Consider the following 57,671-nt stretch of genomic DNA (forward strand, 5'->3'; position numbering starts at 1 on the left):
ACCATCCCCACATCACAGGCTCTGCCTTGCCTAAATACCAAACAGTCTGCTGCAAAATCAATCACGAAAGGTCAACACGCCCTAGGGGCTGTTGATATTTCAAGTATACTTTTTAAACAAACGCCCCCTAATCGAGCAAATAAAAATCCTCCCAAAAACAACCTATTTAAATCGACGCTATGTTCACGCTTATTAACTCTAGCTCCATAGTGCGCTTTTTGCTTCAATAAGCCAGCCAAAGCTAATTGCATCAAATTAGCGATAAGTTTTCTAACTTACAAACGAACCGACTGAGCAAATATTAAACTGTTTAAATACTGATTTATGTGATCAAGTATTTAAAAGCTGTGAATACCTCAACATCAGTTTATACTACCTACTTGATTTGCTTTCGCGAACGGACTGACTTTAGTCAGCATCCAAAGCGTATTGCTTTTTATAAGCAATACAGCAAGCACTAAGCGGCAATAGATACTAATTCTCGTCACTAATTTAAAAAGGTAAACACATGAGCGATATCGAAATTGAATCACAACTGGTTAACTTCGTAGAAAAAGTACGTGTTAGCGAAGTAATTTGGGCACTCGGTGCAGAAGATAATGGCTTTGTAGTATGTGATTCTAATCAATTTGACGAAACTGACGTGTTACTACTTTGGGAAAGTGAAGCAGCAGCTAAAGCGCAATGTAAAGAAGAGTGGAAAGACTACAGTCCTGTAGAGATCAACCTTGATGAATTTTTAGATGCATGGGTTGAAGACTTAAATGAAGATAATGCACTGGTTGGCATTAACTGGAATGATGACCAAGTATGCGCAGAAATTGAACCAACAGGCTTAGCTCGCGCACTGAGTGAATAATACGTTACCCGCTTTATTTTTAAAGCGAGTAAACCCAACTAGCATCAACTGCTAGTTGGGTATAAGATAAAACACATCATTATTTTCAAGGTATTACGTTGAAAACCCATCTTGGTCGCCGGCCTTTTTCAGCCATGGAACTACACACGCTTTATAATGGATATATATACGGTGATTTTAAGGTTGCTCGCGAACAAGCGAAACATTGGCATTTTTGGCTGCCTTTAATTGCTTACTATAGTGGCGCTTACAGCGATGAGATTGGTTGCTTAACACTTGACGATCTATCTCTTGAAAAAAATATTTTATGCTTTAATTTTCATACACATGGAAAAATAAAACCTCGTTTGGTCCCTGTACATCAAGCACTTATAAATGCTGGTTTTAATGAATACATAGCATTTATTAAAGTGCAAAAACAACACCGGTTAATGTTCGATTTACCGGCTAAAACGGGCAGGTACAGCGAAAAAGTACGCATTTGGTTTTCAGGCGAAGGTGAGCGAGCTGGCTACTTACAAAAATGTGATATCCCAAACGTAGATCAACTCGGTATGAAAACAGCAATAAGCAGCCTGCGCCTTAATTTTGAGCAACAAGTTCGTATATACGCCCTACAAGCCAACTCTAAAGATGCCTTTAATTATTTGTTGGGCTTTAACGAGTATCAACACGATACGTTTAACGACACCACTTTGCTAAATACCGTTATTCAACAACTACGTACTATTAATACTAATTTAAGCTGGCAGCGCTTTATAACACGCGAAAGTCACTGACAAACTTTGTTACTATTTACCCGCTATAGCGCTGGTATAATAAATTACTCAATGAAAAAAAACTGATAGGATACCTTGCGCCTAATTTATTTGGGTGTTTCTAACAACAACAATCAAGGGATCACTATGTTTTTTAAAAGCCTTTTAACAGTGAGCGTTGCACTGGCAATGAATGCTGCACACGCTAACGAATTCGTTATCGAAAAACTCGCAAAACCAAGTTCACAAAAGGTGTCGTTAACACTCGACCCAAGCCAAGATACATTTACAGGGATGACTGAAATTTCCCTAGAAGTACTAAAACCAACAAAATACATTGAGTTAAATGGCGTAGCTTACGCTGTTAAAATGGCGCAATTACTTGGCGAAGAAAATTGTGATTTAAATAACGAAATGCTTAAAACAGGCAAAGTTAAATTTAGTTGTGACGAGCAAATTCAACCAGGTAAATACACACTTAAAGTGGATTTTTCAGCGCCGTATAACCGTCAAAGCGTTGGTTTATATAAAACGTTAGATCAAGGAACACCTTACTTATTTACTCAATTTGAGATGAGCGACGCACGTCGTGCGTTTCCTGTATTTGACGAGCCAAGCTATAAAATCCCATTTCAGTTAACAATTACTGCGCCTACATCACAAAAAGTATATGCCAACACACCTGAGCTTAAAGCAATCGTTAATGGCGATATGACCACTCACTACTTTGATAAAACGCCGCCAATCCCTTCATACCTCGTGGCGATGGCTGTTGGCCCGTTTGAAGAATTAGAAATTAAAGGTATGCCAATTCCTGGTCGTGTAATTACCCCGCAAGGTAAAATTCACTTAGCCCAATACGCAAAAGAAAACATGCCAAAAGTACTGAGCGCACTTGAAGAATACTTTGGCATTCCTTATGTATATAAAAAATTAGACTCTGTTGCAGTACCAGAATTTCCATTTGGTGCAATGGAAAACTCCGGCTTAGTGACCTACCGAGAAGATATTTTATTAGTTGATTTAGCCGCTGCAACACGTAGCAAAAAACAGCGCAATGTATCAATTATTGCTCACGAACTTGCTCACCAATGGTACGGTAACTTAGTCACCATGAAATGGTGGAACGATTTATGGCTAAATGAAGCATTTGCTAGCTGGATGGCTGCGAAAATTACTAAGCAGCTTAACCCTGAGTTTGAGTCGCACTTAGACCTGCCACAAAACAACGTAATGGCACTTGATGCGCGTTTAAGCACTAAGCCCATTCGTAAGCCAATAAAAACTGAAGCCGACATTATGGACGGTTTAGGTCTTGCTTACAGCAAAGGTAGCTCAGTACTTGCGATGGTTGAAAACTGGATTGGCGAAGACGCGTTTCAAAAAGGAATTCAAAGCTACTTAAAAGAATTCTCTTACAAAAACGCAGAAGCGGCTGATTTATGGCAAGCACTAGGTAAAGCATCAAATAAAGATGTCGCAGGTGTTTTAAAATCGTTTATTGAACAGTCTTCTTTCCCACTTGTTAAGGTGACCCAACAAGGTAGCAAAGTAACGATTTCACAAAGTCGCTTTGTAAACGCAGGTGTTGATGCGCCAGAACAATTATGGAATGTACCTGTTGCTATTAAATATGGCGCTGGCGATAAAGTAAAAACAGCGAATGTATTACTTAATAAACAAAGCCAAACGCTAGATTTAGACTTTGAACCAGAATGGATTTATCCTGATCAAGGTGCACTAGGCTATTACCGCTGGGTAATGGATGACACGCAATTTAACGCACTTATCGATAATGCAGCAAGCGTATTGACTGACCGCGAGCGTTTGGCGTTATTATCAGCCACTGACGCGCTACTTGATGCTGGTGTTATATCTGCGGCTAAGTTAATGCAAACACTTGAAGTATTCGCAAGCGATAACCACCCTCGCGTAGCAAATACCGCATTAGGTTACTTAGTATCGCAACAACGTACGTTTAAAGACGATAGCAATAAAGACCTATGGCCTGCATTTATTCGTGATGCAGTTACTCCTGCAGCTAAAAAATATGGTTTAGAGGCAAAAGCTGGAGAAGATGGTGCTATTGCACAACTTCGTGCGGCGGTTGTATCACGCTTAGGTTTTGGTGGTGAAGATCAAGTTATAATTAATAAAGCCAAAGAGCAAACGCAAGTGTATTTAAACAACCCACAAAAAGTAGATCCTTACTTAGCGGGCACTTATTTAAGACTGGCAGCTTTTCATGGTGATAAAGCATTACTTGATCAGTTTATGACGACATTTAAAACCACAAAAGATCCACAAGTACGCACTAATATGCTTGCTGCAATGGGCTTTTTTGGCAATCCTGAGCTACAAAAAGTCGTTTTAGCTTACAGCTTAACGGATGAAGTAACCGCCTCTGATATGCGTACTATTTTGTCTGGTCAAAGTTACACAGACGAACGCCAAGCATTGTTTATTGACTGGATATACGCCAATTACGATAAAGTAACAACAAGCTTGCCACCGTTCTTTGTACCTAACTTACCGTACTTTACAACCGCAAGTTGTAATGCAAAAAGCTTAGCTAAAACACAAGACTTTTTTAACAAAAAAGTGGCCGATGTAGCAGGTTATGCACGTACGTTAAGTAAACTTGAAGAAAGCACAAATGACTGTATCGCACTTAAAACTCGCGAACTAGAGTCGGTTAATAGCTTCTTAAAAAGTAAGTAATTCTTAGTGATTAAGCTATAAAAATACAAAAGCCGCTGAATATAAATTCAGCGGCTTTTTATGTTTTATTAATTACCAATAATCATCGTTAGCTTGGCTATAAAGTCTTTTGCTGCTTGCTCAGAGTTTATTTTAAATGCCACACCATAGTGAATAGGTTGAGCACTTTTAAAAATACGTGTCGGGAAGCGTGTCATCTCGCTGCTATGAAAATACCCTTGCGCACGTGTTACGCCATCAATATCACTAAAATCATCGCTAAATACTTCAAATGCAGGGCGAATTACTATTTTACCTTTGCCACTTTCACTATGAGTATAAAAAGCTTCTTTAGAGTTTACTAACATGTATTCTGCAATATTTTTAATCTTAAAATTACTTCTGCATTGTAATTTAATAAGCTGCTCTGTCAGCTCGTCTGCACTATAAGCCACGTGTAATCCCTATTAGTTAATTTACGCATTAGATTAACGCATACACAATAAAATCTGAATTTATTTGTCTGCTTTACTTCGTTATATCACATACAAAAGCGAGCTTTTCATTGTTATAACTCATTCTTGTTATATTCGTTTTACAGTAAGTGCTTAAATCAAGCCATTGCGATATTTCATAACTGCCATTAAGCTTGCGCTGATAAACACGGTTTTTAATAGCGTAAGCAATCGTTGCATCGTCTTTTAAAATAAAATCTTGAACTTGAGATGGTAACCTTAGTAAGTCTTCAACCTGTTTATTTTGAGGGTTAAAGCTAGCTAAAATGTGTTGTTCGTTTTTAGTGTAACTAAATAAAAATGTAGCCGTCGAGTTATTATAAATAAGCGTGCGGCCAATGTTGCTTGCAACAACCTGACCTTTAGCAGCCTCTACTGAAGTATATTGAAGTGTGTGGGGCTCACCTAAAATAAACATCACTAAATCATTCTTAATACCCCAAGCATGATAACCAACGGGCTCTATCCAATCAAAAATTCGTGTTGCGGGCCCCTCACTTAAAGGTGAATATTGCCAGAGTTTTTGCTTACCATCGGCTTCAACTACAATAGCTGATAAATTACTTTTATCTGGCATCAATGTTGGCGAATATTCGCTGACAGCTGACTTGGTGAGATTGCTAACCTGCTGAGTTGTTAAGTCATAGTAGGCAATATCAGTTTGGCTTTTATCACCAACTAATACCTCGTGAGTAAAATATAAACCGGTACTGGTTAAGTAAGGCTGATTGTTATAACTTGTTTTATCGCTCACTATCGTTACTTGCAAGCCATAAGGTGTATTTAAATCAGCAAGTAATATTTGGCTTTTTGGCATACTAGCGTTTGCTATACCTAGGCTCAGGACACTTACGCAAAAGAAGCCTAGTAATGGTTTAATAAGTTTCATGCTTTCTCTCGTTTTAATTTTAAGCACCTCATGATAACGTTATTCGCTGATGCCGTCACTTGGCCTGAGTCAGTCAACGCTTAAAATATCCAAACAACTTAAAATAGTGTTAAGTTTAGTCTGGTTATAAAATCGGGTCCTAAAAAAGAGAATTAACATGTCAGCTAAAAACCCTATTATTGCAATAACTGGTTCATCGGGTGCGGGTACAACCACCACAACCAATGCAATTAAACATATTTTTCGTAGCCTTAATATTCAAGCTGCTTTTATCGAAGGAGATAGCTTTCATCGTTACACTCGCCCTGAAATGGATAAAAAAGTGCGTGAAGCACAACAAGAAGGCAAACACATTAGTTACTTTGGCCGAGAAGCCAATGACTTCAGCGCCCTAGAAGCATTATTTAGCAATTATGGCGAAACTGGACAAGGCAAATTACGCCGCTATTTACACACATTTGATGAGGCTGTTCCCTACAATCAATTACCAGGTACGTTCACTCCTTGGCAAGATCTTGATCAAAACACTGATATTTTATTTTACGAAGGTTTACATGGTGGCGTTGTCGATCAGGATGTAGATGTAGCGAAACATGTCGACTTATTAATAGGCATGGTACCTATTATTAACCTTGAATGGATTCAAAAGCTAATCCGTGATACTTCTGAACGTGGCCATTCTCGCGAAGCTGTTATGGGGTCTATTGTGCGTAGCATGGATGACTATATTAATCACATTACTCCGCAATTCTCGCGTACGCATATAAACTTTCAGCGTGTACCCACCGTTGACACTTCAAATCCATTTAGCGCAAAAGATATTCCATCACTTGATGAAAGCTTTGTCGTTATTCGCTTTAGAGGAATTGATGATGTTGATTTTCCGTATTATTTACGCATGATCGAAGGCAGCTTTATGTCCCGTATCAATACACTTGTGGTGCCTGGTGGAAAAATGGGTTTAGCAATGGAGTTGGTACTTACCCCTCTCATTAAAGATATTATTTTAAAAAAGCGCGCATTAGAAAACTTAGCCCCACTTGATTTGCCTATTTGATTAGCCTATTTAATTAGCCTTGCTACTCTTTTTTGTTAACGCTAACTCACGTACACTGCTGATTTTGTTTAAAGTGAGATCTGTATGTCGCAACAATTAAAAATTATTGTCGGTTCAAAAAATCCTGTAAAAATTAATGCCGCTAAGCATATATTTACTATGTATTTTCCCGCTCACACTATTAACTGTGAAGGTGTTAATGCTCCCTCAGGCGTTCCAGAACAGCCGATTGGCGAAGATGAAACACGCATTGGCGCACAAAACCGTGTTAATTATTGCAAAGAGCATCACCAAGCTCACTACTACGTGGCAATGGAAGGCGGTGCAGAGCAATTCAGCTATGGTGCAGCGACTTTTGCTTACGTAGTAATTGATAACGCCTTAAATCAAGTTGTAGGACGCAGCAGCAACCTCCCTCTTCCCCAAGTATTTTATAATGCATTACTTAAAGGCGAAGAACTTGGCGACGTAATGGACAAGGCATTTAATACTATCAACGTTAAACAAAAGGGAGGGGCTATAGGGTTACTAACAAATAACCATGCCACACGTGAAAGTACCTATACACAAGCACTCATTTTAGCTATGGCGCCTTTTCTACACGTAGATCTCTACAGCCAAACAAATTAATTTAGGAAGTTGAATGAAATACAACTATGTATTGTTTGATGCAGACGAAACCTTATTTAGGTTTGATATTTTAGCGGGCATGACTCGCATGTTTAAAGCTTACAACGTAGATTTTAGCCAAGACGATTATATTCATTATCAAAAAACCAATAAGCAGCTGTGGGTTGATTATCAAAATGGCACTATTAGCGCAGATTACTTACAAATAACACGCTTTAATGAGTGGGCTTCAAAGCTTAATGTGCCCGCAAAAGAGCTAAACGATGCTTTTTTAGATGCTATGGCGCAAATTTGCGAGCCATTACCCGGTGCTATTGAACTTTTAAATAAACTTAAGCCAAATGCTCGATTAGGTATTATTACTAATGGATTTGCCCGCCTACAAACAGTACGCCTTGAGCATACTGGCTTAAAAGATATGTTTGAATGGTTAGTAATATCTGAACTTGTGGGTATAGCAAAACCAAATAAAGCTATTTTTGAGCACACATTTGAGCTAATGGGTAACCCAGATAAAAGCGAGGTACTTATGGTGGGTGATACTGCTGCAAGTGACATACTTGGCGGCAACAATGCAGGCATAGATACCTGTTGGTTGCAGCATCCTGGCGAGCAATTAGCCGACGGAATAAAGCCAACCTATACCGTAACTCATCTAAATCAGTTACAAGCTCTTTTAGAGTTATAATAGAGTGAATTTCACGCAAAAAAATGACGCTAATTAGCGTCATTTTTTATAACTGTTTGCGAACTGTACTTTTACTGCTTTTAGGCTGGAGCTAACTCAAGACCGGGTGCAGGCATCGTCACAGGCGTTTCAAATGTTGCCCACTCCCATGCTGACTCTGTAGCCATAATTTTACGAAGTAATTTATTATTTAAATCATGACCCGATTTAAATGCGGTTACTTTACCTAAAAGGTTATGACCTGTCATAAACATGTCACCAACACAGTCTAATATCTTGTGCTTAACAAACTCATCGCTATAACGTAAACCGTTAGGATTTAAAACTTTGAATTCATCAAGTACCACAGCACTATCCATACTACCACCTAGCGCTAGGTTGTTTGCATGCATGTATTCAATGTCTTTCATAAATCCAAAAGTACGCGCGCGACTGATTTCTTCAATAAAGCTTTGTGTTGTTATATCTAAACCAATACGTTGGCGACTTTCGTTGATAGCTGGATGGTTAAATGCAATTTCAAAGTCGATATGAAAACCATCATACGGTTCAACTTCAGCCCACTTACCATCTTCTTCAATACGTACTTTTTCTTTGATTCGAATAAAGCGTTTAGCCGTATTTTGCTCTTCAATACCACCTTTTTGTAACAAGTATATGAATGGTAATGCACTACCATCCATAATCGGCACTTCTGAGCTGTCTAATTCAACAATTAGATTATCAATCCCCATTGCAGCAACTGCTGCAATAAGATGCTCAGTAGTCGATAAGCGAACGCCATCTTTATTAATTAAACAGGTACATAATTGCGTATCACCAACGGCTTCAGGTGTTGTTTCAAAATCAACAACCGGATCAAGGTCTACACGGCGAAATACAATCCCAGTATTTGCGCTCGCAGGTCGGAGAGTTATTGTGACCTTCTCACCTTTATGAAGTCCAATTCCTATGGCTTTGACTACTTGTGCAATCGTACGCTGTTTAATCATAGGTTCGCTCACTTAAAATTAATTACATTCAGACGGCGGATTTTAACATAAATACGCCTAAAATCCAATTTTCGTTCAAATTACAAACGAAAGTACTATTTTATTAATCAGCTTGTTTACGTAAAAAAGCGGGGATATCAAAATAATCACTGCCTTCTGATTTATCCGCTTTTTTACTGTTTTGCGTTGAAGAACTCATATTGCTATTTGAGCTAGAAGAAGGCGCTTGTTCTTTGCTCTCAACTTTTGCATTAGCAGTACTACTTTCCTCAGTACTTGTGCCTTGACTCGCAAAGCTTGGTACGTACATGCTGCTCGATTGGTTTGAAGAACTTGCAACATCAGAACCTGATGCTTTTTTAAAGCCGTTATCTACAATACCAAACTGCGGGCGACGATCGCCTCCTAAGCCAGTTGCAACAACTGTTACTCGTAATTCATCTGTCATTTCTGGGTCAATAACTGCACCAACAACAACCGTTGCGTTTTCTGACGCAAGCGCTTTAACGTGATTACCCACAATTTCAAATTCTTCAATCGCAATGTCCATACCGGCGGTAATATTAACCAAGATACCTTTAGCGCCGGTTAAATCAACGTCTTCTAGTAATGGGCTTGAAATAGCCGCTTCTGCTGCTTCTTGGGCACGATCAGGGCCTGATGCAGATGCAGTTCCCATCATAGCAGTACCCATTGCAGACATTACCGTTCTTACATCGGCGAAATCCACGTTAATTAAACCAGAACGTGTAATTAGCTCTGCAATACCTTGAACCGCGCCAAATAATACGTCATTTGCTTTAGCGAAGGCATCTAGAAGTGTAGTCCCTTTCCCTAAAACTTTAAGTAATTTATTGTTCGGAATTGTAATAAGCGAATCTACAATTTCTGACAATTCATTAATACCTTGCTCAGCGGCTGCTGCACGTTTTTTGCCTTCAAAGTCAAAAGGACGTGTTACGACTGCAACAGTTAAAATACCTAGCTCTTTTGCTATTTTAGCAACTACCGGTGCTGCACCAGTACCTGTACCACCGCCCATACCCGCGGCAATAAAGACCATATCTGCGCCTTCAAGGCTAGCACGAATGGTATCAGCATCTTCTTCAGCCGATTGACGGCCTACATCAGGATTTGCGCCCGCACCCAGCCCAGAGGTTATTTGCGTGCCCAATTGTACTGTAATATCTGCAGATGAATTACGTAATGCTTGTGCATCCGTATTAGCGGCTATAAAGCGCACGCCTTCAATCTGTTGTTTTACCATGTGCTCAACAGCGTTACCGCCGCCACCGCCCACGCCTATTACCTTTATGACAGCTTCTTCGCTGTGTTGTTCCATTATATCAAACATGTTTACTCTCCGACTTGAGCATTAAAACTCGCCTTGAAACCATTTTGCAATGCGGTTCCACCAATTATTGTTATCCTCTGCTTTCGACTTTTGTGCATTCATCGATTGCATGGTACGGCCGTATTGTAACAAACCAACAGCAGTTGCGTACGAAGGATCATCTACGTAGTCTGTCAAACCAACTATCCCGATTGGTTTGCCTATTCTTACTGGCATTTGGAAAATGTCTTCTGCCACTTCCATCGCGCCAGTCATTTTAGCAGTTCCGCCTGTTATAACTAGGCCTGCCGCAATTTGGTCTTCTAAACCCGAACGACGAATTTCTTCCATCGCCAATTCAAATAATTCTCTAAAACGAGGTTCAACAACCTCTGATAACGTGTGACGCGACATCAATCTTGCTGGTCGTCCGCCCACGCTTGGTACTTCAATTGTGTCTTCGCTACTTGCCATTTGGCTGCTTGCACATGCATATTGTACTTTGAGTGACTCTGCATGTGATATAGGTGTACGAAATATTTTTGCAATATCACCCGTCACTTGATTACCGGCGACAGGAATAACCGCTGAATGACGCAGCGCGCCATTAATATAAATAGTGATGTCCATTGTACCACCGCCAATATCAAGTACAGCAACACCGAGCTCTTTTTCATCGGGTGTCAGCACTGAATAACACGATGCTAATGCTGTAAAAATAAGTTGATCGACTTCAAGGCCACAACGATGTACGCATTTTTCAATGTTTTTAGCCATATCGTTTGAACACGTAATAATATGTGCACGCGCTTCCATTCGAACGCCACTCATGCCCAATGGGTTTTTAATACCCTCTTGCATGTCAATACTGTACTCTTGCGGCAGAGCATGTAACATTTTACGTTCAGCCGAAATAGGTACCGAACGCGCGATATGAATAACATTTTCAATGTCTTCATCCGTCACTTCGGTATTGTTAATAGCCACTACGCCGCTTTCGTTTTGGCATTGAATATGTTTACCAGAGATACCCAAGTACACAGAGCTAATACGACAATCAGCCATTAATTCAGCTTCGTCTATAGCTCGGCGAATAGACTCAGACACTAAGTTTAAATCGTTAACACCGCCTTTATCCATACCATGAGATACTTGGCTGCCCACACCAACAATACTGAGCTTGTTATCTGCGGTGATTTCACCTACCGTAGCAACCACTTTCGAGGTGCCAACGTCTAATCCTATTACTAGGTTTCTTTCTGCTGACTTAGTCATGCCTTACTCTTATTTTGTAATTGTTCTTCTTGCACTGGCTTATAACTCACTGCAAGGCCGGTATCATACCGTAAATCGATTGTGTCTATTTGTGCATCTTCACGTTGTTTCATTCGCGGATAAACATCTATAAACCGCTGTACACGTTTAGCTTTATCTTTGCGCCCTAAATTTAAACGCACCCCGTTATCTAACCATAACTGCCACGAAAAACGCTCCGATAACGCTAAACTTTTTAATGTTAAAGAGTTAACTCTAAGCATCTCATCAAGTTGTTTAAAGGCCACCCATGCTTCTTGTTCGCTACCCTCTGGTCCAAACAACTGCGGTAAATCGGCACTTATTTTATCACTGCTAGCTTGAAAAGCTTCACCACTTTGATTAAGTAATAAATCACTATTCCAGTGCGCGACGACTTCATGCTCCACTACATAGACTTGTATTGTATCGGGCCATTGCTTTCGTACCGATACAGTAGCTACCCAAGGTAAATCTTGCACAAGTTGTTGCACATGCTTTACATCGAGTTCAAAAAAGCTACTTAAATCCGCTTTTTTTATTGCTTTTATAATCGCGGTTTCATCGGTGTACTTTGGATGTCCTTGCACAGTTAACTGCTTAATTTGGGCATCTTTATTTTCAACTAGCCAATCTGAAATACCAGTGGTTAGTTGCACTAAACCAATCACTACAACTAGAAAAAAGCTTACTCCAAAAATTAGCGACCAATTTAGTTGCTGTTTGATTTTTAGTGCTTTTTCTAAAAGGGGATGCATATTAAAGCGTTTGCTCCAAAATGCGAACAACTAATTGCTCAAAACTTGCCCCATTTGCTTTTGCTGCCATTGGCACTAGCGATTTTTCGGTCATACCTGGGACTGTATTTACCTCTAGTAGGTAAAAATGCCCTTGCTCGTCTTGCATTGCATCAACACGACCCCACCCGCTTGCACCCACTAAATCAAATGCATCAAGTGACATTGCTTGTAAGTTCTTTGTATTCTCAGCCGATAAGTTTGCAGGGCAATGATACTGCGTTGTACTTGACTGATACTTAGCTTGGTAGTCATAAAACCCGTTAGGCGTCGTCATTTCAATTACTGGCTGTACTTCATCACCCAATATCGTCACGGTGAACTCGCGTCCAGTGATCCATTGCTCGACAAGCACTTGGCTATCAAATTTAAATGCATTAGCCAGCGCATTTTCAAGCTCTTGTACTGTACTTGCTTGTGCCATACCGATGCTTGAGCCCTCATGCGATGGCTTAACCATTACCTTTTTAAATTTATTCATTATTGCAGATGCATCGAAGCCTTTTTTAGCATCAACAACGGTATAAGGTGCCGTACTTAATCCAGCCGACTTAAATAAATGCTTACAGCGCACTTTATCCATAGCAAGTGCTGAACCGAGTACATTACTCCCAGTGTAAGGCAAGTTCATAAATTCAAGCGCACCTTGCACAGTACCGTCTTCACCACCTCGACCATGTAGCGCAATAAAAACACGTTCTATGTTTAGTTCTTTTAACTCCCATAATGAACGAGTTTGCGGATCAAATGCAATTGCATCAACACCACTGCTTTGCAGTGCATTTAAAACGGCTTGACCAGATTTTAATGACACTTCACGCTCTGCTGAGTTACCACCTAGCAATACCGCTACTTTACCAAACTGTGCATTTACCTGAGTCATACTTCACCTTGTTTAAGTTTTTCTATCGACATACCCGTTGCAGCTAAGGTTTTTACTAATTGCCCTATATTACCTGCACCTTGGGTTAATACTAAATCGTTATTTTGTAAGCACTCGGCCATCATACCAGCAAGCTCTCCACTTGAAGCTACATGCAATGGCTCTTTACCACGTTGACGTAAGCTACGGCATAAGCTTTTACTATCGGCACCTAAAATGGGTTCCTCACCGGCGCTATACACGTCAAGCAGTAATAGTTGATCAACCTCAGCAAGCACTTTAACAAAATCTTCGTACAAGTCGCGTGTACGGGTAAAGCGATGTGGTTGATAAACCATGACTAAGCGTTTATCTGGCCAACCTTCACGTGCAGCTGCTATTGTGGCAGCAACTTCTGATGGGTGGTGTCCGTAATCATCAACGAGCATCACACTACCGCGTTCATTTTCAAATTCCCCGTAGTGTTGAAAACGTCGACCAATCCCTTCAAATTTTTGTAGGGCTTCTAAAATTGCGTGATTCGCAATATTTTGATCTTTTGCTACAGCAATTGCTGCGGTGGCATTAAGTGCATTATGCTTACCTGGCATGTTTAACTTTACCGTTAAGCTTTCACCTTGCTTATTAGTCACGGTAAACTCACAAGTATTAGCCGATTGGCTAAAATTGCCCATCCGATAATCTGCATCACTTGATTCGCCATACGTAATAACAGGGCGGCCAAAACGCGGGATGAGCTCTGCAGCTACTTCCGAATCAATACACACAACAGCTAATCCATAGAACGGTAAGTTATGAATAAAATCCACATATGTGTCTTTCATTTTTTCAAGGCTACCGCCATAGGTTTCCATGTGATCTTCTTCAATATTAGTGATCACTGAAACCATAGGCTGTAAATGTAAAAACGATGCATCACTTTCATCAGCTTCTGCTATTAAAAAATCGCTTTTACCTACTTTCGCATTACTTCCGGCGCTATTGAGTAAGCCACCAATAATAAACGTTGGATCTAGCCCTGCTTGCCCGTAAATACTCGCAATTAAGCTCGTTGTGGTCGTTTTCCCATGCGTTCCCGCAATCGCTATACCGTGGCGAAAACGCATTAATTCAGCTAACATTTCTGCGCGGCGTACAACGGGAACTCTTGCTGCTTTTGCTGCAATTATTTCAGGGTTTGTTTCGTCAATAGCACTTGAAACGACCACTACGTTGGCATCTTTTACGTTGTTTTCGTGATGCCCAATAAAGACTTCCGCGCCCGCTTTAATTAAACGGTCTGTCATTGCACTATGCGCAATATCTGAGCCTGTAATGCGATAACCTTCAAAAGCGAGTACTTCTGCAATACCGCCCATACCCGCACCACCAATACCGATAAAGTGTATTGTTTCAATTCGACGCATTGCAGGTCGTGTGTGTTTTTCTTGTACTGATGCTTCTTTCACTTACACTCTCTTATTTGTTGCTTGCTCACAGTGCATTGCAACGCATTCTGTGGCATCTAAAATGGCTTGTTTATGAGCATTTGCTGCCATTTGTTTAATTAATATTGGCTTGGCTAAATAGGGGCTCAAAAGTTTAACTATTGATTGTTTGTTAAACTGCCCTTGTGGCATTAACAATGCCCCATTTGCCATAACTAAGTATTGCGCATTCGCGGTTTGATGGTCGTCTACGGCATGTGGAAACGGAACAAAAACAGCCATTTTCCCTGCGACTGCAATTTCGCTAACAGTTAATGCGCCCGCTCGGCAAATAACAATATCAGCCCAAGCATACGCTGCATCCATATCATCAATAAACTCAGCTATCTTTATTTTATTATCATCAAAAGCATGTGATTTATAAGCGTCTTCTACACTGCCTAGATGACCTTTACCCGTTTGGTGCCATACACTTATTGCGGTGGCATTACTCAACGTTTTAAATGCTTCTGGCAATGTCTGGTTGAGCACTTGTGCACCAAGCGAACCACCTACTACTAGAATATTGATAGGGCTTGATATTTCGCGTTTAGGCATGTTAATAACGCTTTGACGTACAGGATTACCAACAAGCTCAGCAGTACCATGCGCAAAAGCACTTGGAAAAGCGGCTAATACACGATCTGCAAATTTAGCGAGCCATTTATTACTCATTCCTGCAACGGCATTTTGCTCATGAATCACCAATGGGATACCTAAACTTTTAGCAGCTATTCCCGTTGGACCCGTTACATATCCACCCATAGCGAGTACAACATCAGGACGCTGCTTTTTTAAAACGTTACGCGCTTGCAATATTGCGTTAAGCACCATGAATGGGGCTTTAATAAGGCGTTTTAATCCATTACCACGCACGCCTTTTACATTAATAAAGTCAATGTCTATATTATGCTTTGGTACAACATGCGCTTCCATTCTATCTGGTGTGCCTATCCAGCTAACTTGCCAACCTTGCAGCTTTAAATAGTCAGCCACCGCAATGCCTGGGAAAATATGTCCGCCCGTTCCACCAGCCACTACTACTAATCGTTTACTCATCGCTTACCTCCGCGTGAGGTGGCTTGCTTGGTTGCCATCTTAGTTTCAAAATCTACGCGTAATAAAATACCCGTGGCGATCGTCATTATTAATAAACTTGAACCACCATAAGAAATAAACGGCAGTGTTAAGCCTTTCGTTGGTAAAATACCAGCACTCGCGCCAACGTTAACCATGGTTTGAAAAGCAAACCAAATACCAATCGCAAACGAAAAATAACCTTCATATTCTTTACCGCACCTGAGTGCTTGCTGGCCAATTAATAAGGCTCTAAATACTAAGGTACCGAGTACCATTAAAATACTTACAACGCCTAATAAACCAAGTTCTTCGCCAATTACTGCAAAAATAAAGTCATTGTGTGCTTCTGGTAAATATTGCAGCTTTTGTACGCTATTACCTAGTCCTTGACCAAACCAACCGCCTTGGCTATAAGCCATTAGTGACTGCACTAATTGATAACCTTTGCCAAACGGATCATCCCAAGGATCTAAAAAACCAACAACTCGAGCCATACGATATGGTTCAACAATAATCAGTAAAACTACGAGACCGATGCCCGTTAAAATCAATACAAAAAATTGCCATAACTTCGCACCGGCTAAAAACAACAAACCAACGGTTGTTACAAACATTACTACTACGGTGCCTAAGTCGGGCTGTAACAAAATAAGCAGCGCATATACAGCAAATACAGCAATGGGCTTTGCAAAGCCTTTTATATTTTCTTGTACTTCTTCGCGCTTTCTTACTAAATAGCCTGCTATATAACTAAAAAAGTATAATTTAGCAGCCTCTGCGACCTGAAAGCCTACGGGACCAATGGGTATCCACCTTTTTGCACCGTTTACTTCACGTCCAATTATCAATACAGCAATTAATAGCACCATGCCTAATATCAACAAATAAGGATTTGAACGTTTCCACCAATCCATTGGTACGCAAACAGTTATCCAAAAAAGTACAAGGGCCATCGCTAAAAACATGCTGTGGCGAATAGTTATATGGTAGGGATCGTTAAATAATCGCTCTGCGGTAGGCATTGACGCACTAGTAACCATTATAAAACCAACACCAATAAGCATTATTACACAATATAATAGCGGCACGTCGTATAACTGACCTGAAGGCTTGGGTGTTAACGCGTCTTTTATATCAGCAAAAGCAATCATATTTGATCTGCCAGAACGCACTGAACAAAGTCATCACCACGCTGCATATAATTGTTATACATATCTATACTGGCGCACGCTGGTGCTAATAACACAATATTGCCTGCGCTACTAAGTACTTTGGCCAAAGCAACGGCTTCTTCCATATTGTTAGTTAAATAGCTCTTATTGGTAATCGCAGCTAAGTCTCTTGCATCTTTACCAAAACAAATTAATGCTTTTACATGCTGTTCTATGTAGGGTTTAAGCGCATTTAAATCAGCACCTTTGGCATCGCCACCAGCAATAACAATAAGATTCTCACCGTCACTAGCTAAACTATCTATTGCAGCTATAGTGGCTCCAACATTGGTCGCCTTTGAATCGTTAAAATACTTTACACCATTAAGCTCAGCTACAAATTGGCAGCGATGAGCCAATCCATTAAATTGACCTAACGCGTTTTTATATTGCTTTTTGCTTACTTCAAAAGGACTTAAAAGCGCCATAACTGCTAGTGCATTTAAATAATTATGCTTACCTACCACAGCTAGCGTACTCACAGGTAAAAAGGCATCGCCTTTAAGCATAAAATGAGTTTCGTTATTGCACTGCGCTAAATGGTAATCACCTTGTTGAACACCAAAGCTAATTTGGGGGGTTGTACTACGCTCAACAGGATGTGTTTGACTATCGTCGGCATTGACTACAATAAGCTCTGCACCATTATAAATACTGCGTTTTGAATCTATATAAGCTTGATAGCTATCGTAACGATCTAGGTGATCCTCAGACACATTCAATACAGTTGCGCTTATAGGCTTTAAACTTTTAGTAGTATCTAGTTGAAAACTTGATAGCTCCAATACATACACATCAAACTCATCATCAAGTAAATCAAGCACCGCCGTGCCAATATTTCCACCCAGAGCAACTTTATAGCCGGCTTCTTTTAGTACTTCATAAGCAAGTGTCACCACGGTTGATTTACCATTAGAACCCGTTACTGCAACAACCGGTTTTGTGTTAATACGCGCAAATAACTCTACATCACCAATAACTTCAACGTCATTGCTAATTGCCAGTGCAATTGCCGGTATTTTTAAACTAAGGCCGGGGCTTACAATAATCATATTGCTTGAGCAAAGTGCTGCCTTATCTAAATCACCAAAGTGGGTAGTAAGTGCTGGTGCATACTCTTTAAGCCAATCAATTCCCGGTGGGTTTGCTCTGCTATCAACTACTTTAGGTGTAATACCGTGAGATAATAAAAAACGCACAATGCCCAGACCGGTTATACCGAGTCCGAGCACTGTTATTTGTTTGTTTTTTATCTCGTTTAAATACTGCATTTATCGAATCTTTAATGTCGCAAGGCCAGCGAGTACTAGCACAATAGAAATAATCCAAAAGCGCACAATAACACGCGGCTCTGGCCAGCCTTTTAATTCATAATGATGATGAATTGGCGCCATTCTAAAAATACGTTGCCCACGTAATTTATACGATCCAACTTGTAATATTACCGACAACGCCTCCATAACAAACACACCCCCCATAATAATAAGTAGTAACTCTTGACGAACTAACACTGCAATAATACCCAGTGCACCACCTAGAGCCAATGAACCTACATCGCCCATAAACACTTGTGCTGGGTAAGTGTTAAACCACAAAAAGCCAAGCCCAGCCCCTACTATGGCGGTACATACAACAACAAGTTCACTCGCCAACGGCAAATGCGGGATATGTAAGTAAGCCGAAAAATTAATATTACCCGTTAAATAAGCAATAATAGCCAACGCTGAAGCCACTAAAATAGTGGGTACAATGGCTAAGCCATCAAGTCCATCGGTGAGGTTTACCGCATTTGAGGTGCCTACCAAAGCAAAATAAGTAATCACAATATAAAATAAACCAAGTTGTGGCAGCACATCTTTAAAAAATGGTACAACAAGTGAGGTTTCTGATGCCTGTGTACTTGTAAAGTACAAGGCAGTCGCCACAACTAATGCAATGACCGATTGCCAAAAGTACTTCCACTTAGCAATTAGACCTTTTGGATCTTTACGAATAACTTTACGGTAATCATCAACAAAGCCAACAATACCTAACGAGCCAATTACAAACAGTGTTGCCCACACATATTTATTTGATAAATCAGCCCAAAGGAGTGTACTGGTAAAAATAGCCGCTAAAATAAGCAGGCCACCCATAGTCGGCGTACCCGATTTAGATAAATGCGATTGCGGACCATCGTCTCGAACTGTTTGACCTATTTGCATGCGTTGCAAACCACGAATTAACTTAGGCCCTAAATAAAGAGACATAGTTAGTGCCGTTAAAATACCTAAAATGGCGCGTAGCGTTAAATACGAAAAAACATGAAAACCACTAAAATACTGTGTTAAATACTCAGCCAGCCAAACTAACATTATGATACTCCATTGATGGCTTGTTGCTGGCCATTAACTAAATCGGTTACTAATAACTCCATGCGAGAACTGCGCGATCCTTTCACGACTATTGTTGTTTTTTTATTCACTTTATTAATGCTTGTTTGAATTTGTTGCAGCATTTGCTCACGATTCGAAAAATGACGGTTAGGTAGCTCAAAAACATCGCTCGCGCATTTACTCAATACCCCTAACGTAAATAACTCATCGATGCCTTGTTGTTGAGCGTATTCACCGACTTCTTGGTGATACTTTCGTGCATCTTCGCCAAGCTCACCCATATCCCCTAACGCTAAAATTCGGTGACCTTGCATGTCGCTTAATAAATCAATGGCTGCTTTTACCGACTTAACGTTAGCGTTGTAAGTGTCATCCACTACAGTGAGTAAATCAGATACTTCAATTAAATTAACGCGCCCTTTTACATCATCCATTGTGGCAAGTGCATTGGCTATTTCTTCAAGGCTTACATTAAACTCGCTGGTAAGTGCTGCTGCAATAAGCGCATTACCCACATTGTGCTTACCTGGCAGTGCTAAAGTAACGGGTACTTTTTTACTTTTAGTACAAAGCGTAAAGCTTGCACGCGCATTTTTATCAAGTGAAATGTCTTCTGCCCAAATATCGAGTTTTTCGGTCGTTGATAAGCACTTAACATTTTTATTTTTGAGCTTGTCTAACCAGTACTGACTAAATTCACTATCGCAATTAACAATGGCAACCCCATTATCTTTGAGGCCATCAAAAATCTCACCTTTCGCTTTTGCAACGCCCATTAAGCTACCAAAGCCTTCTAAATGTGCTGCGGCAACATTACACACAACAGCGACATCAGGTTTTGTCATTGCTGTGGTATAGGCTATTTCGCCTAAGTGATTTGCGCCCAGTTCAATAACTGCAAAGCGGTGCTGTGGTTCTAAACGCAATAGCGTCAATGGCACACCAATATCGTTGTTAAAATTACCTTTAGTGGCTAATACATCACCGTGAACCGACAAAATAGCGGCGCACATTTCTTTTACCGTGGTTTTACCCACACTGCCTGTGATCGCAATTGTTTTAGGTGCCACTTGCGCCATAACCGCAGTGCCAATGACGCCCAGTGCAATACGTGTATCACTCACTATAAATTGCGCAATATCTACATCAACTTTGTGCTGAACAATAACGCCAATAGCGCCCTTCTGTTTAGCCTCGGCTATAAATTTGTGACCGTCAAAATTAGGCCCTTTAAGTGCTAAAAACACTTCTCCCTCACACACTGTGCGAGTATCGGTGTTTATGTTTAACACATTTAGATTATCACCTTGATAATCGGTTGTTAGCACATTAGCTAACCAATTAAAATCCATTGGGATCATTGTTTTATCCCTCTTACTGCTTTTTTTAGTTGTTCTTGTACATAGCGACGATCGCAAAAATCGATGCGCTCATCGCCTATAATTTGATAGTCTTCGTGGCCCTTACCTGCAACCAATATTACCTCATCCGCTTTAGCATTATTTATTGCATAGCTGATGGCTGTTGCTCTATCGGCCTCTAAATACGCCTTTCTTGGGTCAGTTAAGCCTGCTGCCACATCGGCAATAACTGCATTGGGATCTTCTGAGCGAGGGTTGTCACTGGTAATAATAACTTTATCCGCGTTTTGCTCTGCGGATTGCGCCATAAGTGCTCGTTTACCTTTATCTCTATCACCACCACAGCCAAATACACAACTCACACCACCAGGGACATGCTGTTGTAATGCTTGCAAAGCAAGCGCAAGCGCATCCGGTGTGTGTGCGTAGTCAACCACACACGTTGGCATACCAGCTTGGCTAAATGCTTGCATTCGACCAGCGACGGGCTGTAATTGCGCACAACCTGCAACTAATTGCTTAAGCGGATAACCAAGCCCTAGTAATGTAGCGAGCGCTGCCGTTAAGTTATATAAGTTGAATTCGCCAAACAGCGGTGATTTTATTACTGTATCGCCCCAGCTAGTCGACAAATTCGCCGAAATACCTGCGCTTGAATATTCAATATCAGAAAAATAAACGTACTGAGCATTTTTTGGGATTAAGTTTTTGCGGCCATAACAAATAAGATTATTAAAATCGTATTTTTCAAGCCATTGCTCTGCTTGAGAATCATCTTGATTAAGCACTACAACCTGAGGTTCAAAATCACGAAATAGCATTAATTTCGCATCACCATAACTTGCCATATCACCATGGTAATCTAAGTGATCCCGCGAGAGGTTCGTAAACACAGCCGCTTTAAAATGGCACTGTGCAACACGCTGCTGTACCAGCCCATGAGACGATACTTCCATTGCCACCAGCTTTTTATGCTGCAAATTTAAATCGCTAAAAATATGCTGTAAATCAACTGTTGAAGGCGTGGTATTTATCAGTGGAATTAAGTTATCAGGATGACCATAACCTAAAGTACCTATAATAGCGGACTCAGTACTACAAAATTGCGCTAAGTGGGCAATCATTGCTGTGGTGGTCGATTTACCATTTGTACCTGTTACGCCTATCAAATCAAGTGATTGACTAGGCTGTTCATAAAAACGGCTTGCTAGTTCTGGAAGTTTTTTATCAAGCTCCGACACCAAATACAGTGGTTCAAAGCCTATTTCAAATTCACATAATCTGTCAGCAATAATAGCTGTTGCGCCATTTTCAATTGCTTTAGCAATAAATTGTCCGCCATCAAGTGAATGGCCTTTAATAGCAACAAATACATCACCTGCCGTTACCTCACGACTATCAATGCGTAAGTGTTTTACCAACTGCGAAGGCGCATCAATATCTATGTATTTTAAAATTTCTTTTAAATCACGCATCGTTATCTTTACCTTTTACGTACGCAACCTCGTCCTTGTCTGGTGCAACGTTCAATATTCTTAATGCGTTAGAGATGATTTCTGCAAATGCAGGGCCAGCAATGGCACCTCCATAGTACACATCACCACCTGGTTCATTAATCATAACTACCACAGCCAAACGCGGATCACTTGCAGGTGCAATACCAGCAAAATAACCTACATATTCATCACCATACCCACCTGCAACGGCTTTTTTAGAAGTCCCCGTTTTGCCAGCGGCACGGTAACCATCAACCTTAATTTTGTGCGCAGTACCACCTTCTTCAAACACACTTTCCATCATGCTAACTACGGCTTCTACGTCTTTTTGCTTAAAAACACGATCACCTTCTGGAATATTATCTTGCTTTAAAATCGTCAATGGCCGATTAACACCACCAGCACCCAACATGGTATAAAAACGCGCCATTTGTGCAGTACTTACTGAAATGGCATAGCCAAACGATAAAGTGGCAATCTCAAAATCTGACCAACGACGATTTGGATAAAATAAACCACTGCTTTCACCTACCATGCCAGTGCCGGTATCACTACCAAACCCTACTTTTTCATATAAACCCACGAGGTAGTCTTTAGGCACTAGTTGCGTGATTTTAGCCACCCCCATATTTGAAGAGTATTTTAAAATCTCACGTAATGTCATTTCGCCATGGTTGCGAGTATCTTTAACTAAACTCCCTCCCAAACGCATCCAACCCGGATACGTATTAACTTTATCACCAGCCTGAATTGCGCCGTAGTCTAGCCCAGCCAAAATGGCTAGAGGCTTAACGGTTGAGCCTGGTTCAAACAAATCGGTAATTGCGCGGTTGCGGCGTTTATGTGGAGCAGCGTCAGTTAAATTATTTGGGTTAAATGAGGGACTATTTACCATTGCCAGTACTTCACCGGTTTTGACATCAACTACCATCGCCGAGCCCGACGTTGCTTTATAAGTTAATACCGCTGATTTTACTGCTTTATAAGCAATACCTTGAATACGTTGATCAATACTAAGCGCAATGCTATCTGGCTCTACGCGTTCGCGTTCATCCAATACTTCAACTTCGCGCCCCTGTGCATCTTTACGAATAGTACGGCGGCCTTCTTCACCTGTTAATGCGTTTTCGTAAAGTTTTTCAATGCCTTCAATCCCTTTCCCGTCAATATTGGTAAAACCAATAACATGCGCGCTAACCTCTCCCGCAGGATAGTAACGTTTAGATTCATCTAATAAATGAATGCCAGGAAGGCGTAAATCGCCAATGTAATTAGCAACGGCAGGAGTAACTTGGCGCTTGAGGTAAACAAATCGACGAGTCGGATCATCTAAAAGTCGAGTGTTTATTTTTTTTGGGTCAATACGTAAAACATCAGCGAGTTCACGCCAACGCATATCGTTTTTGTAATATAGTGCGGTGCGCTTATTAAGCTCTGCGGTATTATCTATTAGTGATTGTTGATCTTCACCACTTTTACGCGCTTGTTTAACAACTTTAGCGACGAGTGATTTATGAAGTGCCTTAGGATCAGCATAAACACTAACTACCGGTACGCTTACAGCGAGTTCTTTGCCATTGCGGTCAAAAATCATTCCGCGCTGCACATGTAGTTTTTCAACACGTACGGTGCGTTTGTCACTTTCAGAACGCGCTTTATCAGGTTCAATGACTTGTAAATAAGCAGCGCGAGATACCAAGGTTACAAACACCATAAACACAACAGCGCACACTAGCATGAAACGCCATGTAATTAAGTTATTTGCTGGTTTTTTCCCTCGCGTTCTCATTGTAATATTATTACCTGTTCGTCTTGGCTTGTCGGCCGTTTCATTTTTAACTGCGATATAGCAACTTCTTCAATACGCGCATGCTGCGAATAAAACTCTTCTTCAACCAGTAAGTAACGCCACTCCAAGTCAAGCTCATCACGCTCTTGCAATAGCATATCTTGTTTAATTAGCTCACCACGTGAAAGGTGGGTTATTTGTACAACAGTAAAACAAGAAGCGAATATCACAACCAACAAAGCCGAGGTAAGCGCATTCGCTCCTAGACCTTTAACTATTTCAAAAAATAAGTTGGGTGGTTGACGATGATTCGCTTTTTTACTCATCCCAATCTCTGTGCAATCCTAAGTACTGAACTACGAGAGCGTGGATTTCGCTGAACTTCTGCAGCACTTGGTTTAATAGCTTTACCCACTGCTTTTAACGTCAGATTTTTATTTATTTGAGCGTCAGTTAAAGGCAGACCTCTGGGTAACACTTCTCCCCTACTCTGTTTTCTAATAAACTGTTTAACAATACGGTCTTCTAATGAATGAAACGAAATAACCACTAAACGCCCACCAGGCTTAAGCACGTTAACAGCAGACTGCAGCGCAGTTTGAATTTCTTCTAGTTCGCTATTTATGTAAATACGAATTGCTTGAAAAGTACGGGTCGCGGGGTGCTTAAACTTATCTTTTACCGGCACTGCTTCATCAACTAAATCAGCAAGCTGCTTAGTTGTAGTAATTGGCGTGTGCTCTCTGATCTCAAGAATTTTATGAGCAATACGTTTACCAAACTTTTCCTCACCCAGTTTTTTAATTACATGGGTAATATCATCTAATTCAGCCTCAGCTAACCACTGTGCTGCACTTCGCCCAGTTGTAGGGTCCATTCGCATATCAAGCGGGCCGTCTTTCATAAAACTAAAACCACGCTCAGCGTCATCAAGTTGTGGCGACGACACACCTATATCCAATAAAATGCCATCGACTTTACCAATGAGATCGTTTTGCTCTGCTACTTCGTAAAGTTTAGAGAAGCGACTATGAGCAATTGCAAAACGAGAGTCATCTGCAAACTTTTCAGCAGACTGTATTGCTTGTGGATCTTGATCGATTGCTTGCAAACGACCTTCATCACCAAGGCGAGCTAATATTTGCCCTGAATGACCGCCACGTCCAAATGTACCATCCATGTATATACCGTCTGGCTTAATTGCAAGGGCATCGATAGTCTCATCCATCAAAACGGATACATGTTCAAATTGCGCTGTCATTAGCTATTGTTTGCCTTTTTTTGTGCTATCAGAGTGTGAAATTATCTAAATCTAAGTTGGGCTCAAAATCACCAAGCCTTTCAAGCTCAGTATCTTGGCGCATCTGTTCGTGCCAACGCGCTTCATCCCAAATTTCAAATTTATTCATCAAACCAACTAGCATGATTTTTTTGCCAAGCTCTGCATGTGCACGCAATGAAGGCGCTAACAAAATTCGACCATTTTTATCGAGTTGATACTCAGTGGCGTTCCCGAGCAACATACGTTGCATGCGACGGGCTCGTGGGTTCATATTCGAAACTTTTGCTAAGCGACACTCTATTTCGAGCCACTCAGCCAGTGGATATAACCATAAACACGGCTCATTTAATGCGACGGTACAAATAACCGTTCCCTGATCTTCAGACAATAAAGGTTCTCGGTACTTAGTTGGTACCGCAAAACGCCCCTTGTCATCCAAACTCAGTGAACTTGCGCCACGAAACATAAAAAGCCTACTTTGAGTTATTTAAAGCAACTATAAATCACTTTGATCCAATTTGATCCACTAAAAACCACTTTTCTCCACAGTGCTCCAGTTTAGGGCTTGACAAGGCTTTTTGTCAAGTAAGCAGGCTCGCTTTAACAAGTCTCAAAGCTAGAAAAAATAAGGGTTCAAGCAAAGCGATTGAATTGTGTGGAAAAAAGTGGAGTCATCGTATAAAAAAAACTTTATTGGCTTTAAGTAACCTACTTTTGACAAACTACACTTACTGAATAAACAGTGAATATTCACTGTTTATTTAATCCTTTTGTATTGCTTTGTAAAATTTACTCAAATGGGGAGTAAGAGTTACTGTTTATTTTTAATAAAAAATATCGAAAAACACTCACAAACATTAAAAAACCTTAAAATTCAATGACTTTAAATAAATATAAAGTTTGGTTTAATCATTGCATCATCCAAATCACTATTTAAATACTTTAACTTATTAAGGATTGATTATGGCTACTGCAACAAATACGAAAGCAAACACAACTTCAGATATTAAGCCCGACGTTAAATCATCAAATACAGAAGCGCCTCTGACAGAAAAAGCGGCATCTGCTGCACATGATGCGGTAGATGCCCTTTCTAGCAAAGCGGCAACAGCTGAAAGCAATGTTCGCAAAGGCGCTTCTAGTTCAGCTGAAGCACTCAGTGAAAAGCAACTTTTAGCACGTGAAAAACTAAGTGAGTGCACAGCTAAAACACGTGCTTTTGCAGCTGAAAATCCATTAGCAACAGCAGGTATTGCTTTTGCTGCGGGCATGTTAATTACATCATTATTTCGTCGTAAGTAACCTGTTATGAATAACCCACAAACAATCGCTGCCAAGGATGGTAATGAACAAAACCAAACTACTGAGCAACCGTGCCAAAAGGACGATTGGCAAGATCATATTGCAAAGCTTTTAACATATTCAAAGCAGCTCAAGGATGATTATCAGACTCAAGGAGAGATCACCCATCAGCTTGCCAAAGCTGAATGGCGGTTATCGCTTAGATCGCTTGCATTGATCACGATATTTTTAGGATGCTTTGCCAGTGGTTTGGTTTTGTTGTGGGCGGGGATTTTAGGTGCTGTTGGGTTTGCTATGTTCGATCTATTTGGATCGGTATGGCTTGGTATTGCAACAGCAACTTTACTGCAAATAGCATGTTTAGCATGGCTTTGGAAAAACACCGTTTATCTGAGCAATAAAATTGGCTTTAGTAAAACATTTAAAAGCTTAAAGCAGCTATTTAGTTTGTAAGGAAATTAATATGTTAGTTAATTATTTAATTAAAGAACCGAACAAGAACGTTCAAGCTTTAAGTGAAAAGATGGATATGCAAAATGAATTAAAACGCCAGCACCATGCGGCATTTCAATACAGATTAAAGCGTCTAGCTGCAACTAAGGTAGGTATAACCAGTGCCTTTTTAGCTGGTGCCGCCGTACAAGCAGGCAAAAGCGAAACAAGCTTAGTAAGAAAATACGGTTGGCTCGTAAGGTTATTAGCTTAAAGCCAATTAACTTTGCCGCGATCTGATCAAAGGTAGTCAAGTGCTTTTTGCTAAACAAGATTGTACATTTAAAACTATAATGTTACTCGACATGACAAAACCAATGACTGCTTCCATCACCTTTTAGTATAAATCCCTAACATGCCCAGAAAATACTGAATTTATCACTATAATAAAACCACTTTTTAATTCAATTCGCTTAATTAAATGAGCTTTTCAACCCCTCGTATAAATACTTGAGAAGTCCATTACGCAACTTTTTTCATCTATGATTTAAATCCAACAACAATAGAAATATTGATCACCACATTTGCAAGAAGTGATCTATGCAGCGCTATAATAAACAGCGCTGGCATGGCTAACATTTGTAAAAAAGAGATTAACAGTTAGCAGAGCTAATAATTCAACTTTTTAGAATTAAAATCCAGCATAGTTGCTATTTATACATTAAGGATAATACGTTATGTTTATAAAACCTCCAAAAAAAACAGTAAGCATTTAAAAATAAACAATTTTTCTGCAAAACCCTATATTTAACATGGTTATTTTTTCTTTATTTGACTACAATAATCGCTCAGGGAAATAAATTACAGGGAACAGATTATTTTTACTTCATCACTTAAAAGCCAGCTCTATCGATTATTAATTTTGCTTAGCATACCGGGCGCTGCTGTAACGCTATTTACACTGTGTATTGAGCGTGGTGCTGCAATAGAAAAAAGTGAAGAAAAAGTAATTAACATAGCAAAGCATTTAACTCACCATCAAAAACAGATGGTCAGTGATGTTAAAAAACTAACTTTGTTTTTAGCTAAAAAAGTTTCAAATCATCAAGCTCTTCCAACCACTTGCCCAGCTTACTTCACTGATATTAAGGCGCTTTATACTAATGTGGCCAATATAGGCATTGTCGATAAAAACGGTGATGTAATGTGCGTTACCAACGGATATAGTAAAAATATTAATATAAGCGACCGCCCATACTTTAAAAATGCTATTTCAAAGAAAAGTTTTTCAATCGGATATTTTCAATACGATAGAAGCATTCAAGCACAAAGCGTTAATTTCGCTTACCCAATTATCGATGAGAATGGTCAGCTTATCGGTGCACTTGTTACCGTTATTGCGCTAAATTGGTGGAGTCTTGAATTAAATCAAGCCAGCTTTCCAGATGGAGCAAATGCGGTTATTGCTGATTCAAATGGGTTAATTCTTGCTAATTACCCTAATTCACTAAATCAGCTAGGTAAAAAGATTACTAACGAAAATTTACTCCACGATGATAAATTAAATGCCGTATTTAAAGATAAAAATGGGGTTAACCAAATATTTCATCGTTCTGTTTTATATAAAGACATAAATAACAATAATTTAGATATTTATATAACGCTTCCTATTGATGACTTTATAGATCAAGTTAACCTTAACTTTATTAAGACCATTTTGGCTTTCCTAGCTGCCATCACCCTGTTAACTTTTTTAGCGCGAAGAGTAATTAAATCAAGTATATTCAACCCTCTTAAAGATTTGTCAAAAGCCACTGATCAGCTAGCCAGAGGCAGCATGCCCGACAGTAACGCAAAGCCTAACAGCCCTGAGTTATATGCTTTATATAAACGCTTTGAGGTTATGGCTGCAACTCGATTAACAACAGAAGCAAGATTAAAAAACAAACACGATGAACTCACCAGCTTGCTAAATGCCTTGCCTGACGGTTACCTGAAATTGAATAGTGATGGAGAGCTGCTCAATGTTGGTGGCCATATAAGCCCACTATTACTTACAAAATCAACCGCACCAATGAGTTTATCGTGCTTATTACCAAAAGCGAATGCACAGTTACTTTTGTCTTATTTATCCAAATCAAAAAAACAAGTGACTCTTGAATTTAAACTCGATGAAGGTACTGATGATTACTTTTTCGAAGCGCGTATTAATGCTCTTAATAAAGAAAACGAATACATACTCGTGCTGCGAGATATTAGTCAGAAAAAACAAGATGAAAAAGCACTGCATTTAGCGTCATTGGTTTACAGTAACAGCAGTGAAGGCATGGCAATAACTGACGCTGATGGCATAATTTATGATGTTAATCCTGCATTTTGTAAAGCCACGCTATACAGCAAAGAAGAAGTTATTGGTAAAACAACACATATTTTATCATCCGGTAAACACTCTAAAGAATTTTATCAAAAAATGTGGTCAGAACTTCAAGCCACCGGCCGTTGGCAAGGCGAAGTTATAAACCGCAGAAAAAATGGCGAACTTTATACTGAATGGTTATTAATCGATACCATATACGACGATAACCACACGCCTATTCGTCGTGTCGCTATTTTTACTGACTTAACAGAAAAAATTAAAGCGAATAACACAATTTGGCGACAAGCACATTTTGATCACCTTACCGACTTACCCAATCGTTTAGAGTTAAAAGAGCGTTTAAATCAGCGTTTTTCAGATTTAACCAGCGAAGATAATCAACTTGTTGTTATGTTGTTAGATATCGATCATTTTAAAGATATTAACGACACATTGGGCCATCATTACGGCGATCACTTACTTAAGCAAGTGTCGAAACGCATAGTGCAATCTGCAAAAAATGCAGAGTTTGTAGCAAGAATTGGTGGCGATGAGTTTGTTATTGTATTTAATAAAATTAAAAGTAATCGCCATATAAACCAAATTGCGAGTAATATTTTACTTAGCCTATCAACAGTATTAAATGTCGAAAAAGAAGAGTTATTTATCAGTGCAAGTATAGGTATTGCTTGCGCACCTTCGGATGGTGAAAATACTGAGCAATTATTAAAAGCCGCCGATCAGGCGATGTATAAAGCAAAAAGTAATGGCCGAAATGGCTTTGAATTTTTCTCTGCGGATATGCGCGAACAAGCTCAAGCACGTATGCAATTATTAAAAGATTTACGAAGCGCAATAGAACTCAAACAATTCGAGCTATTTTACCAACCTATTGTTAATTTAAGTGACTTGCACATCCACAAAGCCGAAGGATTAATTCGTTGGCAACATCCAGAAAAAGGCTTAATAAGCCCTATTGCGTTTATTCCGCTAGCTGAAGAAACCAGGCAAATAAACGCACTTGGTCAGTTTGTGTTTGGCCAAGCCTTAGAAACACTCAATGACATTAAAAAATTAACCAGTAGTGAATTTCAAATAAGCGTTAACGTGTCGCCAGTGCAGCTTTCTACACTTGATAGCGGCATAGATGATTGGCCTAACATGTTAAAAGCAGCAAAACTTCCTGCTTCTTCTATTGTGGCCGAAATCACAGAAGGTTTGATGGTTAACCCCGAAGAGTTAACACAAAAACGTCTTAAAACCTTGGTTCAGTCGGGTATGCAATTAGCGCTGGATGATTTTGGCACTGGTTACTCTTCACTTGCTTATTTACAAGAAATGGACACCGACTACCTTAAAATAGATAAGCGTTTTGTTGATAATATTACGCAAGGAAGCCAAGAGCTTGCCCTTTGTGAAGCTATTATCGTAATGGCGCACCAATTGGGATTAAAGGTTATTGCTGAAGGTATTGAAACAGAATTACAAATGCAATTACTGCTCGCTGCAGGATGTGATTACGGACAAGGGTACTTATTCTCCAAGCCACTAAATAAAAGTCGCTTTATGGCACTTTTAGCAGATAAAAAGATGATCATTTCTATCTAAGATTAAATAACGCCACAAGTGCAATAAAAGCAAGTTCTTCACGGTCAAGTTACTCAATCGATAAAAGCAGTAATAGGATTGAAACATGGCAAAGGCAACGTTAGAGCAATGGAGAATGTTTAAAGCCGTTGTTGAGTGTGGCGGATTTGCAGGTGCAAGTGCCGCAGTGCGTAAGAGTCAATCAACAGTACATCATGCTGTGCAAAAGTTAGAAGCGGCTCTGCAAATAAAGTTACTTGAGGTGAAAGGTCGAAAAGCATTTTTAACCGACAGCGGTAAGCTTATTTTACGCAGGGCTGAATTTTTAATACAAGAAGCAAGTAACATAGAGTCAGTTGCCACTTCGCTCAGCAAAGGTATAGAAAACACCTTAAAAATAGCCGTTGATGAAGCACTCCCCCAAGCTGTTTTATATCAAGCTCTTGTTAAAACGAGTGAACTTTACCCATTACTAAAAATCGATTTAATCGAAAACGTACCTACTAGTACGAATGAGCTTTTAAACAATGCCGTTGTTGATTTAGCTATTTCATCTATTCCTACATTTGATATTAGCTGCGATAGGCTGTGCGATATAGAATTTATTGCCGTAGCTCATAAAGAACATGTTTTGCATCAGCATCCTGAACAATTAAGCTTTCACGATTTAAAATCACATCGACGAATCATAGTGCGCGATTTAATAACACACACCCACTACAACGAAGATTGTAGTGGTATAAAATGCTTAGATTTAGATATGCACTGGACTGTGAGCCATTTACGCGACGCTATTGATATGGTGAGTCAAAACTTAGGTTTTGCGTGGCTACCAATAACGCATATATCTTACCTTATTGATAATAAAACATTAAAAACGCTTAATTTGGCACAAGGCGCAACCCGAGCTTTGCGCTTATATTTAACGTGTGACGACACCGACAGACTCGGGCCTGCAGCACAAGAGTTTAAAGATCAGCTAAAACTAATTATTAACAAAACCTAAGTAACCAGCTTAAAGTTAAAGTAATTTACTTTAAACATCTAAATTATCGGCAACATATGCGCCTCTCTCGCCTCGCTTTTTAGCAGGTCCCACGGTGCTATCCTTCGCCGTTTGCTGCTCTGTTGCCGCATTTATAACCGCACCTAGCGTGACAATATATGCACTGATATACAACCACATAAGCATAATCACTACACCACCTAAAGAGCCATAAGTTTCGTTATAACTCGCAAAGCGCGACACATAAAATGAAAAGCCAATGGAGGCTGCAATCCAAAGCACGGTTGCAATAGACGACCCCATCGTGATCCAACGCCACTTAGCCGCCTTACGATGCGGTGCATAGCGGTATAACAACACCAATGCAAAGTTAAATGTAAATGCAAGTAATGGCCAAGAAATAAGCTTAATTAATAAATCAATACTCTCTTTTAAGCCCACTAAATTAAGGACAATAGGTAAAATACCTATGATCACAAGTGCAAAAATGGCGACAACAATCGCCCCAACCGAAAAAATAAATCGCATTAACAATGCTTTAAAAAAAGATCGCTTTTCGTATTCGTGATAACTAATATTACACGCAGTAATTAATGCTTGGCTCCCCTTTGAACTACTCCAAATCGTTAATACTAATGTGCCCAAAGCACTAAAGCTCAAGCTTGTGTGGGAGCTTTTTGCAAGATTAGATACCTGCGATAAAATAAGCTCCCGTGTGCTTTGGGGCAGCAAAGTAACAAATTGGCTTAAATGCTCACTAATATCAGTGGGTGATGCAAAATAAGCATAAACCGACACTATAGCCGCAATAGCAGGAAAAATAGCCAGCAAGGCATAAAAAGCCACACCAGCGGCTACTAACGATAAATTATCTTGGCTTGTTTGTTTAAAAATACGCTTTGCAATATCCCACCATCCCAAAATAGGAATGTGCGCTGGTTGCTTTGCTTGCTGACCCCGTTTAGCCTCACTCATCCTAAGCTCCTGTATTTGTAATATATTGATATAGCAAAATACTTGCCAAAACAAAATAGTGATTGGTATTAAACTTGCTACTATGTAGTTTATAAAGGACTCAAACATAGACAGGCAGCCATGCACAGCATTTTACCAAGCAACATAACACTCACTAATACGCTACCTGCGGCAGAAGCAATTACTGTAAGCACACTATCGTGGCCGTTTTTTTATGACCAAGGTATGCAATTACTTCACACCGCAGCGCAATTATTACCCACTTTGTTATTAGGTGTTATTTTACTCGTTATAAGCTATTTAATTGCGGGGCCACTGTCGCGATTACTTATAAAACCCATTGATTTTATAACCGACAGTAAACTGGTTGTGCTAGTGGCTAGGCGTGGTATTAGTACCCTGATTATTTTATTAGGCCTGTACTTATTTTTACGCTTAGCTGGGCTCACTCAGTTTGCTGTTGCTATTATGAGTGGCACTGGATTAATCGGCTTGATTTTAGGTTTTGCCTTTAGAGACATAGCTGAAAACTTTATTGCCAGTTTACTTTTAAGCGTGCAACGCCCTTTTAAAATAGATGATGTAATAGAAGTAGACGGCAGATTGGGTGTTGTTAAAAAAGTAACGGCGCGTGCAACAACTCTCGTTGATTATGATGGTAACCATATTCAAATACCTAATGCGACAGTGTACAAAAATACCATTAAAAATCTGACTGCTAATCCAAAAATGCGCGGAAAAGTAGAAATAGGTATTGGTTACGATAACGATATACGCAGTACACAAACTCTCGCCCTAGATATTGCCAATCAACAAGCTGCAGTACTGAGCGACCCACCTGCGCAAGTACTAATAAAAAACTTAGGCTCATCAACCATTAACTTTATTTTGTACTTTTGGGTTAATGGAGAACAGCACAGCCCACTAAAAGTCAGCTCCCAACTAATGCGCGAATTAGTTAATGAGTTTACAAAACAGAATATTAGTATGCCTGATGATGCCCGCGAACGAATTTTACTAAATACACCAAATACTGAACTTGATAGTTCAGAGCAGCCACAATCGCATAGTGAAACCAAAAACACCGAAACACATGAGCAAACCCAAACACTTAATGATGTAAGCAGTGATACCGACGAAATTAGAGAGCAAGCCGATCAATCACGCGATCCTGAGCAAGGGAAAAATATTATTTAAGAAAGGTAAATTGTATTGACCACACAGCAATAAACTATAAATCTTGACCTTTGATATATGAAGTCAAGATTTGGCCCTCGGGGTCTAGGAAAGAATGTGGTCTCTCATCTGCTGATGAACTTTTAGAGAAAAAGCACCATCCGACTAATGATCTTGCAAAATACTTATCTGCAGTAGGTGAACCCAAACCAACTAATCTACATGAAGCTCACCATATAGTTTCTGGTAAAGGAAGATACAATAAATCTGCCATGATGGATGCCAGATTAAATTTGCATTTAATGAATATAGGAATAAATGATCCACATAATGGTATTTGGTTAATCAATTTTGTAAAAAATAAAGCAATTGATTGGTCAACTACTAACGCACCGCCGCATCGTAAAATCCATAGATATAACTATGAAACATGGATTGGCGCAATGTTAGGTGAGAGTATGGCTACAGATAAGACAGTGTTCTTAAATAAGCTTAGAAATACAAAAATGCTTATCAGAACAGGCATGTTACCTGCTAGAATATTTGAAAAAAAGGATGAGTTATGGAAAGGGATCTAGTAATTTTCAAAATACATAAGCCATCAAAAACATACGACATAATCGACCTCACCACTGTCCCTATGGCAAAGCAAATTGCTAAAGAAAAAGAGATCAGTTTTAACGAGGCAGTGAAAATAGCTATGGATGATTTCCCAAGAGGGAAAGCTAAAATATTAGACGTTGTAGAAAATGGGTTTAACTGTAAAGTTGAGAAAGAAGCTGAGCAACAAGACTATGATATAAACTTATTTTCGAGTTACTTGGTGTTAAATAAAAAAGCTTACACGGCCATAGGTAATCATTTACAAGGCTGCGGGGAATTTGTTCCATTAAATTGTGAGAAAGAATTATTTTTATTCAATCCACTAATTTTTGAAGAAGAAGATAAGACTTTGACGGAAAAAGCTTATCTAGATGGATTTGAAGATGGTCTAAAATCTCTGGCCTTTAAGTCCGATCTAAATCTAATTTTTAAGTCGAGCATGCAAGGTGGAAAATCAATTTACTGTAATGCCGCATTTAAAACTCTTGTGAAAGAAAATAATTTAACTGGGATTACTTTTAATAGTGACTTACTTAGCATTTTTGCATAGCAGCCTCTAAACGCAGCTTTATAATTCGGAATGCCCTCACTCACGACTATAAAAAGTATCCTTGAAATATTAAGTCTAAACTAACGTTAATATGTATTAACGTTAGTTGAAATGGGCTTTCAGAAGGCTATTTCACAACTTTGAACATATACACCCTTGCTAACTAGTTAAGCCTTTTTAAATTCTTTCTGCCTGTAATTAAGATCGCGTCTTTATGACTAGCTTTTCTAGTAAGTTTATTCAGGACTTTTTGTTGAGTTTCTGGAGTCCAAAATATCTTTAAACGATCCATAGCTCTCGTAATTGCTGTATAGAAAATACTATGGGATATATCATCTTCATTCGCATCTGTGATTACTATTTTCACCGAACTATATTCTAAGCCCTGTGCCTTATGGATGGATACTGCATAAGCTACTTGAAAAGGGACTGTAGTATTGAGAGTATCGTCATCGTCATCACTAGAGTGTGGTGAATCAAAAACCGTAAAGCGGACAATAGATTCACTAACCCAAGTCAAGTCATAACAATATGAAACGTCAAATTCATTTAGATCCCTATCGAGCCTGATATCGAATTGAATCCATCCTGGCGCTTGTGAAATATTAACAATCCAACCTTTTAAATTGTTATAAATTACAGGCCTGAAACGCTCACTATCTGAAAATAAAACAGGATCACCAATTTTATATGTTGATTCTCGCCAGAAAAACCTTGCTCCTTGATTGCCACTTTGAAGAAACCTATTGATATTATTAATTCCGTATAAACCATCGTAGTTCAAACACAATATGATTTCATCCTCGGAATAATTTTCAAAGAGCGAACTATCTAAATCAGTTGAGTAGTTATTCTTAACCATGATTTCAGCTAGATCATTACTACTTTCTCTTACTTTCCCCCAAAACTTTAATAGCTCTTCATTGTCCGTCCTAAAAGGGGTTTTTAACTCGAAAACTGATAAGTTAGGTATAAATGAAGGAGCAATAGTAAACCAATTGCCAAATTGTATTGACTCTATCTGGTAAGAATCACCTACAAGTACCAAAAGTTTATAAGATGTATGTTGAAGTACCTTTAATAAATCCGCATTACTTACAGTGCTACACTCATCTATAATCAATACATCGAACTCTTCTGCACTTCCCCCTCGAGCTTGCTTGCTTATAGTTCTAAACGTTGAATTTTGTGCACTAACTCTGCGTTTTAAGTTATCTATGGCCGGATTCGTATGGGCTAAGAATAGCTTACTTTTATCATTAAAGTACTGTGCTATATGGTGAATCATAGTTGATTTACCTGTACCAGCCGCTCCATATATTAAAGCTACTTTAGATAAACTAAATAGGTTTTTTAGAGCACTTACTTTTGTAGGATCGTCAATAAATTTAGGTATAGTTGTTAGCCATTGCTCAACAGCTTGAGTATAACCAGCTATTCCTACAACGGTACTGTCCTGCAAATGGTTAATTATTGAGGCTGTTTCTTCTTCATATTTTTGAACAAAAACATGCCCTTTATCTAGACACAACTGCCGATCCATATGCTTGTAATATAGCTCTTTATTATAATTAGTAATCAGAGTATTTATATCACCATAATCACTGAGTTCAGAAATAGGAGTATAAAGGACGCCGTTTTGCTCAACATTATTTTTAATTTTTCTCGCGAATAGCTCATGCTCTCTACCGTGTAGTTCTATACATTCTGCAACATCACTAAAACGAGGGTTATGCCCAATAAGAGATGTACAAAAGGGCATTTTATCAAAAGGGTTACAACCAAACTTAAGGTTCAAGTTTGATAATAAATAACAGCTATCTCTAGAATGTTGGGCCTTAATAATTTGATTATTCATTCGTAATAATAGATAACGAATAACATTATGGCCTGAAGAATTATTTAGAATAAAGCCTCTTGCTTTATCTAGTGCTAAGAATATCTGTGGAAACTCTCCACTAGAAAGTGCTTTAGCTCTTTCTGACATGTAATGTAGCTCTGGAGAGGTTACAAAATCGAGGAGGCTAGTAGAGCTATTGCTCAAATAGTTCATTAAATGTTGGTACTCGAATGAATTTGTTCTAGTTTCGATATCTAGGTCTAAAATTTTTGAAAAGTTTTTCAATTCACATGGCCTAATTGAAACACTCCATTTACGAATAATCGTAATAGGCATAAATTGACCAAGTACTTTAATATTATCTTGATGCAGAGTAAGCATAGCTGCATGCTTATCCGCAATATCAAAATTTGTGAATGCTATGATTCTATCAAACTTGTTTGCTTTGTTTGTAGCTCGATAGAAAGTAACCTCATAATAAATTCTACCAAAGCAAAAAAAAGGCCTTTTTCTATGGATATAGTAACGTTCAGAGTTAGCTGTACTTCCTTGGAACATGCCTATCTCTTCAACTACAGAGGCTATTTTTTCGTGGTATTCGCGTAGTGATGGATCTAAGTCAACAGGAAAGCATTCTAAGTTTGAGAGTATATCAATGTTTTTTTCACTCTTAATCAAAGCCCTTATTCGATGCAGGTACTCATAATATTTCAGCATTAATCTTTCAGAGCTATCGCCTTCAACTGTATAATGTGAAACGCTAATCTGGAGGAGCTTATGAAACTTATTTAAGAAGTTTAACTTCCCACTCCCTCCAATATGGGCGAGAGCAGGGTTCACTTTGTCATATAAAAAGTCAGAATTTAAATTATTTGAATGAAACAAAACAGCAACTCCTTCCACTAAATTTCTTAGTTGAGAAAGAATATTTTGCGACAGCAAATCTCGCTGACCAGCTAACTGGCTAATATTATTACATATAGCTCTTTCAGCACTATGAATTTGATCCCTAACCGATCCCATAAAGGTTCCATCCTTAATTTGCATTTGAAAAGTGTTAAACTTATATTTTAACCATCACTACTTTAAAGCCTTGTAAATTAACAATCAATTTTTGTTTGAGGAACTTATTTTAAAAGCCCCAATTACGTCTGATAACCTTTTCAAACTAGCTCCACCATGCGTATATTTGTCTGTAATCCCACCTTTTGAAAGTTCATGACCAACCACTTGTTGTATCAGTGAAAGATCAAACGAGTGGTTATTGCGTATGTTACTTATGAACGTATGCCTAAAGCTATGATAACTGCGTAGTTCATCCAGCTCATTCACACTTGGTATTTCAAGCTCCACAACTAAACGACCGAACCAACTAGTTATACTCTCAGCCGACGTTATTTCATATAAAATACGTTCCTCTGCTTGTTCTACATACTCTAAAAAGCCAAGCTCGATTAAGCGTTGATGGATAGGAATTTTACGTTTTGCGTTGTTTGTTTTAAGGCGTTGTGATTCGTGTTCATCAGTTACTAATATGTAGTTAATACCATCTTCAATACGAATATCAGGCTTTCTTAACTGATATATCTCTGTACGTCTTGCGCCTGTGTACATGGCTAATAAAAGTGACCACTTTTGCCACGCATGTTTAGTCTGCATTGCGAATGCTTCAAACTTATTAAGTTCTTCGCTATTAAAAACACCACGAATACGCTGTTTAAAGTCTCGTTTTATAGTACATGGTGAATGCTGAATATATTCAACAGTATCTCTTTTAGCATACGAGAAAATTCCCTGTAACCACTTGTAATAGCCTTGAACTGTTTTAGGTGTCACTAAGTCATTTTCTGGCACATCAAAGTCTAGGCACTCTTGCAGGCTCATTTTACTGTATGGTGCGCGATTCTTTTTAGGTAGCTGATAACAACGGTCAATAAAACGACCTATATCACTCGCTTTATAACTTTCAATAGGTTTGTCTTCACTCAGTAAACACCATGCTTCATAGTGACGATCATATTCTTTTACAAGCCTATCACTTAAACCAGCATTGACTTTAAAATCTAAAAACTCGGCATAAACTTCTGAAAATAATGGGCCTTGAATTTGTTGTTTTTCTTCTCTTGGCTGACTTTCAGCTATGGTGTATGAGCTTTTATTAAACATTGAATCTAATAAATGTTTTTGCTCTGAATCTTTAGTTAAGCAAGAAGCCAAGTATTTAGCCTGCAAATTTCTTGAGGTTTCTAGCATACTTTTGAATGCTGAATACTCTAATGAACCATGCTCGAATTCTACATCGTGTTTTTTGAGAGTATCTATTGCATCAATGTTATCAGCGTAAAAGTTATCGTCTTCATCTGAGTAATCAAACAAGTCTTCATCCGTTTCAACTTCAGAACTATTAAACATACCAGCGAGTAAAAATGTATCTAATTGGCGTGCAAGCTGACGAACACTTTTTTCGATTTGTTTATTAGCTACAATATCGGCATTACTTAAACCACTATTTTTAAGTGCCATGTACTTACTAACCAAAACATAAATATTAAGCACTTCGTAATCATTATTTTTTAAAGCTTCAACCAATAATTCACCTGTTTCACCATCTGCAATAGAAAGCATAATGTTTGCTGCGGTTCTTAAATGTGTAGGTGAGTGATTATTTAGCGGCTTCGCTTTAATGCCATTTATAGAATGTGCTGTTGAAGCATAACGTTGTTCTTCTTTTGCTATTATTTTTTTGCTTAGCTCATGGGTAAGTTTTTGCTTCATATGAATTAAAATACGTTTTGCTTGAGTGATTAAAGTTTCAGTATCTATATTGTGTCGATCACTCGCAAGTATTTTTAGTTTATCTAGTTCGGGTTTGATCAATTCAAGAAAGTTTAAAGCATGATGAAGGTGTTTGGTTTTAAGTGAAATGCGTATATCGGAGCCGATAAATTTACGAGGGAAAACATAACGAAAATAGTAACGTTCTTTTCGTAGTATGAGGTGTTCGGGGAGTTTGATATGTCTCATTAAGTTACCTATGTGTAAGTAACGTATTGAGTTTATTTGGCACACTATTTGGCACACTTTTGAAACTTTGTGCCATGATATTAGTGGTTCAAGCGTAAGCACCTAATAAATCAGATGCTTACGCTTGAGTTTGAGTCAGCCGGTAAGCCGGGTTTTGTCCTTTCCGAAGAAAGTGATAATCATTCGTCTAGGCCATAAATCGCTCTATGGCTCAAGCAACCTACCCGGTTCTCACGTGGGCCACGCGTTCATTATTTAAAATGATAGAACCCTATTTGGTCTTGCTCCGAGTGGAGTTTACCTTGCAACCGACTATTACTAGCGGCCCGGTGCGCTCTTACCGCACCCTTTCACCCTTACCAACCGAAGTTGGCGGTCTCCTCTCTGCTGCACTTGTCGTGGGCTCGCGCCCCCCAGCCGTTAACTGGCACTCTGCCCTGTGGAGCCCGGACTTTCCTCCCCCTGATCATTTTCGTCACAGGCAGCGATCATCTTGGCTGACTCGGCGCGCAGTATACATGAGGCGAATGCCAAGCGCAGTAAGATTTACTCTTTTTCTTCAATAATTGTTTTATATAAGGCGTTTTTTTTCATTCCAAAGTATTCGGCAACAACACCACAGGCTTTTTTCATTGGCATTTCATTTTCAAGTAGTGCCAACATTTTGCGTGCTTCTGGTGGAACGTCGTCTACTTGCTTGGGTTTACCTGGCAGCATAAGTACTATTTCGCCGCGTTGCTTGGTTGGATCGTTTGTTAAAAACTGTTTTAGCTCACTTACGCTGCCGTTAAAAAATGTTTCAAACGTTTTGGTCAGTTCTTTAGCAAACACGACTTGTTGATCGTCGCCAAGTGCTTGGGCTAAATCATCAAGGCTTGCCATTATACGGTGCGTGCTTTCGTACATTATGCTGGTCATGCTTGAATTAACGGCTTCGGTAAAAAAGTCTTGGCGGGCTTTACTTTTAGCCGGCGTAAAGCCTAAAAACTGAAAGCGGTCGGTGGGTAGCCCAGAGCAACACACGGCTGTAATTGCAGCACACGCACCAGGTATAGGTGTTACATGTGCGCCTTGCTCGCGGCATAAGTTTACAACCGCATAACCTGGGTCACTGATCAAGGGGGTTCCAGCATCAGAAACCAGCGCGATATTTAGCCCTTGGTTAAGCTGATCAATTATTTGTTGCGCTTTTTGCTTCTCGTTATGATCGTGTAATGCAAAGGTTTTAGCCTTGATACCAAAGTGGCTGAGTAGCTTGCCAGTATGGCGAGTATCTTCAGCAGCTATTAAGTCGACTTGCGATAATGTCGCGATTGCACGCTGACTTAAGTCGTCATAATTGCCAATTGGGGTGGCTACGATGTAAAGAGTGCCAATTTTCTGTGAATTCTCCTCATTTAACATTGAGGTCTCCTGCGTCAGTCAGTAATATAAGCAAATCGCGTTAACGTATTGGGAAATCATTGTGCGACTTAAACTAGTTAGTCTATTAATTATATTGTCAGGGTTATCGGCTTGTAGCACAACCGAAAAACCAACTAAAAACAGTGATAACATCAGTAACAGTGCTAATGCACTAAAAAATCAAGCAACCAGTGCACAATCTATCTATCTATTAGCTCAAAATCGTCAAGGTGCCGATAAAATACAGTTATTATATAGCGCGCGCGATGCTGCTATTAATGAAAAAAACTGGCCTTTATTAGAGCAAATAGGCAGTGACCTTGAGCTAACAGCAAGTGTTGATCAGATTCAAAACCGCCTTTATATTGCGTTTGCGCAAAAACAACAAAATAAAAACAAACAAGCCTTGGTTATTTTGCAGTCTTTAGACGGTCAACTTATTCAGCCTGAACATTTTGCATGGCATCAGTTTTTAACTGCCAGTATTTATGCATCACAAAATTTTCCTAAAAAAGCAGCGCCTTATTTTTTTAAAGCATCAGAAACAGCAGCTAAAAATAATATTGATATCCCGCAGCTTAATGAAAGCTTGTGGGATAACTTAAAAAAGCTCTCGTCTTATGCACTTGAGCGCTTTAACCGTGGAGCAGTGATCCAACAAGGTTGGGTTAACCTTGCTTTATACTACCAAGTTTATGCAAATAGCGGTGTGGAATTAGACCAAGCAATTAATAATTGGCGACGTCGTTATACAGGCCATCCAGCAGATTCTATTTTACCTAAAAAAGATGCAGCGCTTACCGAGTTAGCAGCCATAAAAATTGAACGCTTAGTGGTACTATTTCCGCAGTCGGGCCCTAATGAGCGTTTAGGTGATGCACTTAGAGCTGGCGCTTTAGCGGCGCTGGATACAAAAAAGATAGCTGAAACTATTTTTATTGACGAAAACCTAAGCACCGAAGAAATTGCAATACAGCTTGAAAAAATTAAGCCTGACTTTGTGATTGGCCCACTACTTAAGGCTAACATCGACAAGCTAGCGAGTGCTAAAACATTAATTGATACACCCGTTTTGCATTTGAACACACTTGATGGCGAGCGTATTTCACTACAGCATTACTTTTTTGCATTAAATCCAGAACATGAAGTAGAACAAGCATTGGAGCACTTTTTAGCTATGGGTTACCAAAAACCTATGTTACTTGCGCCTAATAATGCTAACGGACAACGTCTAGTTGATTATTTTAATTTGCAATGGCAGCGCTACAGTGAAACTAAAGCGCAAATTGGCTTATACAATGATAAAAAAGATATGCCAAACACCATTACCAGTTTGCTCGAAGTTGATAAATCAAAAGAACGTATAAAAACTGTAAAAGCGTTATTTAAGCAAGAAGTCGAAAATGAAACACGCTCACGCGGTGATATAGACGTTATTTATATTCTAGGTGATGCAATCGAAACACGTTTAATTAAACCTTACTTAGATGTAAATGTAAGTACATTTGCGGACAGAATTCCGCTTTACGCTAGCTCAAAAAGTCATAGTAAACAGATTGATCGTACAGACAAAGGTGATTTAGATGGCCTATACTTTACCGAGTTACCGTGGATGCTTAATTCACAACTAAAACAATCAAATTTACGCTATCAATATAATACATTGTGGCCTGATCAGGCTGATATAAGCCAGCGCCTATTTGCGATGGCATACGACGCTGTACTCGTGTTACATGATATTAGACAGCTAAGTATAATACCTGGTAAGCAGTTTAATGGCCTAAGTGGCAAGCTGTCGGTCAACAGTAATGGCTATATAGAACGCACACTCGATTGGGCACAATATGCAAACAGACGCATTAAACCTGTTAAGTTAAAAACACAGCGTCCTATTCCGTTATTTATGCAATCAGCGGGTGAAATACACACTATAAATTAAATAAGGGGGGCGACATGTCGTGGTTTAAAGAGCTGTGGCAAAATAGTCGTGAAAAAGGCCAGTATTATGAGCTTGAAGCACAAAAATACTTAGTTACTCAAGGGTTAATCCCGATTGAACGTAATTATTACTGCCCCTTTGGTGAGCTTGATGTCATTATGAAAGAAGGCAACACCCTTGTATTTGTAGAAGTTAAATTTCGTAAAAATAATTCACGCGGTGGTGCAAACTATGCGTTAAGTCCGCAAAAGCAAGCAAGGCTAAAACGCAGTATTTATCATTATTTAGCGGCTAAAAATTTGACAAACGAAGCACTAAGAATTGATTACGTAGCCATAACGGGAGAGTCATCCCCTAAAATAAACTGGCTTAAAAACGTATTTTAAATACTTAAGCAACATGAGCTTAAGTTCAATATAAAGATCAAGTATAAATTATTGGTAGGCTATGCAAGACACAATTAAAGAAATTTTTACAGAAAGTATTCAAGTTCAAATAGCCGCAGGGGAAGTACTCCCCAGTGCGCTTGAGTCAGCGGCATTTACAATTGCACAAAGCATGATAAACGGAAATAAACTCATTTGCTGCGGAACCGCAAATTGCCATATGTTGGCACAGCATATGGCGGGAGTATTGGTTAATCATTATGAAACTGAGCGTCCGTGCCTACCTGCTATTGCTTTATCTCAAGAAAATGTAAATTTAGGGCAAGCTAGCCAAAACGACGAACATGAAACATTTGCTCGGCAAGTTCGCGCATTTGCTCAGCAAGGTGATTTATTACTGGTATTGGCAATAAATGGTAACGAAAAGCATATTATTTCTGCAGTAGAGGCTGCACTAACCAAAGATATGAAGGTCATAGTCATGGTTGGTGATGATGGGGGCGAATTAGTGGGTTTGCTTGGCCCTAATGATGTAGAGATCAGAACACCTTCTAAACGTCCTAGCCGCATTATAGAATCTCATTTGGTTAACTTACATTGCTTAAGCGAACTAGTTGATTTAACGCTTTTCCCGCAGGATGAAAATTATGTTTAAACGTGCTCTTATTGTTTTAAGTACTGTTGTGTTATTACAAGGTTGTGCCGCTGCAATTGTTGCAGGCACGGCTAGTGCAGTGACCTCTGCAAACGATCGCCGTACTATTGGTTCGCAAATTGATGATAACAACATTGAAATAAAAGCGAGCATTGCTTTTAGTGAAGTAGAACGTCTCGAAAAATTTGCTCATATTAACGCTATAAGCGTTAATGGCATTGTTTTACTTGTGGGTCAGGTTCCAAACCCAGAAATGAAAAATGAAGCTCAGCGTACCATTGAGGGCGTAGCTGGTATTCGTAAAATACATAACCAAATTCGCATTGGCTCGAACATTGGAGTCACTACACAAACACACGACTCTTGGCTTACATCAAAAGTTAAAGCACAGTTACTCACCGCAAAAAATATCAGTAGCAATAACATTAAAGTGGTTACCGAAAATGCTGAGGTGTTTTTAATGGGCTTAGTCTCAGAGCAAGAAGCAAATCAAGCGGTTAATATTACCCGTAATGTATCAGGCGTTGAGCGTGTAATTAAAGTATTTGAATATATGTAAAAATAATAGGCATAAAAAAACCGCTTAAAAGCGGTTTTTTTGACATTTATATATTATTTAATAACACGTAAATGTGAGCCTTTTTTCTTTTCAGGCTTTTCTGGCGGTGTTTCATCAATAAATTCAACTGATGAATCAACGCTTTCAAGCTCTGGAGCAAAGTCGTCTTCGTCCCCTAAAAACTCGTCTACTGTAAAGACTGTACCTTCACCATTTTCACGCGCATATATTGCTAGCACTGCACCTAAAGGCACATACACTTGCATTGGCTGACCACCAAAGCGCGCATTAAAGCTTAGTTGGGTTAAGTCTAACGAAAACTGTGTTACTGCTGATGGGCTTATGTTTAAAACAATTTGTCCATCTTGAACAAACTGTGTAGGCACTTGCACATTAGCAAACTCAGCATCTACCACTAAGTGTGGTGTGCATTCGTTATCGACTATCCAATCAAAAAAGGCACGTAATAAATAAGGACGATTAGGTGTCATTATAAACGGATCTCACGCTCAGCTTCAGTTAAAGAAGCTTGGAATGATTCACGCTCAAATAAACGGATCATGTACTCTTTCATTTCTTTAGAACCCGCACCATTAAGCTCAATACCAAATTCTGGTAAGCGCCATAGTAGTGGAGCCAAGTAACAATCTACTAAGCTAAACTCTTCACTCATAAAGTAAGGAGCTTCGTTAAAGATAGGTGCTACAGCTAGTAATGCTTCTGTTAACTCTTTACGAGCTTGAGCCGCATCTGATGTGTTGTTGATGATTTTATCAGCTAGGCTGTACCAATCAGTATCAATACGGTGCATCATTAAACGGCTACGGCCACGCATTACCGGATATACAGGCATTAGTGGAGGATGAGGAAAACGTTCATCAAGGTATTCCATGATGATATTTGCCTGATATAAACCAAGCTCACGGTCAATCAGTGTTGGCACTGTACCGTAAGGGTTAATTTCGTGAAGTGCTTCTGGCAGGTTATCTTTTTCAGCCAAATGAATATCTACACTTACACCTTTTTCAGCAAGTACAATGCGTACTTGGTGGCTATACATACAGTTAGCCCCAGAAAAAAGGGTCATTACAGGGCGCTTATTGGCAGCTACGGCCATGCCTACCTCCATTAAATCACTAAAACAGCAATAGGGGCTTAAGCCCCTATTGCAAAATTACCTTTAAATATGTTCAAACTTAATGAACATCTCTCCAGTATTCTTTCTTAAGCATAAATGCCAAGATAAATAGGATGATTAAAAATCCAATTACCTTAATACCTAGTGCTTCCGACTCAAGACGTGAAGGTTCACCCACGTACTCAAGGAAGTTCGTTAAATCACGAGCTGCTTGATCATACTCATCTACGCTTAACTCACCCGTACCATCTGTTTCAGTAGCAACCACTTTAGTCACTGTGTGACCGTGCTCTTCTACTTCTTTAGTGATAGGAGCTGGTAAACCTTGTAGTTCTTGAAGAACATGCGGCATACCTACCGATGGAAAAACAATATTGTTAACTCCAAACGGGCGAGACTCATCTTTATAAAACGATTTTAAGTACGTGTAAATATAATCAGGTGATTTTACACGCGCAATTAGAGTCAAATCCGGCGGAGCCGCACCAAACCATTTTGCTGCATCGTCTTTTGTAATTGCATTTGTAATATGGCTACCAACTTTAGAACCGTCAAAAATCAACTGCTCTAAACCAACTTCTGTTGGGATACCTATATCACGAAAAGTACGCTCATAACGCTGATACTGCATTTGGTGACAACCTAGGCAGTAGTTCATGAACAACTTTGCGCCGCGTTGTAAAGATGGTTGATCAGTAAGGTCGTTATTAGCTTCCATTAAAGGAACCGACGGACCCGCTGCCATAACCATGTTAGGCAACAAGTTTACTGATAAAGCAAATAAACCAATAATAAGCTTCTTCATCATTTTGTTAACCTCTCAGGCAATGGCTTAGTTTTTTCATTCTTACTGTATACGAACAACAGTACGAAGAACATAAAGTAAGTCACAGTACAGATTTGAGAAATTATCGTTTTCAGATCAGTTTGTGGAGTTGCACCCACCCAACCTAAAAGAACGAAAGTAACAACAAAACCTGCAATGTTCCATTTATGGAAACCACAACGGTAACGAACTGACTTAACCGTACCACGGTCTACCCAAGGTAATAACGCAAGCACTACAATCGATGCACCCATTGCTGCAACACCGATTAACTTATCAGGGATTGCACGTAAGATTGCATAGAATGGCGTAAAGTACCAAACTGGAAAAATATGCTCAGGTGTTTTAAGCGGGTTAGCTGCTTCGAAGTTTGGACCTTCTAAAAAGAAACCATTCATCGCAGGCATAAAAAACACAACCCAACAAAACAATATTAAGAAACCAACCACACCCACAATATCTTTAACTGTGTAATAAGGGTGGAACGGTATTGCATCAACAATGTCTTTTTTGTCAGTGTAATACTCATGAAATTTAAATTTAGGCTTATCTTCTTCAGCTACAGAGCCTTTCTTACGCTTAATTTCAACACCTTCAGGGTTGTTTGAACCCACTTCGTGTAAAGCTACAATGTGTAAGAAAACTAAGATAACAATAACCAGTGGTAATGCAATTACATGCAGTGCAAAAAAGCGGTTAAGCGTTGCACCCGATATTACGTAATCACCACGGATCCAAAGTGTTAAGTCATCACCAATTACTGGAATAGCACCGAATAATGAAATGATTACCTGTGCACCCCAAAATGACATTTGGCCCCAAGGTAATAAGTACCCCATGAACGCTTCAGCCATTAATGCTAGGAAGATAAACATACCGAACAACCACAGTAGTTCACGTGGTTTTTGGTAAGAACCGTAGATCATGCCACGGAACATATGCATATATACAACAATGAAAAACGCTGATGCACCAGTTGAGTGCAAGTAACGCAATAACCAGCCATATTCTACATCACGCATGATGTATTCAACTGAGGCGAATGCGCCCTCAGCAGATGGCACAAAATTCATCGTTAACCAAATACCTGTAAGAATTTGGTTTACTAGTACGAGCATGGCTAGTGAGCCAAAAAAGTACCAGAAGTTAAAGTTTTTAGGTGCTGGATACTGTGCAATGTGCATGTTCCAAACACGTGTCATTGGGATTCGGTCGTCTATCCAACCAATAATCTTACCAAACATTAGACTACCCCTCTTTCTTCGCCCACTAAAATAGTGGTTTCATCTAGAAAAGTATAAGGTGGTATTTCTAAGTTTAATGGTGCAGGTACCGATTGAAATACTCGGCCAGCCATATCAAATTTAGAACCGTGGCATGGGCAGTAGAAACCATCGTCAGTCCCTTCTACTTTTTCACCAAAGTTACCTTGTAAAAAGCCAGGAGAACATCCTAAATGCGTACAAATACCTACAGCCAAAAATATTTCTGGGCGTAATGAACGGTAATCATTTGTTGATGATTCTAATTGTTGTGGCTCTTGCGATTGCGGATCACGAAGTTGACCTTCATGTTCTTTCATCTGCTCAAGCATTTTTGGGGTACGTGATACAACCCATACAGGTTTACCACGCCACTCGACACGTATTAATTGTCCAGGCTCAAGTTTGCTGATATCTACTTCTACAGGCGCACCCGCAGATTTAGCTCGCTCACTTGGATTCCAAGACGCAATAAAAGGAACAGCAGCCCCAGCCGCACCAACACCACCAACAACAGAGGTAGCTATGGTTAAAAAGCGACGTCGGCCATTGTCTACAGGCGCATTGCTCATCCACTTATCTCCACTTACGATTCTCAACACTTGCTATATTGAGAACATCAGTTACAGCAGGTTAATTATTCGAAATTTTTAAAATAGAAACGATCATAATTAAAACCCTTGATTAAAACAAGGTTATTCACAGCCTCATGCTCTAACAAACCCAACTTCACCTAAGGTGCAATAAGCCAGTTTGAGTATAGGGCCGAATAGTTATAATACCGTTTCTGTAAAAACAATGTACTGACCAAGATCAACTTCACTAAACAGAAGCTGTAAAAACTACCTATAGCGTCGTTCAACCGATCATTTTACTTACCGGACAATTGTAGCAAATAAATCCATCAATTAACTGATGGATTTAAACTAATTACGATAATTATTTAACTTTTTTGCAGCTATCTGACAATTTCATAACTTTCGTTCGATAAATACGCTGCTCTTGGCAAATATGATCATCAAAAAATCATCATAACCGGATATAGAGGAATCAAAATAACTAAACTACAATAGCAAAACTTTTGATTCTAAAACAAAAAACCCAGCATAAGCTGGGTTTTTGAATTCTTGATAACGTATAGATTAACGTTTTGAGAACTGTGGACGCTTACGCGCTTTCTTAAGACCCACTTTCTTACGTTCAACTTTACGTGCATCACGAGTAACGAAACCTGCTTTACGAAGTTGTGGACGTAGTGACTCGTCAAACTCCATAAGTGCACGAGTGATACCGTGACGGATAGCACCAGCTTGACCAGTTGTACCACCACCAGCAACGGTGATGTAAAGATCAAATTTTTCAGTCATATCAACTAGCTCAAGAGCTTGATGAACAACCATGCGTGCTGTTTCGCGACCAAAGTACTCTTCTAAAGAGCGCTTGTTGATTACGATGTTACCAGTGCCTGGGCGTAAGAATACGCGAGCACTTGAACTTTTACGACGACCTGTACCGTAGTATTGATTTGCCATGATGGTGCTCCTTAAATGTCTAGAACCTGAGGCTGTTGTGCAGCATGGTTGTGCTCAGTACCTGTGTAAACTTTAAGTTTACGGTACATAGCGCGGCCTAAAGGACCACGTGGCAACATGCCCTTAACAGCCTTCTCGATGATCATTTCAGGCTTTGCAGCTTGAAGTTTATCAAAAGTAGTAGACTTAAGACCACCTGGAAAACCAGAGTGTGAATAGTACACTTTGTTTTTGAATTTGTTACCAGTTACAGTAACTTTTTCAGCGTTGATAACGATGATATAATCACCAGTATCTACGTGCGGTGTATATTCAGCTTTGTGCTTACCGCGTAGGCGATGAGCGATTTCAGTAGCGATGCGACCTAAAGTTTTACCTTCAGCGTCAACTACGTACCAGTCACGTTTTACTGTTTCTGGTTTAGCAACAAACGTTTTCATTTATAAAAATCCAATGTTTTTCAATTAAAACCACAAGTAGTTAATATTAACTACTGCTCTAAGTTTGCTATAACCCCTTCGAGTTTTAGACTTTTGCGCCGCTCACAAGTGGCTAGACTATATGAAGGCATAGAACGCAACGTGGCAGACTCGGGAGTATACCAGCACTTAAACTACATTGCTACCGGCCGCCTGTTTTTTCCACAAAATATTTAACTCAGATAACTTTATTACTTTTTGCTTTATACCAAATGCTCTTTTGCTAAATATTCTAAAGATTGCATTTCCTGTAAGCGGCTAATACAACGCTTAAATTCAAAGTTGAGATTACCCTGCGTATAAAGGTCGGTGATTGGTTGCTCTGCTGAAATAATTAAGGTTACATGACGCTCGTAAAACTCATCTACTAATGCAATAAAACGCCTTGCTGCATCATCGTTTGTTTGTCCAAGCTGTTTTACGTTAGATATAATCACCGTGTTATATAAACGACTAATTTCCATGTAATCGACTTGGCTACGCGCGGTTTCGCACAATTCACTAAATTCGAACATCACCACACATTTAGCCACTTTGCGGGTTTTAATTAAACGCCCTTCAATTTCTATAGACTCGTTTAATTGCCCAGGTTCTGGCGAAAGCTTATCGAAGTAGTCAAATAGATTTTTATCGGCTTGCTCATCAAGCGGGCTATGAAAAATTTCGGCTTGCTCAAGTGTCCGCAATCGATAGTCAATGCCAGAGTCTACATTAACTATGTCAGTATTAAGTTTAACTAACTCGATTGCTGGCACAAAACGCGCTCGCTGCAGGCCATTTCGATAAAGCTCATCCGGCACTATGTTCGATGTAGCAACAAGTACAATACCGCGCGCAAATAGCGCCTCCATTAAGCCGCCTAACAACATGGCATCGGTAATATCTTGAACAAAAAACTCATCAAAGCAAATGATGTCTGTTTCTGCTTTAAAAATATCCGCTATTTTCTCTAATGGATTTGCGGTGTTATTTAGCTTTTTAAGCTCATCGTGTACTCGGTGCATAAAACGATGAAAATGCACGCGCATTTTACGTGTACCTGGTAAGGATTCATAAAATGTGTCAACTAAATACGTTTTACCACGCCCAACTCCCCCCCAAAAGTACAATCCTTTTATAGGTGCAGGCTCATTTTTACTAAATAACTTAGCAAAAAAGCCTTTTGATTTTGGCGCTGCCTGAGTTAAGTCATCGTATAAACGTTGTAAATGACGCACCGCATTTTCTTGTGCTGCGTCATGTACAAAGTCATCTCGCTTTAAGTCTTGTTGATATGTTTGCCAAGGAGTCATATGTATTTACAGTCAAAACGCAGTTTAATTTGAAAAGCATATTAACACGCATCATAACTCGGGGTATATTACCCTTAGTATGATTCGTAATTGAATCGGCATTTATTAGTTATTTTCCCAAGGGGTAGAATTATGGGTACAGTTACGTGGATAGGTTTAATTGTCATTACTGCTGTGGTGGCATTTTTTATTGGTGCATTTATTACTAAAAAGCAATTCAAGCAAGATGAGTTAAAAGAACAAGCAGTACAAGCTCAAAATGCGCTTGAGCAATATCGTCAAGATGTAGCAGATCATTTAGCGAATACAGGTAAGCTCGTAAATAAAATGAAAGAGAACTATGATCAACTACTTAGCCATGTTGAGGCAACTAATCAACTGCTTTTAGAGGATAGAAACCAACAACCAGCCGAACCTTTTTTCTCTAAAGAAACAACGGAGCAGTTGCAGGCGTCTTTAAAGGAACGTCAATCAGATCGTTCATCGGCTAAAGCACAACCTGCTGATTACGTATCAGGCGAATCAGGTTTATTTGCTGGCCAAAATAAAGTTTCAGAACATTCTAAAGCATCTTGATGAACTTTTTTTTGACCCCATAGTCTTTAGATATAACAGCTTTGTTGTTTTATTTTAATAAACCGAAAAGGGCTGCTGTAAAGTAGCCCTTTTTGTTTTGCTTTATCTTAAGTGGAGTTACCCCTGACTATGAAAATGAAATTATCACTTATCAGCGCAGCTATCTTATCTACAAGTTTATTAATAAGTCCTGCCGCATCTTACGCAAAAATGCCAATTGCAGTAAATGGTCAACAACTTCCCACTCTCGCACCTATGTTAGAACAAATATCTCCAGGTGTTGTGAGCATTCAAGTATCGGGATCTAAAGAAGTACGTCGTCGTGCAGATCCGCTTGAATACTTTTTTGGACAGCAACAGCCCCGAAGCCAGAAACGCCAGTTTAGTGGTTTAGGATCAGGTGTAATTATTAATGCAGACGAAGGTTATGTAGTTACAAATAATCATGTTATTCAAGATGCCGAAAAAATGGTTGTCACTTTAGAAGATGGCCGTGAATTTGAAGCGACTAAAATAGGCACAGATAAAGAGTCTGACATTGCGCTTTTGCAAATCGATGCTGATGACTTAACAGAAATAAAGCTCGCTAACTCAGATAAATTACGTGTTGGTGACTTTGCGGTCGCTATCGGTAATCCATTTGGCCTTAGCCATACAGTAACATCGGGTATTGTGAGTGCGCTTGGTCGCAGTGGTTTAAACATTGAAGGCTATGAAGACTTTATTCAAACCGATGCAGCTATTAACCAAGGTAACTCTGGTGGCGCTTTAGTTAACTTAAATGGTGAATTAATAGGGATTAATACGGCTATTTTAGGTGCTTCAGGCGGTAATGTAGGGATTGGTTTTGCTATCCCTTCTAATATGATGAAAAATCTTGTTGATCAAATAATTGAACACGGTGAAGTGCGTCGAGGCTCATTAGGTATTTCTGGCCGCCCACTTGATGCTGGCCTTGCTAAAGCGCAGCAACTTGACGTAAAACAGGGTGCTTACGTTATGCAAGTAATGGACGACACAGCGGCCAGCAAAGCAGGCATTAAAGCCGGCGATGTTATTGTTAGTATTAACGATAGTGATATTAGCGGTTTTCACGAACTGCGCAGTAAAATTGCCACATTGGGCGAAGGCCGTGAGATCAAACTTGGCATATACCGCGATGGAAAAATTAAAACGGTTAAAGTAACCCTTGATGGCGCATCGGGTATTACTGCAACCGGCGAAGAGCTGCATCCTGCTTTTCAAGGTGCCGAACTCGAGAACGTACAAAAAAATAGTAATAAAGGTGTTGAGGTTAGAACGGTAGACCCTCGCTCTCCTTCTGCGCGTGTTGGTCTTGAAGAAGGCGATATTATTATGCAAGTAAACCGCCAACGTGTAGAGACAATTCGCGACATGAATAAGATTATCGACAATACTAAAGGCAATATAGTGCTAGGCGTTAAACGCGGGCGCGAGTCGATTTTTATTCTAATTCAGTAATAACACAACACAACTAACGTAATAAAAAATAACAGCGGCACTTGCCGCTGTTATTTTTTTTGTGTCATCATAAAGAGATTGCTCACTTACATAATAAGAAACTCGTGCTGAAATTAATAAAATTTATTCTCCCCCCTTTATTTGCAGGCCTTAGTATTGCTTTTTTAGTGGTTTTTTTCAGCCCCAATATGCGAGCCGCTTTATTGCCTAATGTGCCTTTACCCAGCGCTATGAGCGCCAGTCACCTGAGTTTTTCGGATGCTGTAAAGCGCGCAGCACCTTCTGTGGTCACTATTTTTTCTGAGAGTATTTCTAAAGAGCCACGTTATAAACGCAAAAACACGGTGCAAGAACTCGGCTCTGGCGTAATCATGTCGCAAAATGGCTATATTCTCACCAATTACCATGTAGTTAATAATGCAGACCAAATCATGGTAATTTTAACCGATGGCAGGCGCTTTTTTGATGTACAGCTTATTGGGTTTGATACTATTACCGATTTGGCGCTCCTTAAAATAAATGCAGAGCACCTACCTATCATCCCTATAAATGATGACTACGTATCCAGTGTCGGCGATGTTGTACTTGCTATTGGCAACCCGCTCAATTTAGGGCAAACGATTACCCAAGGCATTATTAGCGCAACAGGCAAGCAAAAAATTACGGATAGCCCTTATAATAATTTATTGCAAATGGATGCGGCGATTAATGTGGGCAACTCAGGTGGCGCACTCGTCAACTCTAATGGTGACTTAGTCGGGATTACTTCTGCTCAATTTAAAACGCGTGAGAACCTTAATATTCAAGGAATATTTTTTGCTGTTCCCTACACGTTAGCAAAAGAAGTAATGAGTAAATTAATCCGCCATGGTCGAGTTGTACGCGGTTATTTAGGCTTTGAAGGCACTGCCGTTGATAGCACTGGCAAAGAGGTTAACGATAGCCTTACACCGGTATCTGGAATGCGTATCACTAACTTAGACCCTTTGGGTCCGGCTTGGCAGGCTGGTATTGAAGAGCAAGACATTGTTATTAAAATTGCAGGGCTTTCTGTGGCTAACCCACAAAAGGTACTAAAAGAAATCGGTAATACAGAGCCTGGTAAAGAAATAGAATTTGAACTTTACCGCAATGGTAAAATAGAAAAGATCATGGTTACAGTCGCTGAGCTTGAGACAAAGCTATAACACGATTGTATTCGCTTAGAAAATAAAAAAGCGCGGATAAAACCGCGCTTTTACTTTAAAAACAGTGATTAACTGCTTTTACGTTTAATATTTGCACCTAGCGCACTTAGTTTGTCCTCAATACGCTGATAACCTCTGTCAACATGATAAATACGATCTACAACCGTTTCACCTTGCGCTACTATTCCCGTTAAAATTAAGCTTGCTGAAGCACGTAAATCGGTAGCCATAACTTGTGCACCCGTTAGACTTTGCGTATCACCACAAATGGCGGTATTACCCTCAAGACGGATGTTTGCTCCCATACGTTGCAGCTCTGGTACATGCATAAAACGGTTTTCGAAAATAGTTTCGGTTATGGTTGCACTGCCATTTGCCACTACATTTAAAGCAGTAAACTGGGCTTGCATATCGGTTGGGAAACCTGGATGCGGTGCTGTTTTAATATTAACAGCTTTAAGTTCGCGACCACGCATATCTAGGTAAATACTATTCTCATGAACCTCAAGAAGCGCATTCGTTGCTCGTAATTTTTCAATTACAGGTTCAAGGGAGTGAAAGTCGGTATTTTTACAAAGTACTTCACCACCAGCCATTGCTGCAGCGACTAAAAACGTACCTGTTTCAATTCTGTCAGGCAAAATACGATGCTCACATCCAGCTAAACGTTCAACGCCTTCGACCTCAATACGACTAGTGCCTGCACCCGTAATTTTAGCGCCCATAGCAATCAAGCAATTAGCTAAATCGATTATTTCAGGCTCACGTGCTGCGTTATCAAGCACCGTTTTACCATCAGCAAGTGCGGCGGCCATCAGTAAATTTTCGGTAGCGCCTACGCTTACCATTTCCATAAAGATTTCAGCGCCTTTCAAACGCCCATTTACCTTGGCATTAATATAACCATTTTCAACGCTTATGTGCGCGCCCATGCGCTCTAGACCTTGAATATGAATATCTACAGGACGAGCACCAATAGCACAACCACCAGGTAAAGACACTTGAGCTTCACCAAATCTTGCAACTAAAGGGCCTAAGGCAAGTACAGATGCGCGCATTTGTTTAACTAAATCGTATGGCGCTAATGTTTTATCAACCGTAGCACCATCAATAATGAGTGTGTCACCTTGCCAAATAACATCTGCACCTAAGGTTTTTAATAGCGCTTCGGTAGTAACAATATCGCGAAGACGTGGCACATTGGTAAATGTACTTTTACCATCAGCCAATAGTGAAGCAAATAAGATAGGAAGTGCGGCATTTTTAGCGCCAGAAATAGTCACCTCACCAGCAAGTGAAGTGCCACCTTGAATTACAAATTGATCCATTAGGAGGCCCTATTTATTGCGGTAAAATAAATTTTTGTTCACGCTTCCACTCTACAGGAGTAAATGCACGAATAGATACGGCGTGAATTGTACCATCTGAGATGGTACTCATTAGTGGACCATAAACTAGCTGCTGCTTTTTAACTCGGCTTAAACCGTCGAAGCATTCGCCTACTGCAACAACTTCATAATGACTACCATTGGCTTTTACATGCACTTCAGCTAATTGAAGTTCTTCGCGTAATAATGTTTCGACTTGGCTAGTTTCCATAACTCTCACTCAAATAGGGTTGTAACTTGACCCAATTGCATTAAATTTTGCAATTGCTCAGGTAAATTTTGCAACTCAAGGCGAATGCCTTGCTGCTTTAATTCTGCAAAAGAGTGAATTAACCAAGCTAAGCCCGCCGTGTCAACCCTAGATACCCCACTTAGGTCAAAATAGATGATTTTATGCTTAGTTAATAGCTTATTGTTCAGAAGCCGTTCATCGCCAATTGAATTTCGAGTAAGCTCACCGCTTACCCGAAAGTGTTGTTCATCAACATGGCTTATCGCCAATTTAGTCATTTGCACCATTACCTCTAAACTGAACCGGTAGCTGACTCTTTTGCTCTAAAAGGTTACTTACATTGTCGATACCTTGCTGGCGCAAAATACCTTGTAGTTCACTTTGTTTCGCATCTAATAAACTAATACCTTCAGCAATCATATCGTACGCACGCCATTCACCGCCACGATCTTCTCGTACCTTAAAGTCAATTTTGATATCTGGTTTACCATCTTCAATGATTTTAGTTTTAACAACAACGACATCTTTACCTTTAAATGCTTGCTCAGCACCAAACTCAACTTTTTGATTTGTGTACTGTGTAAATACACCCGCATACGTTGCAACTAAGTACTCTCTAAATACAACAATAAAGCGTTGGATATCTTTAATTGCCTGTGCTTTTTCGGCTTCATCCGTTATCGCACGCACTTTAGATACTTCACTACCTAATACGCGAAGTGCAGCGTATTTATAATCTATGTAAGGCATCAATTCTTCTTCAACAATAACGCGAAGATGCTCACTATCTTTAATGATTAGTGGTTGATCCTTTTTTATTCTTGCAAATGTATTATCGGCAACTTGGCGAACCATTTTATTAGGATTGACGAGCTTAACATCAGCTGCATTTATACTTTGCGCAAACGTCATTGTACCTAGTGCTATAATAGCTAAAAACTTTTTCAACATAATAATTACTCACTACCTTGGTTGAATAAAAACTGCCCAATCAACTCTTCAAGTACGATGGCAGACTTAGTATCAGTG

At 39.5% G+C, this 57,671-nt stretch carries 56 protein-coding genes and 1 other RNA gene (1 of these 57 running past the window's edge); 21 read left to right on the forward strand and 36 right to left on the reverse strand.

Annotated features, from left to right (window positions below):
• The first annotated feature begins 508 nt into the window (after positions 1-508).
• The 3 genes from CWB66_RS05910 to CWB66_RS05920 all read left to right on the forward strand — a co-directional run bounded on the left by CWB66_RS05910 (position 509) and on the right by CWB66_RS05920 (position 4,338).
• On the forward strand, positions 509-859 hold the full coding sequence (locus CWB66_RS05910) for a DUF2750 domain-containing protein (protein WP_007579911.1): 351 nt from the start codon (positions 509-511) through the stop codon (positions 857-859).
• A 98-nt stretch (positions 860-957) separates the two neighbouring features.
• Entirely contained in the window at positions 958-1,638 is a 681-nt protein-coding gene (locus CWB66_RS05915) for a site-specific integrase (protein ID WP_138584665.1), read from the forward strand.
• Positions 1,639-1,764: 126 nt separating this feature from the next.
• Complete coding sequence (locus tag CWB66_RS05920; RefSeq protein WP_138584666.1) at positions 1,765-4,338, forward strand: M1 family metallopeptidase; 2,574 nt, start codon at positions 1,765-1,767, stop codon at positions 4,336-4,338.
• A 68-nt stretch (positions 4,339-4,406) separates the two neighbouring features.
• Here the strand turns inward: CWB66_RS05920 and CWB66_RS05925 are convergent, their stop codons facing one another.
• The gene (locus tag CWB66_RS05925; protein ID WP_007579906.1) at positions 4,407-4,772 is read right to left on the reverse strand and encodes a hypothetical protein; all 366 of its coding nucleotides are present in this window, start codon (positions 4,770-4,772) and stop codon (positions 4,407-4,409) included.
• A gap of 73 nt (positions 4,773-4,845) precedes the next feature.
• On the reverse strand, positions 4,846-5,721 hold the full coding sequence (locus CWB66_RS05930; protein ID WP_138584667.1) for a TolB-like translocation protein: 876 nt from the start codon (positions 5,719-5,721) through the stop codon (positions 4,846-4,848).
• Between the two features lie 157 nt (positions 5,722-5,878).
• Here CWB66_RS05930 and CWB66_RS05935 point away from each other — a divergent pair, with 157 nt between their 5' ends.
• The 3 genes from CWB66_RS05935 (at position 5,879) to yjjG (ending at position 8,096) form a co-directional block, all read left to right on the forward strand.
• Positions 5,879-6,778, forward strand: a complete 900-nt coding sequence (locus CWB66_RS05935) for a phosphoribulokinase (protein WP_138584668.1) — start codon at positions 5,879-5,881, stop codon at positions 6,776-6,778.
• A gap of 84 nt (positions 6,779-6,862) precedes the next feature.
• Complete coding sequence (gene yjjX / locus CWB66_RS05940) at positions 6,863-7,408, forward strand: inosine/xanthosine triphosphatase (protein WP_138584669.1); 546 nt, start codon at positions 6,863-6,865, stop codon at positions 7,406-7,408.
• 13 nt (positions 7,409-7,421) lie between these two features.
• Positions 7,422-8,096, forward strand: a complete 675-nt coding sequence (gene yjjG / locus CWB66_RS05945; protein WP_138584670.1) for a pyrimidine 5'-nucleotidase — start codon at positions 7,422-7,424, stop codon at positions 8,094-8,096.
• 80 nt (positions 8,097-8,176) lie between these two features.
• Here the strand turns inward: yjjG and lpxC are convergent, their stop codons facing one another.
• The 16 genes from lpxC to mraZ all read right to left on the reverse strand — a co-directional run bounded on the left by lpxC (position 8,177) and on the right by mraZ (position 25,920).
• Complete coding sequence (gene lpxC, locus CWB66_RS05950) at positions 8,177-9,088, reverse strand: UDP-3-O-acyl-N-acetylglucosamine deacetylase (RefSeq protein ID WP_138584671.1); 912 nt, start codon at positions 9,086-9,088, stop codon at positions 8,177-8,179.
• Between the two features lie 103 nt (positions 9,089-9,191).
• Positions 9,192-10,442 carry a cell division protein FtsZ gene (gene ftsZ, locus CWB66_RS05955; protein WP_138584672.1) on the reverse strand — a complete coding sequence of 417 codons (1,251 nt, stop codon included), beginning with the start codon at positions 10,440-10,442 and terminating at the stop codon, positions 9,192-9,194.
• A 21-nt stretch (positions 10,443-10,463) separates the two neighbouring features.
• A complete protein-coding gene (gene ftsA / locus CWB66_RS05960; RefSeq protein ID WP_077535968.1) occupies positions 10,464-11,696 on the reverse strand; it encodes a cell division protein FtsA in 1,233 nt (410 codons plus the stop codon).
• Positions 11,693-12,472, reverse strand: a complete 780-nt coding sequence (locus CWB66_RS05965; RefSeq protein WP_077535969.1) for a cell division protein FtsQ/DivIB — start codon at positions 12,470-12,472, stop codon at positions 11,693-11,695. The genes ftsA and CWB66_RS05965 overlap by 4 nt, the downstream gene beginning before the upstream one ends.
• Position 12,473: 1 nt before the next feature.
• On the reverse strand, positions 12,474-13,394 hold the full coding sequence (locus CWB66_RS05970; RefSeq protein WP_138584673.1) for a D-alanine--D-alanine ligase: 921 nt from the start codon (positions 13,392-13,394) through the stop codon (positions 12,474-12,476).
• A complete protein-coding gene (murC, locus tag CWB66_RS05975) occupies positions 13,391-14,842 on the reverse strand; it encodes a UDP-N-acetylmuramate--L-alanine ligase (RefSeq protein ID WP_138584674.1) in 1,452 nt (483 codons plus the stop codon). The genes CWB66_RS05970 and murC overlap by 4 nt, the downstream gene beginning before the upstream one ends.
• A complete protein-coding gene (murG, locus tag CWB66_RS05980; protein WP_138584675.1) occupies positions 14,843-15,919 on the reverse strand; it encodes an undecaprenyldiphospho-muramoylpentapeptide beta-N-acetylglucosaminyltransferase in 1,077 nt (358 codons plus the stop codon).
• Positions 15,916-17,091, reverse strand: a complete 1,176-nt coding sequence (gene ftsW / locus CWB66_RS05985; protein ID WP_077535973.1) for a cell division protein FtsW — start codon at positions 17,089-17,091, stop codon at positions 15,916-15,918. Before ftsW ends, murG begins: the two co-directional genes overlap by 4 nt.
• Positions 17,088-18,422 (reverse strand): UDP-N-acetylmuramoyl-L-alanine--D-glutamate ligase, encoded by a 1,335-nt coding sequence (gene murD / locus CWB66_RS05990; protein WP_077535974.1) that lies wholly within the window; start codon positions 18,420-18,422, stop codon positions 17,088-17,090. Before murD ends, ftsW begins: the two co-directional genes overlap by 4 nt.
• Entirely contained in the window at positions 18,423-19,505 is a 1,083-nt protein-coding gene (gene mraY / locus CWB66_RS05995) for a phospho-N-acetylmuramoyl-pentapeptide-transferase (protein WP_077535975.1), read from the reverse strand. It abuts the gene before it with no gap.
• Entirely contained in the window at positions 19,505-20,887 is a 1,383-nt protein-coding gene (locus CWB66_RS06000) for a UDP-N-acetylmuramoyl-tripeptide--D-alanyl-D-alanine ligase (RefSeq protein ID WP_077535976.1), read from the reverse strand. The genes mraY and CWB66_RS06000 overlap by 1 nt, the downstream gene beginning before the upstream one ends.
• Complete coding sequence (murE, locus tag CWB66_RS06005; RefSeq protein ID WP_138584676.1) at positions 20,884-22,362, reverse strand: UDP-N-acetylmuramoyl-L-alanyl-D-glutamate--2,6-diaminopimelate ligase; 1,479 nt, start codon at positions 22,360-22,362, stop codon at positions 20,884-20,886. The genes CWB66_RS06000 and murE overlap by 4 nt, the downstream gene beginning before the upstream one ends.
• Entirely contained in the window at positions 22,355-24,172 is a 1,818-nt protein-coding gene (locus CWB66_RS06010) for a penicillin-binding transpeptidase domain-containing protein (protein ID WP_138584677.1), read from the reverse strand. The genes murE and CWB66_RS06010 overlap by 8 nt, the downstream gene beginning before the upstream one ends.
• Entirely contained in the window at positions 24,169-24,498 is a 330-nt protein-coding gene (ftsL, locus tag CWB66_RS06015; RefSeq protein WP_077535979.1) for a cell division protein FtsL, read from the reverse strand. The genes CWB66_RS06010 and ftsL overlap by 4 nt, the downstream gene beginning before the upstream one ends.
• Positions 24,495-25,433: a 16S rRNA (cytosine(1402)-N(4))-methyltransferase RsmH gene (gene rsmH / locus CWB66_RS06020; protein WP_077535980.1), complete on the reverse strand. Its 939-nt coding sequence runs from the start codon at positions 25,431-25,433 to the stop codon at positions 24,495-24,497. The genes ftsL and rsmH overlap by 4 nt, the downstream gene beginning before the upstream one ends.
• A 28-nt stretch (positions 25,434-25,461) precedes the next feature.
• Positions 25,462-25,920 (reverse strand): division/cell wall cluster transcriptional repressor MraZ, encoded by a 459-nt coding sequence (mraZ, locus tag CWB66_RS06025; RefSeq protein WP_138584678.1) that lies wholly within the window; start codon positions 25,918-25,920, stop codon positions 25,462-25,464.
• A gap of 497 nt (positions 25,921-26,417) precedes the next feature.
• Between mraZ and CWB66_RS06030 the strand changes: the two genes are divergently transcribed.
• The 5 genes from CWB66_RS06030 to CWB66_RS06050 all read left to right on the forward strand — a co-directional run bounded on the left by CWB66_RS06030 (position 26,418) and on the right by CWB66_RS06050 (position 32,137).
• Positions 26,418-26,756, forward strand: a complete 339-nt coding sequence (locus CWB66_RS06030; protein WP_077535982.1) for a DUF883 domain-containing protein — start codon at positions 26,418-26,420, stop codon at positions 26,754-26,756.
• 6 nt (positions 26,757-26,762) lie between these two features.
• Positions 26,763-27,209, forward strand: a complete 447-nt coding sequence (locus CWB66_RS06035) for a hypothetical protein (protein ID WP_138584679.1) — start codon at positions 26,763-26,765, stop codon at positions 27,207-27,209.
• 10 nt (positions 27,210-27,219) lie between these two features.
• Positions 27,220-27,462, forward strand: coding sequence for a hypothetical protein (locus CWB66_RS06040; protein WP_138584680.1), 243 nt, complete (start codon positions 27,220-27,222; stop codon positions 27,460-27,462).
• A gap of 645 nt (positions 27,463-28,107) precedes the next feature.
• The gene (locus CWB66_RS06045) at positions 28,108-31,152 is read left to right on the forward strand and encodes a bifunctional diguanylate cyclase/phosphodiesterase (RefSeq protein WP_138584681.1); all 3,045 of its coding nucleotides are present in this window, start codon (positions 28,108-28,110) and stop codon (positions 31,150-31,152) included.
• Positions 31,153-31,237: 85 nt separating this feature from the next.
• On the forward strand, positions 31,238-32,137 hold the full coding sequence (locus CWB66_RS06050) for a LysR family transcriptional regulator (RefSeq protein ID WP_138584682.1): 900 nt from the start codon (positions 31,238-31,240) through the stop codon (positions 32,135-32,137).
• A gap of 30 nt (positions 32,138-32,167) precedes the next feature.
• On the opposite strand, the gene CWB66_RS06055 is transcribed toward CWB66_RS06050, so the two are convergent.
• Positions 32,168-33,112, reverse strand: coding sequence for a YihY/virulence factor BrkB family protein (locus CWB66_RS06055; RefSeq protein ID WP_138584683.1), 945 nt, complete (start codon positions 33,110-33,112; stop codon positions 32,168-32,170).
• A gap of 120 nt (positions 33,113-33,232) precedes the next feature.
• Between CWB66_RS06055 and CWB66_RS06060 the strand changes: the two genes are divergently transcribed.
• Genes CWB66_RS06060 through CWB66_RS06070 form a run of 3 tightly spaced genes read left to right on the forward strand, consistent with a single transcriptional unit; the run spans position 33,233 to position 35,441 of the window.
• On the forward strand, positions 33,233-34,309 hold the full coding sequence (locus CWB66_RS06060) for a mechanosensitive ion channel family protein (protein ID WP_138584684.1): 1,077 nt from the start codon (positions 33,233-33,235) through the stop codon (positions 34,307-34,309).
• Positions 34,310-34,359: 50 nt separating this feature from the next.
• Positions 34,360-34,866 carry an AHH domain-containing protein gene (locus CWB66_RS06065; protein WP_138584685.1) on the forward strand — a complete coding sequence of 169 codons (507 nt, stop codon included), beginning with the start codon at positions 34,360-34,362 and terminating at the stop codon, positions 34,864-34,866.
• A complete protein-coding gene (locus tag CWB66_RS06070) occupies positions 34,851-35,441 on the forward strand; it encodes a hypothetical protein (RefSeq protein WP_138584686.1) in 591 nt (196 codons plus the stop codon). Before CWB66_RS06065 ends, CWB66_RS06070 begins: the two co-directional genes overlap by 16 nt.
• A 163-nt stretch (positions 35,442-35,604) precedes the next feature.
• Here CWB66_RS06070 and CWB66_RS06075 read toward each other — a convergent pair whose 3' ends face one another.
• The 4 genes from CWB66_RS06075 to rsmI all read right to left on the reverse strand — a co-directional run bounded on the left by CWB66_RS06075 (position 35,605) and on the right by rsmI (position 41,709).
• Positions 35,605-38,304: an ATP-dependent DNA helicase gene (locus CWB66_RS06075; RefSeq protein ID WP_138584687.1), complete on the reverse strand. Its 2,700-nt coding sequence runs from the start codon at positions 38,302-38,304 to the stop codon at positions 35,605-35,607.
• 84 nt (positions 38,305-38,388) lie between these two features.
• Entirely contained in the window at positions 38,389-40,305 is a 1,917-nt protein-coding gene (locus CWB66_RS06080; protein WP_138584688.1) for a DUF3258 domain-containing protein, read from the reverse strand.
• A 127-nt stretch (positions 40,306-40,432) separates the two neighbouring features.
• Positions 40,433-40,810: RNase P RNA component class A (gene rnpB, locus CWB66_RS06085), an RNA gene on the reverse strand.
• Positions 40,811-40,851: 41 nt separating this feature from the next.
• Entirely contained in the window at positions 40,852-41,709 is an 858-nt protein-coding gene (gene rsmI / locus CWB66_RS06090) for a 16S rRNA (cytidine(1402)-2'-O)-methyltransferase (protein ID WP_096793710.1), read from the reverse strand.
• Positions 41,710-41,770: 61 nt separating this feature from the next.
• On the opposite strand from rsmI, the gene CWB66_RS06095 reads away from it, so the two are divergent.
• The 4 genes from CWB66_RS06095 (at position 41,771) to dolP (ending at position 45,248) form a co-directional block, all read left to right on the forward strand.
• The gene (locus tag CWB66_RS06095) at positions 41,771-43,648 is read left to right on the forward strand and encodes a penicillin-binding protein activator (protein ID WP_138584689.1); all 1,878 of its coding nucleotides are present in this window, start codon (positions 41,771-41,773) and stop codon (positions 43,646-43,648) included.
• A 14-nt stretch (positions 43,649-43,662) separates the two neighbouring features.
• A complete protein-coding gene (locus tag CWB66_RS06100) occupies positions 43,663-44,034 on the forward strand; it encodes a YraN family protein (protein ID WP_077535996.1) in 372 nt (123 codons plus the stop codon).
• A 61-nt stretch (positions 44,035-44,095) separates the two neighbouring features.
• A complete protein-coding gene (locus tag CWB66_RS06105) occupies positions 44,096-44,689 on the forward strand; it encodes an SIS domain-containing protein (RefSeq protein ID WP_077535997.1) in 594 nt (197 codons plus the stop codon).
• Positions 44,682-45,248, forward strand: a complete 567-nt coding sequence (dolP, locus tag CWB66_RS06110; RefSeq protein ID WP_138584690.1) for a division/outer membrane stress-associated lipid-binding lipoprotein — start codon at positions 44,682-44,684, stop codon at positions 45,246-45,248. Before CWB66_RS06105 ends, dolP begins: the two co-directional genes overlap by 8 nt.
• Positions 45,249-45,301: 53 nt before the next feature.
• Here the strand turns inward: dolP and CWB66_RS06115 are convergent, their stop codons facing one another.
• From CWB66_RS06115 to zapE, 8 genes are all read right to left on the reverse strand, one after another.
• Entirely contained in the window at positions 45,302-45,739 is a 438-nt protein-coding gene (locus CWB66_RS06115; RefSeq protein WP_077535998.1) for a ClpXP protease specificity-enhancing factor, read from the reverse strand.
• On the reverse strand, positions 45,739-46,365 hold the full coding sequence (gene sspA, locus CWB66_RS06120; RefSeq protein ID WP_077538834.1) for a stringent starvation protein SspA: 627 nt from the start codon (positions 46,363-46,365) through the stop codon (positions 45,739-45,741). The genes CWB66_RS06115 and sspA overlap by 1 nt, the downstream gene beginning before the upstream one ends.
• A 79-nt stretch (positions 46,366-46,444) precedes the next feature.
• Positions 46,445-47,194: a cytochrome c1 gene (locus CWB66_RS06125; RefSeq protein ID WP_077535999.1), complete on the reverse strand. Its 750-nt coding sequence runs from the start codon at positions 47,192-47,194 to the stop codon at positions 46,445-46,447.
• On the reverse strand, positions 47,191-48,456 hold the full coding sequence (locus CWB66_RS06130; protein ID WP_077536000.1) for a cytochrome b: 1,266 nt from the start codon (positions 48,454-48,456) through the stop codon (positions 47,191-47,193). The genes CWB66_RS06125 and CWB66_RS06130 overlap by 4 nt, the downstream gene beginning before the upstream one ends.
• Entirely contained in the window at positions 48,456-49,046 is a 591-nt protein-coding gene (gene petA / locus CWB66_RS06135) for a ubiquinol-cytochrome c reductase iron-sulfur subunit (protein ID WP_007378319.1), read from the reverse strand. The genes CWB66_RS06130 and petA overlap by 1 nt, the downstream gene beginning before the upstream one ends.
• Before the next feature lie 570 nt (positions 49,047-49,616).
• Positions 49,617-50,009: a 30S ribosomal protein S9 gene (rpsI, locus tag CWB66_RS06140; RefSeq protein WP_024599268.1), complete on the reverse strand. Its 393-nt coding sequence runs from the start codon at positions 50,007-50,009 to the stop codon at positions 49,617-49,619.
• 8 nt (positions 50,010-50,017) lie between these two features.
• Positions 50,018-50,446 carry a 50S ribosomal protein L13 gene (gene rplM, locus CWB66_RS06145; RefSeq protein WP_077536001.1) on the reverse strand — a complete coding sequence of 143 codons (429 nt, stop codon included), beginning with the start codon at positions 50,444-50,446 and terminating at the stop codon, positions 50,018-50,020.
• Positions 50,447-50,688: 242 nt separating this feature from the next.
• Positions 50,689-51,777, reverse strand: coding sequence for a cell division protein ZapE (zapE, locus tag CWB66_RS06150; RefSeq protein ID WP_077536002.1), 1,089 nt, complete (start codon positions 51,775-51,777; stop codon positions 50,689-50,691).
• 132 nt (positions 51,778-51,909) lie between these two features.
• On the opposite strand from zapE, the gene CWB66_RS06155 reads away from it, so the two are divergent.
• The 3 genes from CWB66_RS06155 (at position 51,910) to CWB66_RS06165 (ending at position 55,022) form a co-directional block, all read left to right on the forward strand.
• Positions 51,910-52,353, forward strand: a complete 444-nt coding sequence (locus tag CWB66_RS06155; protein ID WP_077536003.1) for a Z-ring associated ZapG family protein — start codon at positions 51,910-51,912, stop codon at positions 52,351-52,353.
• Between the two features lie 129 nt (positions 52,354-52,482).
• Entirely contained in the window at positions 52,483-53,835 is a 1,353-nt protein-coding gene (locus CWB66_RS06160; RefSeq protein ID WP_138584691.1) for a Do family serine endopeptidase, read from the forward strand.
• A gap of 104 nt (positions 53,836-53,939) precedes the next feature.
• On the forward strand, positions 53,940-55,022 hold the full coding sequence (locus CWB66_RS06165) for a trypsin-like peptidase domain-containing protein (protein ID WP_138584692.1): 1,083 nt from the start codon (positions 53,940-53,942) through the stop codon (positions 55,020-55,022).
• 68 nt (positions 55,023-55,090) lie between these two features.
• On the opposite strand, the gene murA is transcribed toward CWB66_RS06165, so the two are convergent.
• The 5 genes in view from murA to mlaD are tightly spaced (at most 13 nt apart) and all read right to left on the reverse strand, a layout consistent with a single transcriptional unit that may run on beyond the window.
• Positions 55,091-56,350 (reverse strand): UDP-N-acetylglucosamine 1-carboxyvinyltransferase, encoded by a 1,260-nt coding sequence (gene murA / locus CWB66_RS06170; RefSeq protein ID WP_138584693.1) that lies wholly within the window; start codon positions 56,348-56,350, stop codon positions 55,091-55,093.
• A gap of 13 nt (positions 56,351-56,363) precedes the next feature.
• Positions 56,364-56,621 (reverse strand): BolA family protein, encoded by a 258-nt coding sequence (locus tag CWB66_RS06175; RefSeq protein ID WP_077536007.1) that lies wholly within the window; start codon positions 56,619-56,621, stop codon positions 56,364-56,366.
• Between the two features lie 5 nt (positions 56,622-56,626).
• Positions 56,627-56,920, reverse strand: a complete 294-nt coding sequence (locus CWB66_RS06180; protein WP_077536008.1) for an STAS domain-containing protein — start codon at positions 56,918-56,920, stop codon at positions 56,627-56,629.
• Complete coding sequence (locus CWB66_RS06185; protein ID WP_138584694.1) at positions 56,913-57,593, reverse strand: MlaC/ttg2D family ABC transporter substrate-binding protein; 681 nt, start codon at positions 57,591-57,593, stop codon at positions 56,913-56,915. The genes CWB66_RS06180 and CWB66_RS06185 overlap by 8 nt, the downstream gene beginning before the upstream one ends.
• 5 nt (positions 57,594-57,598) lie before the next feature.
• Positions 57,599-57,671: the end of an outer membrane lipid asymmetry maintenance protein MlaD gene (mlaD, locus tag CWB66_RS06190; RefSeq protein ID WP_077536010.1), read on the reverse strand. It continues 476 nt past the right edge of the window; only the last 73 of its 549 coding nucleotides appear in the window; the start codon falls outside the window, past its right edge; its stop codon occupies positions 57,599-57,601.

Origin of the sequence: Pseudoalteromonas sp. S558 (assembly GCF_005886635.1) — a bacterium.
GTDB classification, from domain to species: domain Bacteria; phylum Pseudomonadota; class Gammaproteobacteria; order Enterobacterales; family Alteromonadaceae; genus Pseudoalteromonas; species Pseudoalteromonas aliena.

Excerpts from the sequence above, each read along its gene's own strand:
- CWB66_RS05910 (WP_007579911.1), top strand. The coding sequence starts at position 509 with ATGAGCGATATCGAAATTGAATCACAACTGGTTAACTTCGTAGAAAAA.
- CWB66_RS05920 (WP_138584666.1), top strand. The coding sequence starts at position 1,765 with ATGTTTTTTAAAAGCCTTTTAACAGTGAGCGTTGCACTGGCAATGAAT.
- CWB66_RS05930 (WP_138584667.1), bottom strand. The coding sequence starts at position 5,721 with ATGAAACTTATTAAACCATTACTAGGCTTCTTTTGCGTAAGTGTCCTG.
- CWB66_RS05935 (WP_138584668.1), top strand. The coding sequence starts at position 5,879 with ATGTCAGCTAAAAACCCTATTATTGCAATAACTGGTTCATCGGGTGCG.
- yjjX (WP_138584669.1), top strand. The coding sequence starts at position 6,863 with ATGTCGCAACAATTAAAAATTATTGTCGGTTCAAAAAATCCTGTAAAA.
- yjjG (WP_138584670.1), top strand. The coding sequence starts at position 7,422 with ATGAAATACAACTATGTATTGTTTGATGCAGACGAAACCTTATTTAGG.
- lpxC (WP_138584671.1), bottom strand. The coding sequence starts at position 9,088 with ATGATTAAACAGCGTACGATTGCACAAGTAGTCAAAGCCATAGGAATT.
- ftsZ (WP_138584672.1), bottom strand. The coding sequence starts at position 10,442 with ATGTTTGATATAATGGAACAACACAGCGAAGAAGCTGTCATAAAGGTA.
- ftsA (WP_077535968.1), bottom strand. The coding sequence starts at position 11,696 with ATGACTAAGTCAGCAGAAAGAAACCTAGTAATAGGATTAGACGTTGGC.
- CWB66_RS05965 (WP_077535969.1), bottom strand. The coding sequence starts at position 12,472 with ATGCATCCCCTTTTAGAAAAAGCACTAAAAATCAAACAGCAACTAAAT.
- CWB66_RS05970 (WP_138584673.1), bottom strand. The coding sequence starts at position 13,394 with ATGACTCAGGTAAATGCACAGTTTGGTAAAGTAGCGGTATTGCTAGGT.
- murG (WP_138584675.1), bottom strand. The coding sequence starts at position 15,919 with ATGAGTAAACGATTAGTAGTAGTGGCTGGTGGAACGGGCGGACATATT.
- ftsW (WP_077535973.1), bottom strand. The coding sequence starts at position 17,091 with ATGATTGCTTTTGCTGATATAAAAGACGCGTTAACACCCAAGCCTTCA.
- murD (WP_077535974.1), bottom strand. The coding sequence starts at position 18,422 with ATGCAGTATTTAAACGAGATAAAAAACAAACAAATAACAGTGCTCGGA.
- mraY (WP_077535975.1), bottom strand. The coding sequence starts at position 19,505 with ATGTTAGTTTGGCTGGCTGAGTATTTAACACAGTATTTTAGTGGTTTT.
- CWB66_RS06000 (WP_077535976.1), bottom strand. The coding sequence starts at position 20,887 with ATGATCCCAATGGATTTTAATTGGTTAGCTAATGTGCTAACAACCGAT.
- murE (WP_138584676.1), bottom strand. The coding sequence starts at position 22,362 with ATGCGTGATTTAAAAGAAATTTTAAAATACATAGATATTGATGCGCCT.
- CWB66_RS06010 (WP_138584677.1), bottom strand. The coding sequence starts at position 24,172 with ATGAGAACGCGAGGGAAAAAACCAGCAAATAACTTAATTACATGGCGT.
- ftsL (WP_077535979.1), bottom strand. The coding sequence starts at position 24,498 with ATGAGTAAAAAAGCGAATCATCGTCAACCACCCAACTTATTTTTTGAA.
- rsmH (WP_077535980.1), bottom strand. The coding sequence starts at position 25,433 with ATGACAGCGCAATTTGAACATGTATCCGTTTTGATGGATGAGACTATC.
- mraZ (WP_138584678.1), bottom strand. The coding sequence starts at position 25,920 with ATGTTTCGTGGCGCAAGTTCACTGAGTTTGGATGACAAGGGGCGTTTT.
- CWB66_RS06030 (WP_077535982.1), top strand. The coding sequence starts at position 26,418 with ATGGCTACTGCAACAAATACGAAAGCAAACACAACTTCAGATATTAAG.
- CWB66_RS06035 (WP_138584679.1), top strand. The coding sequence starts at position 26,763 with ATGAATAACCCACAAACAATCGCTGCCAAGGATGGTAATGAACAAAAC.
- CWB66_RS06040 (WP_138584680.1), top strand. The coding sequence starts at position 27,220 with ATGTTAGTTAATTATTTAATTAAAGAACCGAACAAGAACGTTCAAGCT.
- CWB66_RS06050 (WP_138584682.1), top strand. The coding sequence starts at position 31,238 with ATGGCAAAGGCAACGTTAGAGCAATGGAGAATGTTTAAAGCCGTTGTT.
- CWB66_RS06055 (WP_138584683.1), bottom strand. The coding sequence starts at position 33,112 with ATGAGTGAGGCTAAACGGGGTCAGCAAGCAAAGCAACCAGCGCACATT.
- CWB66_RS06060 (WP_138584684.1), top strand. The coding sequence starts at position 33,233 with ATGCACAGCATTTTACCAAGCAACATAACACTCACTAATACGCTACCT.
- CWB66_RS06070 (WP_138584686.1), top strand. The coding sequence starts at position 34,851 with ATGGAAAGGGATCTAGTAATTTTCAAAATACATAAGCCATCAAAAACA.
- CWB66_RS06075 (WP_138584687.1), bottom strand. The coding sequence starts at position 38,304 with ATGGGATCGGTTAGGGATCAAATTCATAGTGCTGAAAGAGCTATATGT.
- CWB66_RS06080 (WP_138584688.1), bottom strand. The coding sequence starts at position 40,305 with ATGAGACATATCAAACTCCCCGAACACCTCATACTACGAAAAGAACGT.
- rsmI (WP_096793710.1), bottom strand. The coding sequence starts at position 41,709 with ATGTTAAATGAGGAGAATTCACAGAAAATTGGCACTCTTTACATCGTA.
- CWB66_RS06100 (WP_077535996.1), top strand. The coding sequence starts at position 43,663 with ATGTCGTGGTTTAAAGAGCTGTGGCAAAATAGTCGTGAAAAAGGCCAG.
- CWB66_RS06105 (WP_077535997.1), top strand. The coding sequence starts at position 44,096 with ATGCAAGACACAATTAAAGAAATTTTTACAGAAAGTATTCAAGTTCAA.
- dolP (WP_138584690.1), top strand. The coding sequence starts at position 44,682 with ATGTTTAAACGTGCTCTTATTGTTTTAAGTACTGTTGTGTTATTACAA.
- CWB66_RS06115 (WP_077535998.1), bottom strand. The coding sequence starts at position 45,739 with ATGACACCTAATCGTCCTTATTTATTACGTGCCTTTTTTGATTGGATA.
- sspA (WP_077538834.1), bottom strand. The coding sequence starts at position 46,365 with ATGGCCGTAGCTGCCAATAAGCGCCCTGTAATGACCCTTTTTTCTGGG.
- CWB66_RS06125 (WP_077535999.1), bottom strand. The coding sequence starts at position 47,194 with ATGATGAAGAAGCTTATTATTGGTTTATTTGCTTTATCAGTAAACTTG.
- CWB66_RS06130 (WP_077536000.1), bottom strand. The coding sequence starts at position 48,456 with ATGTTTGGTAAGATTATTGGTTGGATAGACGACCGAATCCCAATGACA.
- petA (WP_007378319.1), bottom strand. The coding sequence starts at position 49,046 with ATGAGCAATGCGCCTGTAGACAATGGCCGACGTCGCTTTTTAACCATA.
- rplM (WP_077536001.1), bottom strand. The coding sequence starts at position 50,446 with ATGAAAACGTTTGTTGCTAAACCAGAAACAGTAAAACGTGACTGGTAC.
- zapE (WP_077536002.1), bottom strand. The coding sequence starts at position 51,777 with ATGACTCCTTGGCAAACATATCAACAAGACTTAAAGCGAGATGACTTT.
- CWB66_RS06155 (WP_077536003.1), top strand. The coding sequence starts at position 51,910 with ATGGGTACAGTTACGTGGATAGGTTTAATTGTCATTACTGCTGTGGTG.
- CWB66_RS06160 (WP_138584691.1), top strand. The coding sequence starts at position 52,483 with ATGAAAATGAAATTATCACTTATCAGCGCAGCTATCTTATCTACAAGT.
- murA (WP_138584693.1), bottom strand. The coding sequence starts at position 56,350 with ATGGATCAATTTGTAATTCAAGGTGGCACTTCACTTGCTGGTGAGGTG.
- CWB66_RS06175 (WP_077536007.1), bottom strand. The coding sequence starts at position 56,621 with ATGGAAACTAGCCAAGTCGAAACATTATTACGCGAAGAACTTCAATTA.
- CWB66_RS06180 (WP_077536008.1), bottom strand. The coding sequence starts at position 56,920 with ATGACTAAATTGGCGATAAGCCATGTTGATGAACAACACTTTCGGGTA.
- CWB66_RS06185 (WP_138584694.1), bottom strand. The coding sequence starts at position 57,593 with ATGTTGAAAAAGTTTTTAGCTATTATAGCACTAGGTACAATGACGTTT.